This is a genomic window from Candidatus Omnitrophota bacterium (genome assembly GCA_028717245.1).
Classification (GTDB): Bacteria; Omnitrophota; Gorgyraeia; order Gygaellales; family Profunditerraquicolaceae; genus JAGUYA01.
This window is the reverse complement of sequence record JAQUOD010000007.1, coordinates 1-56,225: the sequence shown is the minus strand read 5'-3', so window position 1 is coordinate 56,225 and position 56,225 is coordinate 1. Positions and strand designations below refer to the sequence as shown.

General features: G+C 43.4%; 70 protein-coding genes, 1 tRNA gene and 2 pseudogenes (1 of these 73 running past the window's edge). 72 read left to right on the top strand and 1 reads right to left on the bottom strand.

Annotated features, from left to right (window positions below; all coding sequences use genetic code 11):
• The 25 genes and pseudogenes from PHV44_05390 to PHV44_05270 all read left to right on the top strand — a co-directional run.
• A protein-coding gene (locus PHV44_05390; GenBank protein MDD5592707.1) for an L-threonylcarbamoyladenylate synthase crosses the window boundary here: on the top strand, positions 1-387 show its 3' portion. Its footprint begins 675 nt before the window's first position; 387 of the gene's 1,062 nt are visible here — the last part of the coding sequence; its start codon lies off the left edge, out of view; its stop codon occupies positions 385-387.
• A complete protein-coding gene (rpiB, locus tag PHV44_05385; protein MDD5592706.1) occupies positions 384-845 on the top strand; it encodes a ribose 5-phosphate isomerase B in 462 nt (153 codons plus the stop codon). The genes PHV44_05390 and rpiB overlap by 4 nt, the downstream gene beginning before the upstream one ends.
• The gene (locus PHV44_05380; GenBank protein MDD5592705.1) at positions 842-2,086 is read left to right on the top strand and encodes a serine hydroxymethyltransferase; all 1,245 of its coding nucleotides are present in this window, start codon (positions 842-844) and stop codon (positions 2,084-2,086) included. The genes rpiB and PHV44_05380 overlap by 4 nt, the downstream gene beginning before the upstream one ends.
• A complete protein-coding gene (locus PHV44_05375; protein MDD5592704.1) occupies positions 2,083-2,553 on the top strand; it encodes a cytidine/deoxycytidylate deaminase family protein in 471 nt (156 codons plus the stop codon). Before PHV44_05380 ends, PHV44_05375 begins: the two co-directional genes overlap by 4 nt.
• Positions 2,554-2,648: 95 nt before the next feature.
• Positions 2,649-3,143, top strand: coding sequence for a transcriptional regulator NrdR (gene nrdR / locus PHV44_05370; protein MDD5592703.1), 495 nt, complete (start codon positions 2,649-2,651; stop codon positions 3,141-3,143).
• A gap of 18 nt (positions 3,144-3,161) precedes the next feature.
• Positions 3,162-3,578: a bifunctional nuclease family protein gene (locus PHV44_05365; protein MDD5592702.1), complete on the top strand. Its 417-nt coding sequence runs from the start codon at positions 3,162-3,164 to the stop codon at positions 3,576-3,578.
• A gap of 12 nt (positions 3,579-3,590) precedes the next feature.
• Positions 3,591-5,024 (top strand): HD domain-containing protein, encoded by a 1,434-nt coding sequence (locus PHV44_05360; GenBank protein MDD5592701.1) that lies wholly within the window; start codon positions 3,591-3,593, stop codon positions 5,022-5,024.
• 106 nt (positions 5,025-5,130) lie between these two features.
• On the top strand, positions 5,131-5,523 hold the full coding sequence (locus PHV44_05355; GenBank protein ID MDD5592700.1) for a VanZ family protein: 393 nt from the start codon (positions 5,131-5,133) through the stop codon (positions 5,521-5,523).
• Positions 5,499-5,888, top strand: a pseudogene (locus PHV44_05350) (macro domain-containing protein). The gene PHV44_05355 and the pseudogene PHV44_05350 overlap by 25 nt, the downstream one beginning before the upstream one ends.
• Positions 5,889-6,059: 171 nt before the next feature.
• The gene (locus PHV44_05345) at positions 6,060-6,446 is read left to right on the top strand and encodes an NUDIX hydrolase (GenBank protein ID MDD5592699.1); all 387 of its coding nucleotides are present in this window, start codon (positions 6,060-6,062) and stop codon (positions 6,444-6,446) included.
• Positions 6,447-6,559: 113 nt separating this feature from the next.
• Positions 6,560-6,865: a DUF134 domain-containing protein gene (locus PHV44_05340; GenBank protein MDD5592698.1), complete on the top strand. Its 306-nt coding sequence runs from the start codon at positions 6,560-6,562 to the stop codon at positions 6,863-6,865.
• The gene (locus tag PHV44_05335) at positions 6,862-8,034 is read left to right on the top strand and encodes a permease (GenBank protein MDD5592697.1); all 1,173 of its coding nucleotides are present in this window, start codon (positions 6,862-6,864) and stop codon (positions 8,032-8,034) included. Before PHV44_05340 ends, PHV44_05335 begins: the two co-directional genes overlap by 4 nt.
• 15 nt (positions 8,035-8,049) lie before the next feature.
• The gene (locus tag PHV44_05330) at positions 8,050-8,832 is read left to right on the top strand and encodes an arsenite methyltransferase (GenBank protein MDD5592696.1); all 783 of its coding nucleotides are present in this window, start codon (positions 8,050-8,052) and stop codon (positions 8,830-8,832) included.
• Between the two features lie 13 nt (positions 8,833-8,845).
• Entirely contained in the window at positions 8,846-9,316 is a 471-nt protein-coding gene (locus PHV44_05325; protein MDD5592695.1) for a universal stress protein, read from the top strand.
• 19 nt (positions 9,317-9,335) lie between these two features.
• Positions 9,336-9,572 (top strand): thioredoxin family protein, encoded by a 237-nt coding sequence (locus tag PHV44_05320; protein ID MDD5592694.1) that lies wholly within the window; start codon positions 9,336-9,338, stop codon positions 9,570-9,572.
• 11 nt (positions 9,573-9,583) lie between these two features.
• A complete protein-coding gene (locus PHV44_05315; protein ID MDD5592693.1) occupies positions 9,584-9,799 on the top strand; it encodes a ferredoxin family protein in 216 nt (71 codons plus the stop codon).
• A 1-nt stretch (position 9,800) separates the two neighbouring features.
• Positions 9,801-10,160 (top strand): heterodisulfide reductase subunit A-like protein, encoded by a 360-nt coding sequence (locus tag PHV44_05310; GenBank protein MDD5592692.1) that lies wholly within the window; start codon positions 9,801-9,803, stop codon positions 10,158-10,160.
• 19 nt (positions 10,161-10,179) lie between these two features.
• Positions 10,180-10,620, top strand: a complete 441-nt coding sequence (locus PHV44_05305; GenBank protein ID MDD5592691.1) for a nitrophenyl compound nitroreductase subunit ArsF family protein — start codon at positions 10,180-10,182, stop codon at positions 10,618-10,620.
• Complete coding sequence (locus tag PHV44_05300) at positions 10,620-11,309, top strand: aromatic aminobenezylarsenical efflux permease ArsG family transporter (protein MDD5592690.1); 690 nt, start codon at positions 10,620-10,622, stop codon at positions 11,307-11,309. The genes PHV44_05305 and PHV44_05300 overlap by 1 nt, the downstream gene beginning before the upstream one ends.
• A 9-nt stretch (positions 11,310-11,318) precedes the next feature.
• Entirely contained in the window at positions 11,319-12,125 is an 807-nt protein-coding gene (locus tag PHV44_05295) for a (Fe-S)-binding protein (protein ID MDD5592689.1), read from the top strand.
• A gap of 10 nt (positions 12,126-12,135) precedes the next feature.
• Positions 12,136-13,176: pseudogene (gene arsB / locus PHV44_05290) on the top strand (ACR3 family arsenite efflux transporter).
• Positions 13,177-13,209: 33 nt separating this feature from the next.
• Entirely contained in the window at positions 13,210-14,085 is an 876-nt protein-coding gene (locus PHV44_05285; protein ID MDD5592688.1) for a universal stress protein, read from the top strand.
• A gap of 149 nt (positions 14,086-14,234) precedes the next feature.
• Positions 14,235-14,654, top strand: a complete 420-nt coding sequence (locus PHV44_05280; protein ID MDD5592687.1) for a hypothetical protein — start codon at positions 14,235-14,237, stop codon at positions 14,652-14,654.
• 118 nt (positions 14,655-14,772) lie between these two features.
• Positions 14,773-15,057: a hypothetical protein gene (locus PHV44_05275; GenBank protein MDD5592686.1), complete on the top strand. Its 285-nt coding sequence runs from the start codon at positions 14,773-14,775 to the stop codon at positions 15,055-15,057.
• Entirely contained in the window at positions 15,054-15,470 is a 417-nt protein-coding gene (locus tag PHV44_05270; protein MDD5592685.1) for a secondary thiamine-phosphate synthase enzyme YjbQ, read from the top strand. The genes PHV44_05275 and PHV44_05270 overlap by 4 nt, the downstream gene beginning before the upstream one ends.
• Before the next feature lie 280 nt (positions 15,471-15,750).
• Here the strand turns inward: PHV44_05270 and PHV44_05265 are convergent, their stop codons facing one another.
• Positions 15,751-17,628: a DEAD/DEAH box helicase gene (locus PHV44_05265; protein ID MDD5592684.1), complete on the bottom strand. Its 1,878-nt coding sequence runs from the start codon at positions 17,626-17,628 to the stop codon at positions 15,751-15,753.
• A gap of 80 nt (positions 17,629-17,708) precedes the next feature.
• On the opposite strand from PHV44_05265, the gene PHV44_05260 reads away from it, so the two are divergent.
• The 47 genes from PHV44_05260 to PHV44_05030 all read left to right on the top strand — a co-directional run.
• On the top strand, positions 17,709-18,269 hold the full coding sequence (locus PHV44_05260; GenBank protein ID MDD5592683.1) for an N-acetylmuramoyl-L-alanine amidase: 561 nt from the start codon (positions 17,709-17,711) through the stop codon (positions 18,267-18,269).
• A gap of 302 nt (positions 18,270-18,571) precedes the next feature.
• Entirely contained in the window at positions 18,572-18,931 is a 360-nt protein-coding gene (locus PHV44_05255) for a hypothetical protein (protein ID MDD5592682.1), read from the top strand.
• A 3-nt stretch (positions 18,932-18,934) separates the two neighbouring features.
• Positions 18,935-19,876, top strand: a complete 942-nt coding sequence (locus PHV44_05250; GenBank protein MDD5592681.1) for a hypothetical protein — start codon at positions 18,935-18,937, stop codon at positions 19,874-19,876.
• Entirely contained in the window at positions 19,860-21,164 is a 1,305-nt protein-coding gene (locus tag PHV44_05245) for a ParB/RepB/Spo0J family partition protein (GenBank protein ID MDD5592680.1), read from the top strand. Before PHV44_05250 ends, PHV44_05245 begins: the two co-directional genes overlap by 17 nt.
• 4 nt (positions 21,165-21,168) lie before the next feature.
• A tRNA-Met gene (locus PHV44_05240) sits at positions 21,169-21,252 on the top strand.
• A gap of 16 nt (positions 21,253-21,268) precedes the next feature.
• On the top strand, positions 21,269-21,889 hold the full coding sequence (locus PHV44_05235; protein ID MDD5592679.1) for a hypothetical protein: 621 nt from the start codon (positions 21,269-21,271) through the stop codon (positions 21,887-21,889).
• A complete protein-coding gene (locus PHV44_05230) occupies positions 21,879-22,466 on the top strand; it encodes a glycosyltransferase family A protein (GenBank protein ID MDD5592678.1) in 588 nt (195 codons plus the stop codon). Before PHV44_05235 ends, PHV44_05230 begins: the two co-directional genes overlap by 11 nt.
• Positions 22,447-23,235: a hypothetical protein gene (locus PHV44_05225; protein MDD5592677.1), complete on the top strand. Its 789-nt coding sequence runs from the start codon at positions 22,447-22,449 to the stop codon at positions 23,233-23,235. The genes PHV44_05230 and PHV44_05225 overlap by 20 nt, the downstream gene beginning before the upstream one ends.
• On the top strand, positions 23,217-24,473 hold the full coding sequence (locus PHV44_05220) for a class I SAM-dependent methyltransferase (protein ID MDD5592676.1): 1,257 nt from the start codon (positions 23,217-23,219) through the stop codon (positions 24,471-24,473). Before PHV44_05225 ends, PHV44_05220 begins: the two co-directional genes overlap by 19 nt.
• Complete coding sequence (locus PHV44_05215) at positions 24,466-25,098, top strand: class I SAM-dependent methyltransferase (protein MDD5592675.1); 633 nt, start codon at positions 24,466-24,468, stop codon at positions 25,096-25,098. Before PHV44_05220 ends, PHV44_05215 begins: the two co-directional genes overlap by 8 nt.
• Positions 25,070-26,101 (top strand): radical SAM protein, encoded by a 1,032-nt coding sequence (locus PHV44_05210; GenBank protein MDD5592674.1) that lies wholly within the window; start codon positions 25,070-25,072, stop codon positions 26,099-26,101. Before PHV44_05215 ends, PHV44_05210 begins: the two co-directional genes overlap by 29 nt.
• Positions 26,101-26,670 (top strand): SGNH/GDSL hydrolase family protein, encoded by a 570-nt coding sequence (locus PHV44_05205; protein MDD5592673.1) that lies wholly within the window; start codon positions 26,101-26,103, stop codon positions 26,668-26,670. The genes PHV44_05210 and PHV44_05205 overlap by 1 nt, the downstream gene beginning before the upstream one ends.
• Positions 26,670-27,428 carry a hypothetical protein gene (locus PHV44_05200; GenBank protein ID MDD5592672.1) on the top strand — a complete coding sequence of 253 codons (759 nt, stop codon included), beginning with the start codon at positions 26,670-26,672 and terminating at the stop codon, positions 27,426-27,428. The genes PHV44_05205 and PHV44_05200 overlap by 1 nt, the downstream gene beginning before the upstream one ends.
• Before the next feature lie 100 nt (positions 27,429-27,528).
• A complete protein-coding gene (locus PHV44_05195; protein MDD5592671.1) occupies positions 27,529-27,777 on the top strand; it encodes an acyl carrier protein in 249 nt (82 codons plus the stop codon).
• A 46-nt stretch (positions 27,778-27,823) separates the two neighbouring features.
• Positions 27,824-28,129, top strand: coding sequence for a RusA family crossover junction endodeoxyribonuclease (locus PHV44_05190; GenBank protein ID MDD5592670.1), 306 nt, complete (start codon positions 27,824-27,826; stop codon positions 28,127-28,129).
• A gap of 178 nt (positions 28,130-28,307) precedes the next feature.
• Positions 28,308-28,715, top strand: a complete 408-nt coding sequence (locus tag PHV44_05185; protein MDD5592669.1) for a hypothetical protein — start codon at positions 28,308-28,310, stop codon at positions 28,713-28,715.
• 112 nt (positions 28,716-28,827) lie between these two features.
• Positions 28,828-29,505, top strand: coding sequence for a DUF5131 family protein (locus tag PHV44_05180; protein MDD5592668.1), 678 nt, complete (start codon positions 28,828-28,830; stop codon positions 29,503-29,505).
• A complete protein-coding gene (locus PHV44_05175) occupies positions 29,502-29,690 on the top strand; it encodes a hypothetical protein (protein MDD5592667.1) in 189 nt (62 codons plus the stop codon). Before PHV44_05180 ends, PHV44_05175 begins: the two co-directional genes overlap by 4 nt.
• A gap of 39 nt (positions 29,691-29,729) precedes the next feature.
• Positions 29,730-29,942, top strand: coding sequence for a hypothetical protein (locus PHV44_05170; GenBank protein MDD5592666.1), 213 nt, complete (start codon positions 29,730-29,732; stop codon positions 29,940-29,942).
• A 216-nt stretch (positions 29,943-30,158) separates the two neighbouring features.
• Complete coding sequence (locus PHV44_05165; GenBank protein MDD5592665.1) at positions 30,159-30,389, top strand: hypothetical protein; 231 nt, start codon at positions 30,159-30,161, stop codon at positions 30,387-30,389.
• Between the two features lie 559 nt (positions 30,390-30,948).
• The gene (locus PHV44_05160; protein MDD5592664.1) at positions 30,949-32,241 is read left to right on the top strand and encodes a DNA methyltransferase; all 1,293 of its coding nucleotides are present in this window, start codon (positions 30,949-30,951) and stop codon (positions 32,239-32,241) included.
• Between the two features lie 4 nt (positions 32,242-32,245).
• Positions 32,246-32,467 (top strand): hypothetical protein, encoded by a 222-nt coding sequence (locus PHV44_05155; GenBank protein MDD5592663.1) that lies wholly within the window; start codon positions 32,246-32,248, stop codon positions 32,465-32,467.
• Between the two features lie 188 nt (positions 32,468-32,655).
• The gene (locus tag PHV44_05150) at positions 32,656-33,348 is read left to right on the top strand and encodes a hypothetical protein (protein ID MDD5592662.1); all 693 of its coding nucleotides are present in this window, start codon (positions 32,656-32,658) and stop codon (positions 33,346-33,348) included.
• A complete protein-coding gene (locus PHV44_05145; protein MDD5592661.1) occupies positions 33,299-35,200 on the top strand; it encodes a phage terminase large subunit family protein in 1,902 nt (633 codons plus the stop codon). Before PHV44_05150 ends, PHV44_05145 begins: the two co-directional genes overlap by 50 nt.
• Before the next feature lie 326 nt (positions 35,201-35,526).
• Entirely contained in the window at positions 35,527-35,820 is a 294-nt protein-coding gene (locus PHV44_05140; protein MDD5592660.1) for a hypothetical protein, read from the top strand.
• A complete protein-coding gene (locus PHV44_05135) occupies positions 35,807-36,376 on the top strand; it encodes an HNH endonuclease signature motif containing protein (protein MDD5592659.1) in 570 nt (189 codons plus the stop codon). Before PHV44_05140 ends, PHV44_05135 begins: the two co-directional genes overlap by 14 nt.
• Before the next feature lie 180 nt (positions 36,377-36,556).
• Positions 36,557-36,778 carry a hypothetical protein gene (locus tag PHV44_05130; GenBank protein MDD5592658.1) on the top strand — a complete coding sequence of 74 codons (222 nt, stop codon included), beginning with the start codon at positions 36,557-36,559 and terminating at the stop codon, positions 36,776-36,778.
• Positions 36,771-38,414: a phage portal protein gene (locus PHV44_05125; protein MDD5592657.1), complete on the top strand. Its 1,644-nt coding sequence runs from the start codon at positions 36,771-36,773 to the stop codon at positions 38,412-38,414. The genes PHV44_05130 and PHV44_05125 overlap by 8 nt, the downstream gene beginning before the upstream one ends.
• Positions 38,398-38,547, top strand: coding sequence for a hypothetical protein (locus PHV44_05120; protein ID MDD5592656.1), 150 nt, complete (start codon positions 38,398-38,400; stop codon positions 38,545-38,547). The genes PHV44_05125 and PHV44_05120 overlap by 17 nt, the downstream gene beginning before the upstream one ends.
• A gap of 14 nt (positions 38,548-38,561) precedes the next feature.
• Entirely contained in the window at positions 38,562-39,722 is a 1,161-nt protein-coding gene (locus PHV44_05115; protein ID MDD5592655.1) for a hypothetical protein, read from the top strand.
• Positions 39,723-39,791: 69 nt separating this feature from the next.
• Positions 39,792-40,151 carry a DUF2190 family protein gene (locus PHV44_05110; protein ID MDD5592654.1) on the top strand — a complete coding sequence of 120 codons (360 nt, stop codon included), beginning with the start codon at positions 39,792-39,794 and terminating at the stop codon, positions 40,149-40,151.
• Between the two features lie 75 nt (positions 40,152-40,226).
• Entirely contained in the window at positions 40,227-41,189 is a 963-nt protein-coding gene (locus tag PHV44_05105; GenBank protein MDD5592653.1) for a hypothetical protein, read from the top strand.
• A gap of 55 nt (positions 41,190-41,244) precedes the next feature.
• The gene (locus PHV44_05100) at positions 41,245-41,829 is read left to right on the top strand and encodes a hypothetical protein (protein ID MDD5592652.1); all 585 of its coding nucleotides are present in this window, start codon (positions 41,245-41,247) and stop codon (positions 41,827-41,829) included.
• Positions 41,805-42,497, top strand: coding sequence for a hypothetical protein (locus PHV44_05095; protein MDD5592651.1), 693 nt, complete (start codon positions 41,805-41,807; stop codon positions 42,495-42,497). The genes PHV44_05100 and PHV44_05095 overlap by 25 nt, the downstream gene beginning before the upstream one ends.
• Complete coding sequence (locus tag PHV44_05090) at positions 42,494-42,958, top strand: hypothetical protein (protein MDD5592650.1); 465 nt, start codon at positions 42,494-42,496, stop codon at positions 42,956-42,958. Before PHV44_05095 ends, PHV44_05090 begins: the two co-directional genes overlap by 4 nt.
• Before the next feature lie 36 nt (positions 42,959-42,994).
• Positions 42,995-44,125: a hypothetical protein gene (locus PHV44_05085; GenBank protein ID MDD5592649.1), complete on the top strand. Its 1,131-nt coding sequence runs from the start codon at positions 42,995-42,997 to the stop codon at positions 44,123-44,125.
• Positions 44,126-44,276: 151 nt separating this feature from the next.
• The gene (locus PHV44_05080) at positions 44,277-44,705 is read left to right on the top strand and encodes a hypothetical protein (GenBank protein MDD5592648.1); all 429 of its coding nucleotides are present in this window, start codon (positions 44,277-44,279) and stop codon (positions 44,703-44,705) included.
• A gap of 301 nt (positions 44,706-45,006) precedes the next feature.
• Positions 45,007-45,336: a hypothetical protein gene (locus tag PHV44_05075; protein MDD5592647.1), complete on the top strand. Its 330-nt coding sequence runs from the start codon at positions 45,007-45,009 to the stop codon at positions 45,334-45,336.
• Entirely contained in the window at positions 45,329-46,774 is a 1,446-nt protein-coding gene (locus tag PHV44_05070) for a hypothetical protein (GenBank protein MDD5592646.1), read from the top strand. Before PHV44_05075 ends, PHV44_05070 begins: the two co-directional genes overlap by 8 nt.
• A gap of 512 nt (positions 46,775-47,286) precedes the next feature.
• Positions 47,287-47,622 carry a hypothetical protein gene (locus tag PHV44_05065; GenBank protein ID MDD5592645.1) on the top strand — a complete coding sequence of 112 codons (336 nt, stop codon included), beginning with the start codon at positions 47,287-47,289 and terminating at the stop codon, positions 47,620-47,622.
• The gene (locus PHV44_05060; protein MDD5592644.1) at positions 47,622-48,242 is read left to right on the top strand and encodes a hypothetical protein; all 621 of its coding nucleotides are present in this window, start codon (positions 47,622-47,624) and stop codon (positions 48,240-48,242) included. The genes PHV44_05065 and PHV44_05060 overlap by 1 nt, the downstream gene beginning before the upstream one ends.
• Positions 48,235-48,627, top strand: a complete 393-nt coding sequence (locus PHV44_05055; GenBank protein ID MDD5592643.1) for an NlpC/P60 family protein — start codon at positions 48,235-48,237, stop codon at positions 48,625-48,627. Before PHV44_05060 ends, PHV44_05055 begins: the two co-directional genes overlap by 8 nt.
• Positions 48,624-52,283: a phage tail protein gene (locus PHV44_05050; protein MDD5592642.1), complete on the top strand. Its 3,660-nt coding sequence runs from the start codon at positions 48,624-48,626 to the stop codon at positions 52,281-52,283. The genes PHV44_05055 and PHV44_05050 overlap by 4 nt, the downstream gene beginning before the upstream one ends.
• Before the next feature lie 8 nt (positions 52,284-52,291).
• Positions 52,292-52,510, top strand: a complete 219-nt coding sequence (locus tag PHV44_05045; protein MDD5592641.1) for a hypothetical protein — start codon at positions 52,292-52,294, stop codon at positions 52,508-52,510.
• A complete protein-coding gene (locus PHV44_05040; GenBank protein ID MDD5592640.1) occupies positions 52,507-52,764 on the top strand; it encodes a hypothetical protein in 258 nt (85 codons plus the stop codon). Before PHV44_05045 ends, PHV44_05040 begins: the two co-directional genes overlap by 4 nt.
• Complete coding sequence (locus PHV44_05035) at positions 52,761-53,606, top strand: hypothetical protein (GenBank protein ID MDD5592639.1); 846 nt, start codon at positions 52,761-52,763, stop codon at positions 53,604-53,606. Before PHV44_05040 ends, PHV44_05035 begins: the two co-directional genes overlap by 4 nt.
• A gap of 30 nt (positions 53,607-53,636) precedes the next feature.
• Positions 53,637-56,225 (top strand): hypothetical protein (locus PHV44_05030; GenBank protein MDD5592638.1); only part of this gene is annotated, 2,589 nt, incomplete at its 3' end.

The following is a 56,225-nucleotide window of genomic DNA, read 5'->3' as shown; positions in this document are numbered from 1 at the left end:
GAGAAGAAGCTTAAAGAACAAAGCCGCCAGGATATAGAAGTTTTATCCGCGGGGATAATGGCAGTAGAAGGTTTAGGCGCCACAGAAGAAGTCCGGGAGTTGATGAAACAGGAGGGCATGGATGTATCCGCGCATCATTCGCAAAGAGTAAATAAAGAGATGCTCGCCAGGGCTGACCTTATCCTGGTTATGGAGAGGCTGCATGAACAGAGAATCCTGGAAATGGCCCCGGAGGCAAAAAATAAACTGTTTTTATTAAAAGAATTTGCTAAAATAAAAGATAATAACTTGGATATTGCTGACCCTATCGGCAGGGCCCCGGAATTTTATGCCGATTCTTTAAGGATAATAAAAGAGGCCGTAGAAAGGGTGAGTAAATTAATATGAAGAAAATAATTATTGGTTCTGACCATGGCGGATTTCGCCTCAAAGAAAAGATAAGGTCTTTTCTTGAGAAGAAGAATTTTCAGGTAAAAGACTTAGGTGCCTATTCAATAGAGCGTTGCGATTATCCTCCGATTGCTTACCGCCTGGCAGAAGAGGTCTCGCACGGAAGGTACAAACAAGGCATCCTGATTTGTAAGACCGGCATCGGTAACTCTATTGTGGCAAACAGGCTTTCCGGAGTGCGCGCTGCCTTATGTTATAATGCCAAGGCCGCCCGCCTCTCCCGCGAACACAATGATAGTAATGTTTTAGTTTTAGGCTCTACTTTCGTAAAGACGGATTCAGCCAAAAGAATCCTTAATGTTTGGCTAAATACTAAATTTTCAGGAGGCAGGCACAAGCGGCGCTTGGACCAGATAAAATTAATGGAAAGGAAACTACGGGGTAATAAAAGATGAGACACATAAAAACTGTTGACCCGGAAATTTACGCTGCCATAAAGAACGAGATTAAGAGACAGGACGATAACCTGGAGTTGATTGCTTCTGAGAATTTTACTTCTCTGGCGGTATTGGAAGCCCAGGGTTCGGTCTTGACTAATAAATACGCCGAAGGTTATCCTCGCGCGCGCTGGTATGGTGGTTGCGAATACGTAGATGATGCAGAACGCCTGGCCATTGAGCGGGCCAAGAAATTATTCGGCGCCGAACACGTCAATGTCCAGCCGCATTCAGGCACGCAGGCGAATATGGCCGTATATTTTGCCGCCCTGGAATTAAAAGATACGGTCCTGGCTATGGATTTAGCCTGCGGAGGGCATTTAAGCCACGGCCACCCGCATAATTTTTCCGGGATGTTTTATAACATAGTGACTTACGGGGTAGATAAGAAAACCGAGATGCTGGATTATGATAACATCCTGTCTCTGGCTAAAAAACATAAGCCCAGAATAATTTTAGCCGGTGCTTCTGCCTATCCCAGAAGAATGGATTTTAAGGCCTTGCGTAAAATTGCGGATAAAGTAGGCGCTTATTTATTTGTGGATATGGCGCACATCGCCGGCTTAGTGGCTGCCGGTGTGCACCCTTCGCCGGTCCCTTACGCGGATTTTGTCACCTCTACTACCCATAAGACTTTACGCGGGCCGCGTGGAGGTTTTATCATCTGTAAAAAAGAATTTGCCAAAAAAATTGATATGGAAGTCTTTCCGGGAATCCAGGGCGGGCCTTTGATGCATGTGATTGCCGCCAAGGCCATTGCCTTTCGCCAGGCCATGACTCCTAAATTCAGGAATTACCAGAGGCAGGTAGTGAAAAACGCCCGGGAACTCGCCAGGGGTTTAACCAGGCGTGGTTTTCGGATTGTCTCCGGAGGCACAGATACGCATTTATTGCTCGTAGATTTAAGCGATAAGGGCATTATCGGCGCGGATGCCTCACGGATATTAGAGCAGGTGAATATCACGGTGAATAAAAATCTTATACCTTTTGACAGGAAGAGCCCGGCAACCACCAGCGGCATACGTTTAGGGACTGCTGCCGTAACCAGCCGGGGCATGAAAGAATCCCATATGCGCCTGATAGCGCGGTTTATCCACGAGGCACTTGAAGCTAGCGATGACCCCGGGAAATTAAAAGCCATAAAAAAAGAAGTCCTAAAACTTACCGGGCGCTTTCCTTTATACCCGGGCCTCTTATGATGAAAAAGAAAAAAAAGATACATACACGGCCTAGTTGGGATGAATATTTCTTAGAGGTAGCGCAACTGGTCTCTAAGAGGGCAACCTGCCTGCGGCGTTATGTAGGAGCGGTCCTGGTCAGGGATAAAAAAATACTGGCTACCGGATATAACGGCGCTCCGTCGGGATTAGGGCACTGTTTGGATATCGGCTGCCTGCGCGATAAATTAAAAATTCCGTCGGGAGAACGCCACGAACTCTGCCGCGGGCTGCATGCGGAGCAAAATGTCTTGCTCCAGGCAGCATTATACGGGGTAGGCACAAAAGGCAGCACCCTTTATATCACCAACCAACCCTGTATCATCTGCGCCAAGATGCTCATTAATGCCGGGATCAAAGAGATTGTCATCTCTGGGGATTATCCGGATAAATTAGCCAAGCAGTTCCTAAAAGAGGCGAAGATAAAGGTAAGAAGAATTAAGAAATAAAAAAGATTATTGCGTTATAGGGTTATAGCGTTATAGCGTTTGAGCGCAATAACGCAAGTAACGCAAAAACGCAATAACGGATTATCTAAAACTAAATGAAATGTCCCTATTGCGGCTATAAAGAAGATAAGGTTGTAGATTCGCGCTCTACCGCAGAGGAATCCGCTGTCCGGCGCAGGCGAGAATGTTTAAAATGCGGCAAGCGGTTTACTACTTACGAATACATTGAAGAGGTTTCCTTATTAGTGATAAAAAAAGACGGCCGGCGAGAGCCCTTTGACCGCAAAAAGCTTTTATCAGGAGTGGCCAAGGCCTGCGAGAAGAGGCCGATTAGCACCGAGAAGATGGAAGAGATTGTGACACTGGTGGAGCGGGCGCTGCAGAAGAAATCCGACCGCGAAGCGCCTTCTTCTAAGATAGGTGAACTGGTTATGGAAAAATTAAAGTCTTTAGACGACGTGGCTTATGTGCGGTTTGCCTCGGTATACAGGCAGTTTAAGGATGTCGGGCAGTTTATGGTAGAGTTAAAAGATATCTTAGGCAAAGAGAAGCGCCCGGCGCAGAAATCCGGCGGCCGTTTGGCTAAATAATATAAGAGGTAATAATCGATGGTTGAGATGGAGTTAAACAAAATCGTGATTGATGAGAAGAGGCATGACCAGCTCATCGTTTTAAAGGAGAAGGCAGGAAACAGGATTCTGCCTATCGTTATCGGGCTGCATGAGGCCTCGGCGATAAAATTGAAGATCAGTGGTTTTGTGCCGCCACGCCCCTTAACCCACGACTTGCTGCATACTATGATTGAAAACCTGGAAGCGAATATTGAAAAGGTTATTATCGATAAACTGGAAGAAAATACCTTTCATGCTAAACTCGTAATCAAGACGCGTTCCGGAGAAACTAAGGTCATTGATGCCCGGCCTTCAGACAGCATTGCCTTGGCAGTCAGGGCGCACGCGCCGATATTCGTCGAGGACGATATCATTAAACAGTCAGAGGTCTTTAACAAAAAACCGATAGAATAAATACCTTTCTCTATGGAATTCCCACCTGCCGTAAGCAATCTGCTAAAAATAATTTTAAAGTTATCTCAAACTAAAAAGATAAAACTCTATTTGGTAGGAGGATATCTGCGTGATGCGCTCCTTCAGAGAGAAAAAGACAACCCGGATATTGACTTCTGCCTTAAAAAAGGCGCGATAAATTTTGCCAGGAACCTTGCCAGAGAAATCCGGGCGGGTTTTGTGGTTTTGGATAAGGAGCATGGCTGCGCGCGTCTAGTAAAGAAAATAAAGGATAAAACCTATACCCTGGATTTTACGGATTTTCGCGGAAAGACCCTGGAGGATGACCTTAAACACCGCGATTTTACCATTAATGCCCTGGCTGTGGAATTGGGAGAGTCTTTGCGGGATAATAGATTAGAGGAGCTGCTCATTGATCCTTACCAGGGCAGGGAAGATTTAAAAGCCAGGATAATCCGGTTGGTGAATGAGAAAGCATTTGATGAAGATCCTCTACGCTTATTACGCGCCTTTAGTTTGGCAGCTACTTTAGGTTTCAAAATAGATAAAGACACGCTAAGGGGCGTAAAATTAAAGGCCAGGCGTTTATCAGGCGTTTCTTTTGAACGCATACGCGATGAATTATATAAAATCCTGGAGAGGCCGGATTCTTTCATTTATATTTTGCAGTTGGATAAATTAAAACTCCTGAGAATCATTATCCCTGAAATTGAAGTGATGCGTAAGTTAAGGCAGGGGCCGTATCATCATTTGGATGTCTGGGGGCACACCTTAGAGACGTTGAGGCAGCTTGAGCTTTTAATTACGGAATTAAAAAATAACCGCCAGGTGCAGGATTATCTGGATGAATTTATTTCGGTTAACCGCCGCAGGCGCACGATTATTAAATTAGGCGCGCTCCTGCATGATACAGGAAAACCCGCTGCCTTGCGCCGCGAAGACGGCAAGACCAAGTTTCACGGCCACGAGAGGATAGGCAGGGATATTACCAGGGCAGTTGCCCAGCGCCTGAAACTTTCTAATGATGAATTGAGTTCCTTGGAAAAGATGGTCCTTTGGCATTTAAGGCCGGGTTATCTTGCGGATAACCAGAGTTTAACTAGCCGTGCCATATTCCGCTATTTTCGCGATACGGGTAATGAGGCAGCAAGCATCCTTTTAATCTCTCTGGCTGACCAGCGTTCAACAAGAGGGCCGTTAACTTCCAGGAAATCGCGCCTGCAGCATGAAAAAGTCGCCTTAGATTTACTTAAGGAATATTTTAAAAGAAAAAAAGAGAAGAAACCCGCGCGCCTCGTTAGCGGCGATGACCTGATCAGGAATTTTAAACTGGAGCCTTCGCCTTTAATTGGGAAGATCCTGCGCGAGATCGAGGAATTGCAGGCAATCGGTAAAATAAAGACTAAAAAGGAAGCCCTAAAATTAGCCAGAAAATTTATTAAATAATGATATTTAGCGGGTCCTGTCACACGGGGCGCCTCTCGCCAAATTTGGCTCGAGGCATCCTTAGTGCCACCCGCTAAATATAATATTATCTATAAAATATTAATTTATGAAATTTATTAAGTTATGGTTACCGGTTTTTTTCTGGTGCGCGGCCATCTTCTTTCTTTCCAGTATCCCGCAATTAAGCACGGGCTGGGGGATTTGGGATTTGTTTTTCAGGAAGCTCGCGCATATGAGCGAATATTTTATTCTGGTTTTTCTCTTATACCGCGCGTTTAAAGGGACTTTTCGCCTTTCTTTCTGGAGTTTATTTTTCTGGCCTTTTAGTTTAACGTTTTTATATGCCGTTTCGGATGAAATACATCAACTCTTTGTTTTCGGCAGGTCCGGTAATATTCCGGACGTCATCATTGATACCTTGGGGATAATCGGGTTTTATCTTTTCCTTAAATATAAAAATAAACGGGGTGGAGAATGTTTATTAAAGATACAGAAATAAAAATTATCCAGGGTGATATTACCGCGTTAAAGGTTGATGCCATAGTGAATGCCGCTAATAATAAACTGGTGATGGGCGGGGGTGTTGCCGGCGCCATCAAACAGAAGGGCGGTAAAGCAATTGAAGATGAGGCAGTAAAAAAAGGGCCGATAAAAATAGGCGAGGCAATTTTTACTTCTGCGGGTAACTTATCCGCTAAATATGTAATTCACGCTGCCACCATGGGTATGGATTTCAAAACCGATGAAATAAAAATCCGGGAATCCTGTAAAAACGCGCTGCGGGCAGCCAGGGATTTAAAAATAAGATCTGTTGCCTTTCCGGCCTTAGGCTGCGGAGTGGGGGGTTTTTCTTTATTAGCGGCTGCCAAAATAATGTCCCAGGAGGTGTTCAGGCATTTGAGGGAAGACGGGCCCAGCCTCAAGGAAATTATATTTTGTCTTTACGATAAAGAAGCATTTGATATTTTTCATAAAGGCGTGACAAGCTATCTGGAATATATTACCCAGAAGTTACAGAGCGGACCCTTTACTACCGTGGATGCCATAATTGAAATTGACGAGGACATAGTAATCATAGAGAGGAGTAATCCTCCTTTTGGCTGGGCTATCCCCGGAGGATTTGTGGATTACGGGGAGAGTTTAGAAGAGGCAGTAACCAGAGAAGCAAAGGAAGAGACCGGCTTGGATTTAGAAGGTTTAAAACAATTCCATACTTATTCTAAGGCTGAGCGCGACCCGCGCTTTCACACCATAGGCACGGTATTTATCGCAAAAGGCAAGGGTAAACCTAAGGCTGGAGACGACGCAGCAGCATTAAAAGTAGTAAAAATAGATGAAATTGAAAAGTTGAGTTTCGTTTTTGACCATAAGGAAATCCTGCAGGACTATTTGAAATACAAAAAAGGCCAGGATCCTTTCTAGCCCTCTATTTAAAACCCGCATTACAAATTTAATTCCAATAATTCTTTATTGACAAAATAGCTTATTATGGTAAAATTGTTATGAACATGTGTTCATAACTAAAGGAGTATATTTTGCGGCCTAAAAAGACGAGATGGATAAAGTGTATGCCTGGCGAGCGGTGTTTTAAGCCGCGTTGCAGGCCTTTAAATAAATTAGAGGGCGTATATTTAACCCTTGATGAATTTGAAGCGATAAGGCTTGGGTGCTTAGAGGGCTTAAAACAAATTGATGCTGCGAAGAAGATGAAGATCTCGCGCCCGACATTCTCGCGTATTATAACATCAGCTCACAGGAAAATCGCCGATGGCCTGGTTAATATTAAGGCCATTCGTATCGAAGGCGGTTGTTGCAAAGTTGTAGGTAGGAGAAAAAAATGAAAGAATGGAAGAAATTCTTATATATTACCGCTATATTTCTGGCATGTTTTTACCTGCCCATAGAGAACGTGCGTTTTAGTAATGCGATATTTGAAGCATTGGCATTGGTGAAATGGTATGCCAGAGAACACGTGCTTCTTTGTCTTATTCCGGCATTTTTTATCGCAGGGGCCATTTCAGTATTTGTCAGTCAGGCGTCTGTCTTGAAGTACTTCGGCACAAAAGCAAATAAATTCCTCTCCTATAGCGTTGCTTCTGTTTCAGGAACAATCTTAGCAGTATGTTCTTGCACGGTCCTGCCGCTTTTTGCCGGTATTTATAAAAGAGGAGCCGGGCTTGGTTCTGCTATTGCATTCCTTTATTCCGGACCGGCTATAAACGTTCTCGCGATTATCTTGACTGCGCGTATCCTCGGATGGCAGCTTGGATTAGCTAGGGCAATAGGCGCGGTGGCATTTAGTGTAATTATTGGTTTATTAATGCACCTGATATTCTTAAAAGAAGAAAGAGCGCGCCATGCAAACGGCGATTTTAATACAGGTGAAATAAAAGAGGCTCGTTCTTTAGGTAAAACGGTTCTTTATTTTGCTTCGATGGTTACGTTCCTCGTATTTGCTAACTGGGGGAAGCCTCTTGAGGGTAATAATGGGATATGGTCATTAATTTACCAGTACAAATGGTGGATTGCCGGTTTTTCGCTTGTGAGCTTAGCCGTTATGTTTATTAAATGGTTCAAAAAAGAAGAATTAAAAGAGTGGACTGGAGCGACGTGGGGTTTTGCTTTACAAATCCTTCCTTTATTATTAGGCGGAGTGCTTATTTCCGGTTTTCTGCTTGGGCGGGTAGGTCACGAAGGTGTCATTCCCTCACGTTATGTAATGGCGCTCGTAGGTGGTAATTCTCTTTGGGCAAATTTTTTCTCGTCAATCGTCGCAGCATTCATGTATTTTGCTACGCTTACTGAGGTGCCAATACTGCAGGGTTTGATGAATGCGGGTATGGGCAAGGGGCCGGCCTTAGCGCTACTTTTAGCAGGCCCGACCTTAAGCCTACCGAGTATGCTTGTTCTTCGCAGCATAATGGGTATAAAAAAGACGGCTGTTTATGTAAGTTTAGTGGTGATTATGGCTACAATAACCGGAATGGTTTTTGGTTTTATCGTTAAATAACTATTGAGGCGGTCTATGAAAAACAAATCGAATGAGATAAAAAAAATTGTAAAAGAAGGATACGCTAAAGTTGCGACACAAGGTGTTTCGTGTTGTCCAAACAGCTCTTGCTGTGGAAATACCGGTTCGTCCAAGGTTATAAGTAAAAGCGTAGGTTATAGCGATGAAGAAATAAATATTGTCCCCGAAGGCGCTAATCTCGGATTAGGTTGCGGCAATCCGGTGGCTGTCATCTCGCTTCAAGAAGGCGATGTTGTGCTTGACTTAGGTAGCGGTGCCGGGTTTGATGTTTTTCTTGCCTCGTCTCGCGTCGGAAATACAGGCAAAGTTATTGGCGTTGATATGACCCCTGAAATGATAGAAAAGGCTAACGCAAATGCCAGGAAAGGCAACTATAAAAACGTTGAATTCAGGCTTGGCGAGATTGAAAAATTGCCAGTCGAGGATAATTCTATCGATGTGATTATTTCCAACTGCGTGATTAATTTATCTCTGGATAAACAAAGTGTCTTTAAGGAAGCCTTTAGGGTTTTAAGGCCTGGAGGAAGACTGATGGTTTCAGATTTGGCGCTTGCTAAAGATCTGCCTAAAGAGATTAAGGATTCAGTTGAGGCGTATGTAGGCTGTCTTGCCGGAGCGATCAAGAAGGATAAATATTTAAATCTAATAACAATGGCAGGTTTTCGGGATGTTGAGGTGATTAACGAATCGAGCTATCCGGTGGATGCCATGTTTGATAATCTTAAGGCCGCTCAAGATGTGGTAGTAAGCATAAAAGTTTCGGCTGTAAAAAAATAAAAGGAGGAGCCAAATGCAGTTTAAGAAGATATTAGTGCCGATTGATTTTTCGCATTTTTCAAGAAAGGCATTGGCTGAAGCGGTAAAGTTAGCCGAATGCTGTGGCGGAAAGATTTTTCTCCTTCACGTGGAAGAAGACCTATTCCATATGGAGCAAATCCATAAAGTCCACCCTCCATTGGAAGGCATTTGCAATAAAATCCATAAAGATTTTATAGTTGAAAACAGAAAAAGGCTTGAAGAGTTTAAATCCTATATCCCAAAACACCTTTATGTCGGTGGCCTGATAAAGGAAGGCCATCCTTTTGTGGAGATTGTGAAGTTTGCTAGGAGTAGATGTATGGACCTGATTGTTATGTCAAGCCGGGGTAGAAGCGACATAAAACACGCGCTCTTGGGCTCTACAGCAGAAAAGGTAGCACGAAAAGCTTCGTGCGCTGTTTTGATCATTAAAGATAAAGGATGTAAAGTAGTGGCGCTTTAACGTTAAACGGAGGAGCAAGGTGAAGATTGAAATTCTAGGCATGGGTTGCCCAAAATGCAAGAAACTCTACGAAAACGCTCAAGTTGCAATAAAGGAGCTGAATGCGCAGGCAGAGGTGGTTAAAGTGGAAGATATACAGAAAATCATTGGTTACGGTATTATGACAACGCCTGCGATTGCGATAGACGGCGAGGTGAAGGCTGCGGGCAGAATCCCTACGCCGGATGAAATAAAAAAATGGATCTTGGCAAAGTAAAGGAACGATAAATGGCTAAGAACTGGTATCCTATAATAGATTATACTAAATGCGCCGGATGTATGCAATGTTATAATTTTTGCCCGCACGGAGTATTCGAAATAGGGCCTGATGGAAAGTCTAAAGTTTCGCATCCGGAAAACTGTGTAGAATTCTGTAAAGGGTGCGGCAAAATCTGCGATCAGAAGGCAATAAAATTTTTCGGCGATAGAAAAGGAGGCAAATAGCATGGCTAAAAAAGGTTTAATTCTTTGTATCTGCCAAGGCACCTGCCCATCGTTTAAGAAAATGGATACTATAGAAGTTCTAAATGCTATCCGTAGGGAGAAAATTGTAGATTTTGTTTCTTTGCACCCCCAGCTTTGCGCGGATGACGGCGACCAATATCTTAAAATTTTACTTGATAATAAGGATATAGATAAACTGTATGTCGCGGCATGCGACCCTTTAATGCAGCAGAAGATGTTCAGGGATGCCTTTGAGGCAGTGGGTTTTGATAAAACAAAGCATATCCCACTAGATATCAGAAATAAAACCACGGAAGAGGCGGTTTCAGCCATAAAAGAAATAATCAAAAATAATCCGTAATAAGTTAAAAGGAGTTGACATGCGAAGCAAGCTTCTCTTTATGATACTTTCCTTTTTGTTCTTTTTTGCCGTTATCTTTACGCTTAAATGTTTTTCCGAAGAAGCCGCTACTTTTGTGCCGAAGAATTATGTTATGGCCTATTATTTCCACGGTACATTCCGTTGCCCGACTTGTCACAAATTAGAACAATACTCAAAGGAGGCAATAGAGGCTAACTTCAAGGATGAGCTTACATCCGGAAAGATAGTGTTTAAAACAGTTAATGTTGACGAAAAATCCAACGAGCATTTTGTTAACGATTATCAACTTTACACCAAATCGCTGATGATTTCCCTCGTAAGGGGTGGTAAGGAAGAAAAATTTAAGAATCTTACAAAGATATGGGGATATGCCGGTAATAAGCAGAGATTTTACAATTATGTCCGGGATGAAATAGCTGCATTTTTAAAGGAGCTTTAATGGACAGTATATTTGTCGGGTTAATATCAGCGCTTTGGCTGGGCATATTAACTTCTATCAGCCCTTGCCCTCTTGCTACAAATATCGCTGCTATTTCTTTCCTATCTAAGAAAATCATTCATCCCAAAGCAGTATTAATATCGGGGTTCTCTTATACAATTGGCAGGATGCTCTCGTATGCTACGTTAGGTTTTGTCACTATAAGTTCTATTCTTAGCGTACCGGTGATGGCAAATTTCTTGCAGAAATACATGAATAAGGCATTCGGCCCGATTCTGATTTTTACAGGGTTGTTTTTATTAGACATGATCAAATTCAATATCCCCAGTTTCTCGCTTTCTGAAAAACATCAAAATAGGCTTGCCCAAGCAGGAGCGGGTGGGGCATTTGCTTTAGGCCTGATTTTTGCCCTGGTTTTTTGTCCAATCTCTACGGCCCTCTTTTTCGGCAGCCTCATACCGCTTGCGCTTAAATCTCAATTAGGAACAACGCTTCCGTTTATTTACGGCCTTGGAACGGGTTTACCGGTTTTGTTATTTGCCTTTGTGATTACGCTTGGGGTAACATCACTTAAGCCTTGGTTTAACCGAATGACAAAGCTGGAATATTACATGCGAAAGATCACCGGTATCGTATTTATACTTGTTGGCCTGTATTATGCAAGGGTATATTTGCTAAAGATATTTTAGGGATTAAAATTGGAAATAGATAGAGATAAAAATTACGAAATAATAGTTTTACCTAATCAAGACGTAGGGCTAAAGGCTCAACAGATTTTGGTTACAAGACAAGTAGGCTTTAAACACATATCTACTTTAGCAGTTGTTGTCCCGGAGGGAAGGCGCCAAGAAGTCTGCCGCCTTCTAATAGATGAAGGTGTTATTATTAGCGGTTATTATAAATTTTTGTACCGTGATTATGAAGAAGATTTTTTTAGGAAAGCGCAAGGCTATAAACCCTCTGCCGTAGAAGAAGAGTTCTTAAAATCGATTACCCTTTGTTATGTTGCTCCTTGTATTGCAGATGAAACAAAAATTCGCCTCATTGCTTATTTTTACTATGATATCTCAGAAATCTTACCCTATCTTAATGCAATAATAAAAGGCGCTTCTTACAACAAGAATCTTCCTGTATTGACCTATACTAAAGGCCGCAGGATGATTAATCTTTATAATATTAAGGTAGCGATTGCCAAGGCAGACGACATTATTGATACTTGGAATATCTTAAATGAAATTAAAGAATTGGTAAATAAAACCTTCCGGGATAAGGATAAGATAAAACCTAATTATGAAGAGAAAGTTAAAGTAACCGCTCTGCAGATATACGGCTGGCTTCCCAAAACCAATTGTAAGGCCTGCGGTGAAGCAACCTGCCTTGCATTTGCGGTGAGACTCCTTCAAGGGGAACAGAAACTAGATAATTGTATACCATTGTCGCACGAGCAGGAATTCTCTGAAAACAGAAAAATTATGAACGAGATTGCAGGGGCTTTGGGAATTTAAGGAGGTCCTTATGTCGGCAAATAGCGTTAGTGTAAAGTTGCCTATTTTTGAACGTTATCTTTCTATATGGGTAATTTTGTGTATTATTTGCGGTATTCTTTTCGGTAAAGTATTTCCGCAAGCAGTAGATTTTTTGAATCGGATTGAGGTAGCTAAAGTTAACATACCGGTTGCTATTCTTATCTGGTTAATGATCTATCCTATGATGGTGCAGATTGATTTTTCAAGTATTGTCAAAGTCGGTAAAAAACCAAAAGGATTGGCAATAACTTTGGTGGTTAATTGGATTATAAAACCATTTACCATGGCTGTATTTGCCGTGGTCTTTTTGAAATATTTATTTTCCGCATTTATAAATCCTGTATTGGCTAAGGAATATATAGCCGGGGCAATCCTCTTGGGCGCCGCTCCCTGTACGGCAATGGTTTTTGTCTGGAGTTATTTGACTAAAGGAAACCCTGCCCATACGCTGGTTCAAGTTGCTGTTAATGACCTTGTAATTTTAATAGCTTTTGTCCCTATCGTTAAATTTCTGCTGGGGGTAAACCAAATAACGGTGCCTTATGATACCCTAATATATTCTACCATTCTTTTTGTTGTCGTGCCTTTAGCGAGTGGTTATATTTCCAGGCAGCAGCTTATAAAGCATAAAGGTGTTGCCTGGTTCGAAAATGTATTCTTGAAGATATTAAAACCAGTCACGATTTTAGGGCTCCTTTTGACTTTGATCTTGCTCTTTGCGTTTCAGGGCAAGATTATAATCGAAAACCCGTTACACATTTTTTTAATCGCCATTCCTCTTACTATCCAGACATATTTTATTTTTGCCGTCGGTTATTTCTGGGCAAGGAAGTGGCGAGTGGAGCATTCAATTGCTTCTCCGGCAGCGCTTATTGGCGCAAGCAACTTTTTTGAGCTGGCAGTAGCAGTTGCTATTTCTCTTTTCGGTTTAAAGAGCGGTGCGGCCTTGGCTACTGTAGTAGGGGTTTTAACAGAGGTGCCCATAATGCTTAGCTTGGTCAAATTTTCCAATAGGACCCGTCTTTGGTTCGCCGCAGGAGAAAGAATACACCCGGAGGTGACAATGATAAAAGGAAGAAAACTCCTTTGGAAAAAAACACTTATTGCTACTGATTTATCCGAAGCCTCTAACGAAGTTGTGGAGTGCGTTGCAAAGGAAGGGAAAGATTTTACGAAAACAGCGAAATTAGTGCACGTTATCTCTGTAGAAACTGCCGGGGGCATTGAGGATGTGATTGAAAAAGCGCATAAGCCGGTTATTGAAGAACAGGTTGAAAGGTTAAAAGTCACAGGGATAGATGCATCTTATGAGTTTTTGTATGGTATCCCTTTTATGGAAATAAACCGCCTTATCGCCGAAGAAAATTATCAATTATTAGTCTTGGGTTCGCATAGTAAAAGTTTAGGCAAAGAAATGCTCTTGGGTAGCGTTTCGGACAGCATCATAAGGAACCTTACCGTACCCGCCCTCCTTATTAAATGTAAAGGAGAAAAACATACGGTTTGCCCTCTCGTATTCTCCGGGAATATACTTTTCCCTACGGATTTTTCAGAAAACGCAAAAGCCGCCTTTGCTACTCTAGGAAACGTTGTTAGTAACTACAATCCTATAGTTACCCTATACCATATCCAGGACAAAAACATTTTATTCCCGCATCTTAGCCACAAATTAGAGGAATTTAATCGCATAGATACCGGGAGGCTAAATACGTTAAAAGAATCTTTGTTGAACGCGGGGGCAAAAAATGTAATTACAAAACTTGAAACGGGCCACACTAAGCAATTGATTATCAATGAAATTAACAGTAAGGATTATAATTTGGTTATTATGGGTACGCAGGGACGAGGTTGGATTGAAGAAGTATTCATTGGAGGCGTAGCGCACGCTGTAATCAGAAAGTCCAATACCTCGCTGTTATTGGCCCCTTTCAGAAAATAAGAGCTTCGTTTATCCGGAAATTCCGCCAGAAACCAAATGGCATAGGCAGGGTACACTCTGCTAAAATAGACTAAAAACCTACTAGTTATAAACTTCATTGACAAAACATTATTTAGCGCTAAAATAAAACCTACAATAAAGGAGGAGCAATGATGAAGAGCAAGGGAATTATGTTTATGGTTTTAGGTTTAGCAGTAGCCGTACTTCTTTTTAACGGATGTGAAGCGGGAAAGGTAAAGCAGCTTCAGAGTGAAGTCAGCCAGTTGAATCAGGTAATCCAGCAGAAAGACACCCAGATAAAGACGCTTACTGATCAGTTGGATGTTAAAGAAAAGGAACTGTCCGGCACTAAAGAAGAATTGGCTAATGTTAAGAAAGAACTGGATGCGGTAAAACAGAGTATTAGCGTTTCAGTTGTGACACCAGCTTCTGAACCCGCACCAGCTCAAGCGCCGGCACCAGCACCTGAATCAGCGCCGGTTTCGGAACAAGCCCCGGCATCAACTCCTACGCCAGCGCCGGAATTGCCTCAAACACCCACAACAGAACCTGCACCTGTAAACCCTTAAGCATAAGAAGTAATTGGTTTAAAGCCACAATAAGGCGCCGGAAATCGGCGCCTTATTTGTTTGACAAATGCTCACTTAGCGTTACAATAAACCTGTACAATATGAGGAGCATAATCAGATGAACAATAAGAAAACCGTAGCAAGAGAAGGGTTAATTTTATTGGGAATCGTAATCACAGGACTAGCTGTATATTTTATAGCCAGGCATTTCAATAATGTTTATCTCATCCAGCACCAGGAAGCCAAATTCAAAGTCATGCAAAATATGCAATATTCCCTCCTGGGTTATACTCCATATATCAGGATGATGTCTTTTGGCTTAAACATAGCTATATTTGGTTATCCTGTTATTGCCTTTATTCGTTTTGTCCTTTGGGCGATCAGGGCGTTGAAAGAAAAATGAAGTCTCATACTCAATATTTATGGTTTAATACAAAAAACCGGCAGGAATTTATAAACATAACCCCGCAGGTGGCAGAAGCAGTTAAGGAAGGCGCAGTTAAGGAAGGGCTTTGCCTTGTTAATGCCATGCATATAACCAGTTCTGTTTTTATCAATGATGACGAGTCAGGCCTGCATAGCGATTTCAGCAGCTGGTTGGAAAAGCTCGCGCCATACGGTAAAGATAAATATAAGCACAACTTTTCTGGTGAGGATAACGGGGATGCCCACCTGAAAAGAACAATAATGGGCAGAGAAGTTACCGTGGCAATTACCAATAGCAAGCTTGACTTTGGCCCGTGGGAACAGATATTTTACGGCGAATTCGACGGCCAGCGCAAAAAGCGGGTCTTAATAAAGATAATAGGCGATTAGGACGCGTTTCTTTCCTGATAAAACGTCGTGTTTCCCTATTTTACTAATTTGTAATCCCAAGCTGAATTCTGCTTGGGATTTTTTATTTTTTAGCGGGTGACGAGGCGGGCTTTGAACAGCACGTTGAAAATTTGAGCGGGCAAGGTTCGCTTCGTCCTGCTCGGCAGGACCCGCTACCTCGTTGCGAGAACAAGCCAAGACAGGACCCGCTAAAAAATTAGGGATAGTCCCTGTTGGTTTCTAATTAGGTTTGATATCTGCGGGGACAGTCCCTGTTGGTTTAACCTTCGCGCAGCTGCTTTTCCGCATCTACGATATCGCGGTTAATCACGCGGACGGTTTCTTTGATTTTTTCTTTGAGGACATAAGAGGCAACCGGCGCGTCGGAAACTTCCCTTAAAATCTGGATAGCCATGCGGAAGTAACGCACGACCTCGCCTTCGTCGGTATCCGTGAATTGCAGGGTTTTATCGAAGTTTGTCCCGCGCAGCCACCCTTCAATACCGCCGCTTAAATTAAAGGTAGGCTGTTTACTGAAAGGATAAATCCGGTATTTTAATTCCTTGGCTTTTATCTTTTCGTATATCTCTTCGCAGACCCGCTTTATTTTGCGCGCGGCCTTAGAGAGGTGCGGCATATGTTGGTTCTTTCTGGGCTCAAAGACCGCCGCTACTGCCAGAATCCCCAGGCCGAATTCATCCAGCTGCTCTAAGATATTCTGCGCATAGAGTTCAGAGAGGATTAATTCATAACCATAGACGGTTTTGGCGAATTGGCCTTTCTGGGTCAAGGCGTTGTTTTCTATGTAACCCAGCTCCTTGAGTAGTTTTAATTTTGCCTCAATTAAACGCAGCGCTTCTTTCTGCTCGTATTTCTTGGACTGAAAATAATGCAGGGAGAGAGGATAAATTTTATAAAGGCCTTCTTGATGTTTCTCGTACAGGTTTAAGATTGTGGCATAAGAGGTGTTGAACTGGCTCTTTACTTCCTCTGATTTTCCGTAGATGATGCGTTTTACTTCCTCCATATTTATCCGCGCCGGATTGACCCGGCAGTAAACAAAGCCCTCTTTATCTATTCCGCGCCGGCCGGCACGCCCGGCCATCTGATAGAAGTCGCGCGTTTTTAAGGTGCGCATATAACGGCCGTAGAATTTCCTTAAGTCATCAAAGACGACCGTTCGGCTGGGCATATTAATACCCAAGGCAAAGGTTTCGGTGGTGAAGATAACTTTTAAGAGCCGGCTGGTAAATAATCTTTCCACTACTTCTTTTAAGGTGGGCAGCATTCCGGCATGATGATAAGCAACGCCTTTTTGGATCAGGGAATATAATTCCTGCGCGGATTTTTCGTGTTTTAAGTCAAAGCGTTCGCAGAGGGAATCATACAAAGATAAAATCTCCTGCCTCTGCTTAACATTCAGGAAATCGTAACTATATAGTTCCTGTGCCAGTTCTTCGGCCCTTCTTCTTCCGAAAACAAAATAGATGCAGGCCAGGCCTTCTTTCTGGCGGATGTAGTTAATCAGCGCGGCCATTTTATTCGGCCGGCCGGGCCCCAATTTTTTTAAGGCATTGATATTATCTACGATTTCGTTCTGGCACTGAAAGAAGAAATGTAATGGCACAGGCCTCTTTTCTTCGATGACTTTCTCGACGGGCTTATTGTGTATGGATTCAATCCAAGCAGCCAACTGATTGATATTGGGTATGGTGGCAGAGAGGCAGAGTATCTTCATGTGGGCAGGTAAAAGCATCAGGGATTCTTCCCAGACCGTGCCGCGTTCGGGGTTATCCAGGTAATGCACTTCGTCAAAGATAACCCAGGAATAGCGCTTCAGGCTCTCTGGTTCATCCAGGATTTTATTGCGGAATATTTCCGTAGTCATGATGAGCACCGGCGCGCCCGCGTTTAAGGATACGTCTCCGGTTAAGATGCCGATATCATCCCCGAATTGGCTTTCAAAATCGCGGAATTTCTGGTTGGAGAGGGCTTTGATGGGAGCGGTATAGATGACCCCGACTTTACAGTGGATGCATTCGGAAATTACATGTTCTGCTATGGCGGTCTTGCCGGCGCCTGTGGGGGCTGAGACGATTACGGAGTGGCCCTGGTTGATATAGTCAATCGCTTCTTGCTGGAAACGGTCGTAAAGCATAGCCTTATTATAATCTAAAATATTGATTGGTAAAGAAAAAAAAGGAAAAGGAGGGGGAATTGTAAAATAAAAAGGTACTAATGCAGAAAGCCCTGGGAGTCAAAAATAAGCTATTAAACGCCCCGGTTAAAGACCGCAATTCTTTTAACGGAATTCTGCGGTTTTTTTATGCTTCCGAAAGGTTGCATAAGCTCCCAGGCGCCGGGGTTATTTTATTTATCTTATTTATGATTTCGGCAATAGCATGCGCGGAGGAGATGGATTTAACCAGGGCAGTTATCCATCATTCAGCAAGTCCGGACGTATCCGCGAAAACTATCGATAAATGGCACAAGGAAAGAGGTTGGAGCGGAATCGGATACCATTTTGTAATCAGGGTGGACGGCAAAATCGAAAAGGGAAGGCCACTCTCTAAAAAAGGCGCGCATGCAAAGGGCAGGAATCATTACATAGGTATCTGCTTAACCGGATACGATACCTTTACCCCCACCCAAACAAAGAGCCTGGTTTTTTTGTTAAATAATTTGGGTGTTAAAGAAATATTCCCCCATCATGAAAAGTGCCCGGGCAAAGGGCTTAATTTGCAATATGTAAAAAATTCTATTCATCTTAAAGCTACATTGTTTGCCCGGAAACGATAGGAGGGGAGAAAAATGTCCACTTATTATCAGCGCCGATTAAGAGATAATATTTTCAACGCAATAGTCATATTGATTTGTTTTGCGGTTTCCAGCATTATTATTTTAATTGCTCTTTTAAATAAAAGATAGGAGAGAAGGGCAGCGACGCGCCTATCCAAGAAAAACGAGTTCTTGGAAGAGTTTTACCCTCTTATCGGCGCATCGTTTACGGGGGTGGGCTTGACTCCCACCCTTGCCCTATAACATATTATAATCCTATTTCAATAAAGAAAAAGACAAACTAATAAATTTATGGTGAAGAGTTGCTGACGAAAGACGCAGTATACCAATACCTAAGGTCCCATTGTTATGGCCGCAGTTCCGCAAAAAGGGCAATAGACCTCGCCGTTATATTCGATTTAAATATCCGAGAAGTAAACGAAATGGTGCGCCTGTTGCGCAAGGAAGGCTATTTTATAGGGTCCTCTAAGGAACCCCCTTGCGGGTATTATATACCTTCTACCGAACAAGAAGCCAACGAATGCCTGGATACTTTCAGGGGTGAATTATTTGACATGCTGCATACCTACAATATCCAAAAACGCGCCATAAAAAAGATAAGGGATCAGGTAAACCAACCGGAATTCCTAGTCCAGTCTTCCGGCCAGCTGGTAATATTTTAGGCTATGAAATATACCATAGAAGGCTTTTCGCAGGAGATAGCATTAAGGCTAGGCTTAGATGCCATAGACCTGGTCCTGCTGCGCTGGATGCTGGACTTCTACAATACCAACAGGATGGAGAAGCACTACTGGGAAGAAAAAGAGTATTTTTGGGTCAATTACCAGACCGTCATAGAAGATATCCCTATCCTGGGAATAAACAATAAGATGGCCCTGCGCCGCAGGTTACGTAATATTGAACAGGCTAAAATCGTGGAATTTAAGGTCTTCCAGGGGGCCGGAAACCGCACTTTTTACCGGTTTAATGGGGAAATCCTGGCCTGCCTACTAAGTAACAAAACAAGGGGGGGTCTTGACCCAAATGTCAAGAGGGTCTTGACCCAAATGTCAAGAGGGTCTGGACTCAAGTGTCAAGACCATATAGATCCTTCTACTATAGATACATCTACTATAGATAAGTATATAGAAGGGGTAAACAGGTTCTTTAACAACCCTGACCAGGCCTGGCTAACCAGCCTTAAGAAGTTTTATCCAAAAGTAAACCTTGAAGAAGAGCTTAATAAGGCGCATGCCTGGCTTATATCTAATACCCGGCCGGATAAACAGAAACGAGATTTTAAAAGGTTTATAGTAAATTGGCTCAACCATCCCAAATCAACTCAATTCGCTAATGCTCCAATCATATCCGAAGAGGCGCTTAACGTCCGCTTTGGCAGGATCGCGACTAAAGATATGATAAAGGCCTTTTTACGCGATATCCCCAGGGAATCCTGGGGGCAGGTGGAGCGTTTCTTAAAGCGCCGGTGGCCGCAAGATAGCGGTAGGGGGTTTCTGGAGGCGCAGCGTGAACTTATAGAAGAAGGCAGGAAAAACCAAAACCAGCTTGCAGGACTGGTAGCAACTGTTATAGAAAAAGGAGGGGAAGGGAATGGATCTAAAGCTTGAATATATTAGTTTAACCGGAACAAATCCAAGGAAGCATGTCAATGAGGAAAAATTCAAGGAACTGGTAGAGTCTATAAAACGCCGCGGGGTCCTTGAGCCAGTTCTTGTGCGCCCCAAAAAGGGCATACCTCACCGCTTTGAGCTTGTCTGCGGGGAGCGGCGCTTCAAGGCGGCAAAAGAGGCTAAGCTGACCGTTATCCCGGCAATAGAACAGGAATTTAGCGATTCCGAAGTCATCGAATTGCAGCTTATCGAAAACATCCAACGCGATGACTTAACGCCCATAGAAGAGGCAACTGGATTTAAGCAGCTTATTGATATCTGCAAACTAAAGCAGGAAGCCCTTGCCGCCAAGATAGGCAAGAGCCAAAGTTATATCGCTTTGCGCCTTGCGCTTTTGGACATCCCGCAGGACTTAATGGCCTTTCTTGAGAATGGCACCCTGCTTCCCGGGCACGCGAAATACCTGCTTATCTTTAAGAATGCCGGCAAGAAGATCATTGATAACCTGGTTACCCGGCTTAAGGAGCAGATAAAACAATACGGGGATATCACGGTGCGCCAGTTTGACGACATGTCCAAGGACGTCATCCGCAGGCATACCAAGCCATTATATAAAAGCCAGTATGGCGGAGACGATCCCAAATTCGATTTAACTCCCTGCGAAAAATGCGGCCTTAACCGCCTGGTAGATATAGGCTGGGAAGGCAAGAAAAAGCGCTGCTTTAATCCGGATTGCTGGAAAGAGAAACAGGGCGTTAAGGTTAAAGAAGAGAGCACGCGCATAAAAAAGGCTATTGATTCCGGCAGGGTAGTTAAAGAAGACGCGCTCCCCAAAGACTGTCAGGATTTAAGGCATGCCCGCTTTGATATCAAGGCCTGCGTTAAATGCGCTAATCGCAAAGTCGCCCTGGTTAAGGATCAATATGGCAGCGGAAACAAAAAGGTAAAAAAAGAGCTCTGCCTGGATAAGGAGTGTTTTGAGCAAAAGAATAAGGCGCACGAAGAGGCTGAGCAGAAAAAAGCCGAACAAGAAAAGCTTAAAAATATCGAACGAATAAAGGCCAAGGCCGCCAAGGCTAAAATGGACCGCGCCTTCTTCGCCGGTATCCTCGCTAAAGAATTTGGCAGGGGATATCATGATGAAGAAGTTGATGCGGCTATTTTTGCATATAAGCTCGCGCCCAAAAAGGTAGAAAGCAAAAAATCGGCCCTGGAATATTTCATGGGAAATAAATCGCTCGGTCTCGAGGAGATATTCCGTTTCCTGATTTTTTGGGAGGATTAACTTTCGCGGGGTTGGCCAGTGGCGAGGCCGCAGGGTTCATAACCCTGTATCCGTAAGGACATCACCGGTTCGAATCCGGTCCCCGCAATAAAATAGGGAGATAAATGGAAAGGCCCGGACAAAAAATAATTACACCCTCAGCCTGGGGCATCTGCTGCCCCGGGCCCTCCCTGGGGCTTTATAAAACACAGAAGAAAATACTGCAGGATAACCCTGCCTGCCTGGTTGCGGTAAACGGAGCCATACTCCTGGATGCCTTTAAATTCGATTACTGGGTCATGCAGGATATCGAAGTCTTCGAGACCATAATCAAAAAGGCCGATATCTCCCGGTTCTATGCAACCCGCCTTTGGATCCCGCGCCGCTGGCTTATTGATATCCCTAAAGATTATGACAGGTTAAATTCTCACTTCCAGGTCTTTTATAAAGAGGCCTTTCCTGCAGAGTCAATAGAAGCATTTAACCAAATCATCCCCTTCGGCCATTATATCAACTGGCGCGAATCTACCATCTTCCCCGCAATCGCCCTGGCGATATTAAGCGGGGCCAGGGATATCCGGTTATATGGAGCGGACATGGGCGGCCAGGGGTATTTCATTGAGGGCCTGGAGAATTACCGCACCCAGCATACTGACAGACGCTGGACAAATGAACGGCACTGGTTTGACTGCCTTGCCAAAGAATGCGGAAAACAAGGAATTATTATCACTCGCGATGGAACCTAAAATAGATATCATCATCCCTAGCTGTAAAACAAAAGGGCTTTTGCCTCTTATAGAAGAAGTGTATGCCACATCTACCGGCGCCTTTAATTTGATCATCGCCTCAAACCCGGAATATAGTGCCGCCAAGAACCGCAATGCCGGCCTCATGCTCTCAGCCGCTCCCTATGTCATTATGGTTGATGACGACATAACAGGTTTATTCAAAGGTTGGAATGAGATTTTAATTTCACTCTTAGAAGTATGCCCTAAGGTGAGTATTGTTTCAGCCCGCCTTATCCGTAAAGACGCAACACCTGCTCCCATGATGTCCAGTAAATATGACCTGGGCCATGACTATGAAATAGTAATGAAAATCCCGACAGCCTGTATTGCCTTTCGCCAGACCGCAATAAGATTTGACGAGAACTTTAAGGGCAGCGGATTCGAGGACGACGCCTTCTGCCTTGACATGGGCCCTAAAATCATCATCAATAACCTGGTTAAGGTAGTGCACTTAAATGAAATGAAACGCCAGAGCCAGTACTGGCAGGAAAACAAGGAATATTTCGAAAGGACCTATGCTAATCGCCTTATATAAGACCCTGCGCGGGGGAGAATGGCTCAAAGCCAGCCTGGATTCGATTTATAAGCACGTGGACGCCATAATATTTATCCATTCTCAGGTGGTCTGGGGCGGAGGCGCCTACGGAAATAATTGCCTGCAGCCGATAATGGAATGGAATAAAGAGCACTCTATACCGGTTATCCAATACACCGGCCTTTTTTTAACGCAGGACCAGCAATACGAAACCGGCTTTACTATCATAAAAAGGCTATATGGCAACGTAAAGCTCCTGCTTATCGATACGGACGAAATCTGGGAAGAGCCCGATATCGTAAAATTAAAAGCAGCCCTGGAAAGCAAGGAAGCCGCGGCATATTGCTGCAGGATGCACACCTATATCAAAAGCCCTTTTTACAGGATAGACCCCCCGGAAACCTGCCGGCCGGTAGTAGGAATAGATATGTCCCGCGCCCATGGCATCTTCGGCCCCCGGGGCTTAAGCATCCAGGATAAAGCCTATCTTGACGACATTTATATGCACCATTTCACCTACGTGCGCGAAAGCGAAACTGATATCCGCCTTAAATTCTATACCTCATCCATAGGAGATAACGTGCCATCCCACCCGGATTGGTTTAAGCGCATCTGGTCAGCTATCCCCAACGTAGAGAATTTTCATCCCTCAATCGGCTATGAGAAGAGTTGGCAGAAGATAAAAGAAATCACCATAAACGAATTACCGGAAGCAATCAGAAATCATCCGCTGGTAACGAAGGAGCCGCAATGCCCTTTAATCAATTAAGAGAAGAGCTCAAGCTATTAAGCTATCCCGATAACCACTGTTTCGATCCCGAGACATTGGAGCCGCAGGGAAAGACTATCCATAGGTTAGAGATATTAAAAAACAACGCCCCCGAACTATTCGCCGGCGGCCAATCTCTTTTGGAAATCGGATCCAATAAAGGATATTTCTGTATTAAGCTGGCCGATAAATACGAGAAAGTAACGGGATTCGACAAGGCCAAGGAATATATCGACTTCTCCATAAAATTGGCAGCAGCCCACAACATCAAAAATATAGACTTCTGGCACGGAGAATTCAGGGACGTGCCATTCCAGCATAAATACGATGTTGTCTACATAGGGAATTGCCATCACTATTTCTTCTTTGACTGCGCTAAATCTTACGCGCCGCCACTGCTCTTTTTAAAGAAGCTCGCGGGGATATGCGACAAATACCTCATCATTGACGGCCCTTTTGAAATATCCGATCCCGCAGTCACCAAACTATCCCGCGAAGGGTCATGGTCAAGCTACGTAAAAAGCCTTTATACCTTCGCCCAATACGAAGAATACCTCAAGCCGCAATTCGAACTGGTCAGGCATTGCGATAATGGCCTCGGCAGGGCCACCGCAGTCTTTAAAAGGGCCAAGCCCGACATGGAATACATTGAGGGGGCAAATTTACGGAGGGAATTAATCAGGAAAGGGATTTTAATCGAATGCAACCCTAACCGCGGCCCCGACAGCATGTTTGTATATGAGAACCGCAGGTATAAGTTCGATATGCGCATGAACCCCGATGGCGTCTTCCTGGTCCTTAACGCGCTGGGAGACTTCTTCCCGCGCTTCCACCAGATCATCGAATACCGCGGTTCCCGGGTAGGCGAAGTAGCCGAGTGGGTTTATGGGTCAATACTGGAGGATAACCCCATAATCCTTCACCACATCCTGCACTTAAACATGGTCTTAGGCACCGTAGGATTAATAGAACTCGATTTTGAGAGAGTCGATTTCAAGTCCTGCAATAACCGGATATACAACGTAGACATCGACCTGGTCAGGCATATTTCAGAAATAAGATATCCTGGCCGCGGAGAGAAGTCCTGGCAGGACCTTATCCGCGACAAGGCAGGGAACATGGGCATGAAGAGCGAAGCCATCGAAACTTTGATTACCAACCTAAAGCAAAAAGAAATCTTCAATCAGATAATCAAAAGAGGGGATTATTATGTCGAGCTTAGCCAAGCTAATGAATGAATTCGAAAACCACCAAGGCAAATTTTTAAAAGAGGGGTTCACTAAAGCTATCATCGAAACTATTGGGGAGAAAGCCTTGCTAACTATCTGGGATATGTTCGAAATATTCAAGGCAGTAAAGCAGATCCCCGAAGGCGGCACATACCTGGAGATAGGCTGCCACTTGGGCGGATCTTTAGTCTGCGCCTATGAGTCCGCCAAGGCTTCCGGTAAAAGCATTAATTTCATCTCAATAGACCCTTTCACTTCCGGGCCTAAAGATATGATGGCCGAAATAGCAGACCAATTCAGAAAAAACACAGAGCACATCAAGGCAACGCACTACCAGAAACATTCGCACCTGGTAAAAGATAGTTTCCCGAACAATTCCCTGGACATGATTTTTATAGATGGTGATCATAGCTATATAGCGGCAAAGAATGACTTCATCGATTACTGGCCTAAATTAAAGACCGGAGGAGTTCTTCTCGCACACGACTTCAATTACAGCCGGGACCATATCGGAGTAGTGACCGCCGTCATGGATGTATTTGCTTTACAGGAGATAGTCAAGCCTTTTAGGTCCAGCATAGCCATAATCAGAAAGGAACCTGAAAATGAATCCCTGTGGGTGTTTGGGAATTAATGTAACCTGGGCCTGCAACGTCAGCTGCAAGCACTGCTTTTACAGGCGCAATCCCAACCTGCATAAGAATATCCATAAGCCCCTGCAGGAGATAATCCAGGAAATGCGCAAAGGCCTCTTCCGGGGAATAGATAGAATCGTCTTAATCGGGGAAGGCGAGCCTATGCTGCACCCGCAGATCAACGAAATAATCCTAGCCGCAGCTTGTGAAGGCCTAAAGAGCAATATCATCACCAACGGCACCTTACCCATCAAAAACTACGAAGCCCTTTTTAAGCTCGGCCTTAACCATCTGCAGATATCCGTCCATGCCATTGGAGAGGCCTTGGAAATGATTATGGAATGCCAAGGCGCCGGGATAAGGCAAGGTGAACTCATAACCTGGCTAAAAGAAAATAAGCTGCCATTTCGCACCAATACATCCTTGCAGCAACTCAACTATAAACAGCTCCCCGAAATAACTCAATGTCTTATAGAGAAAGGCGCCTTTCACATCGCCCTCTTGGGATTTCTTCCTCATTATGAATGGAAGCAGCACGCGGCTGAGGTTGCGGTCCACCCGCAAGAGTTGCGCCCCTATATAGAGAAAGCCGCGGATTTATTAATCGCCTCAGGCAAATTCTTTACTATCCGGTATCATCCTTTCTGCCACTTAAGCCCTGAATACTGGAAGTACGTAGTTAATGCGCGCTACGTCCTATATGACCCCTGGGAGTGGGATTATGGATATTATAAGCCTTCTTGGGGTGAAGTCTGGCCGGCAGCCTTAGCATTAGGAGAAAGCACCGCCATCCAAACCGAACCCTGCATTCATTGCGCAATGCGTCTGCACTGCGGAGGATGGAATAAGCATTACGCCGAAATATTCAAAGGAGCGAACCTGGCAGCGATTTCACATTCACCGCATATTTATTGGCCAATGGATCAGGAACCCGGGGGCCTGCACGACATGAACCCTGCCAACAGTTTAAAGGGATATTGCGTTAATGGGAGGCCTGTTTAATGGAAGAGAGGCAGAAGTTTAGGATTTATACTGTGGGTGATAGCCATTCTTGGCATCCTTGGAATAATTTTCCATTTGTAAGTTACAATACTCTTGGAAGCTATACTATGTTCCGACTTGGTAGGGATAAGGATATTATTGTGAAGGACTTCCCTGCGGATTGCCCGGTGTGCTTTTGTTTTGGAGAGATAGACTGTCGTTGTCATGTGGGTAAACACCCTCCCTGGAAATCCACCGTGGAGATGTTGGTGGAGAAGTATTTCGAGGCTATTGAGCTGAATAGAAAGATTAACCCTAATATTTGGGTTTACAGTATTCCTCCTCCACCTCGCAGAACTGATACATGGGAGAATCCTGATGTCCCCTTTGTGAGTTCTGACTATGAGCGCTTAGCTTATCAGCGCTATATGAATGAACTTCTGAGAAAGGGGCCGTTCCTTGTAGTCGACATAGCTGATGATTACGCGGATGCAGAAGGTTTTATGTGTAAGGATTTGGGTGATAAACATGTTCACTATGAGTCTCCCGCACCGTTGGCAGCTTGGCTTAAAAGTAAAGGATACTTTTAATGGAAGAAATAGCAATTATCTATACCACATTCTTACGGGATTGGCTGGCTAAGAAGACCATAATTAGCATCGTTAAAAATTGGATACCAGGATTTGATTTATTTGTCGGAGATCAGGGAAGAGAAGATTCAGAAAATGAAAGAGAGTTCTTTGATTTTTTTATTAAAGAGGCGAAGACTTGGAAACCTCTTCCTTTTGATTGCGGAGTGTCTTATGCACGCAATTATCTTATACAAGCAGCAGCTGGGAAAGGCCTCCACTATTGCCTCCTAACCGCCGACTCAATCGAATTCATTCCCGAAACCATTACCAATCTCGACAAAGCCGTCCACTTCCTGGAAAACAACCCAAACATAGGCATCCTGGGTTTTGACCTTAATGACCGCATCCCCTGGGAATACTTTATGGATATCCAGGACAACCGCTTCCTACTTAAAAGAAACGACACAATCGAAACAGACCCTACAACCGGTCTGCGCATCAAGCACTGCGACATCTGCCGGCAATTCTTCTTAGCCAAAATAAATACTATCCTTTCCGTCAAATGGGATGAAGCCCTTAAGACTGGAGAACATGAAGACTTCTTCTGGCGCTATAAGCAATCCGGCCATAAAGTCTGCTGGACACCTGACATCACCGCCAACTATATCGACTACAAGCCGGCAGAATACCTGAAATACCGTAATCGTCAATATAATGAATTCAGGGAAATGCTTTTTAAGAAGCATAACTTAAATGATTGGGTGCAATATTGTTGAGGCCTGTGCGTACTGACAAGGTACCGAAGATTACTAATATCTTTATCTCTAAGAACGTGGTCAAATCCCGGCGCAGGCCTTATAACTAAATGGAGGGGGTATGGACACAACAATAGAAACAAAGGTCAAAGAAGCACTCGCCTCTGCCTTAGGCGCAGGGGGAGAACCCGGGGATATCGAACTCACCGATAGCCTCAACGATGACCTCGCCATGGATGACCTTGACCGCATCGAAGCCATCATGGCCCTTGAGGAGGCCTTCGGAATCGAAATACCGGATGAGGACGCGGCAAAATTCTTAACCGTTCAGGACATCATAACCTATGTCACAGACAAAAAGAAAGCTTAACCAAATTTCCTTCACAATTCCCCGGGTACCGCCCTCTCTTAACGACATGCTCAGAACCCATTGGGTAGGCCGCACAAAGGAACAGAAACTCTGGGACCAATGGGCATGGGCGCAGTGGATGGCGCGCAATAAGTTCATCTTCCTCAAGCCGATAAAGGTCCTATACATCATCACTTTCAATTCCAACCGGACCCGGGATTTAGATAACTACATCGGAGGCACCAAATTCATCACAGATGCCTTAAAGAAGACCTTTTTCTTCCGCGATGACGCCGCTCATCTTAAAGCCATAGAGGTGCAATTTGTAAACGGAGAGAAGGAAGGGACCACAGTCATTATATCGGAGGCATAGATGAATACTACCTGCATGCCAGGAATGATCTGCTTTAGTAGAGGCGACCAGATTACCTTATTGATAACATTCGGCCTTCTTGTGGCTTCTTGTATATTCCTGGCAAGTATACTTATTAGTTTATTAATTAAGAAAATAAGAAGAATTTTTTAAATAACCCAGCGCATGCCGGCATGGTATGAGGTTAATCCATGGCGATACCGAGCAATCAGCCAGCCGGCAGCCTGGCCAAAAAGGAGGGAATGTGAGTAAGCTATCAGAAGCGAATATCATACAGATCAAGAACATGAAGGCAGATGGTAAAAAAGGCAGGGAGATAATAGATTTTTTCTGGAATACCTATAAAATAAAATTAGATGAAAGCGAGATATCCCGGGCAGTCCACCTAAAGAAATACGGGATAGCATCCGCAGAGAACCCAAGACGCCGGTCCGCTCAGCGCAAATATGCTAAAAAGATAAAGATATGTGACCATGAGGATCAAGATGAACTAACCCAGCTTATTATCCAGGCCTACCAGTTATATAAGAGGGGTTTCCTGAAAAAAGTTGAAGCTGTGCTCGAAACAGCGGGGGGGGGGTATTAAATAAAATGCTTTGTATGGTTACATATATCACTGGGGTTATCCTAAACCAAATCAGATTCTGGCCATACGCACCAAAATATAACTTAACCCGGCAAATATGGGGGTTAGGAAGATGAACGGACCCAATAACTCCATTGGCTGGTGCGATTACACATGGACACCTGTAACTGGCTGCCAGCGCAACTGCTGGTATTGCTACGTCAAACGCCTCAGGGGCTACAATATGCAGCCGCATTTTCACCCGGAGCGCCTAAGCGAACCTATTAAGCTAAAGAAACCCGCCAGGATCTTTGTCTGCTCAACCGCTGATTTATTCGGAGAGTGGGTTATAGAAGACTGGATAAAACAGGTCCTGTGGACTATCCACCAGTGCCCTCAACATACCTTCCAACTCCTCACTAAATGTCCGGAGAGAATAGTCCACTTTACCGATGCCCTGCGCAAGCCTAATATATGGGTAGGGGTGACAGTCGAACAAGCACAGTACTTAAGCCGCCTAAAAGCCTTTCTCTTTATAGCCAAGCAATATTCCTTAAAACGCTTATTCGTTTCTTTTGAGCCACTACTTTCGCGGATGAATATTGAACCGGAAGAATTGAAAGGATTAAGGTGGATTATTATAGGCGCCTATACAGGCAAAGACGCCGACCTCTTAAGGCCTAAGTTAGAGTGGATCAGGGATATCATAGCCAAGGCCGCTAAGCTTAAAGTCCCGGTATTCTTAAAGGATAACCTTAGACCGGTATGGAAAGAAGAATTAAGGCAGGAATTCTCGGAGAAGCTGAAATGAAAACTTTATTTATGGAAACAACTAAGATTGAACCTGAACAGACAGTAGCAGAGATTCAAAGGATTTTAGGCAAATATGGCGCTGGGGGAATCTTAACAGAATACGCTAAGGGAGAAGTTATCGGAGTTGCCTTCAAGATCGATGTTAATGGTAAAGATATTCCCTTTCGGTTGCCCTGCCGGTGAGAAGCAATAGATAGAATGTTATCCTCGCGGAGGAAGCGTTTGAGAAATAACAATAAGATTGCTCAGCAAGCCAAACGCGTAGCTTGGAGACAGATCTTGCGGTGGGTAGAGGCGCAGATGGCCTTAGTTGAAACTAATATGGTTAAGATTCAAGAAGTCTTTATGCCTTATATTCAAATGACGATATCCGGACAGACACTTTATGAGAAGATTGAACAGAAAGGATTTATAGCCTTGGAGGATAAGAGATAAGAATGAGTAAATATATAAAATTCACTATTGTTTTCCAAAAACCTAAGACAGCAGTTTATGAAGTAAGGAATATAAAGTCGCAAGCTATTATTGGATATATCGAATGGTATGGGCCTTGGAGGCAATATTGCTTTTTTCCCGAATCTGATTGCGTATTTAGTTCAGGATGTTTAAAGGACATAATAAATTTTATAGAGTCGCTGCGGAGGAAATAATATGTCTGATAAAGAAGAATTGCGAGATATCTTAAACGAGATAGGAAAGCACGCTGTTAGATTGCATGACTTAATGAAGGAAGGAACAGCTATTGATATTACTTTTGTCAAAGAAGAAAAGCTTCTAATCCCAAATCAACCATCCAAAGTAAGCCACCTATTGCTTGTTAAACCTGTAGTATATGCAGAAGTAAAACTTAAACCTAAGTTAGCTGATGGCAACACTAATTGAAATAAGGAATAGTAGCGGCTTAGTAGGTAGATGCGATGCTAAGTGTTATGAAGCATTAGATTCAAAATGTATATGCGTATGTGGAGGACATAATCACGGCGCTGGTTTAAAGCAAGCACAAGACAATACTACGCAGATGAGCAAAGCATTACTTAAAAAGTTTAGTAAAGATAGGATAGTCTTTCCCGATGAAGGTAAACAGTTACAGTTATTTTAAAATGAATATCTTTAAACGATTTAGACAATGGAGAGAGCATCGTAAAGTTTTAAAGATGATTGAGCATACTATTATTATGCTAAATGCTTTTAATTATGTTCTTAGTAAACAAGGAGTGGGGAGAGCAGTGCGTCATCGATATATGCGCGCTGTATCACAAGACCCGAAGTCGTTATTGAATTTATATTATGAAATTATGGGTCCTTCCGACGGGCGTCGGTACTCGAGGGTCAGCTGAAGTGCTCGGACTTTCTGATGGTAAACTCATTTTTTCGGGATGTCAGGGTCATAAATATTATTCCACGTGAAATAATCTGACCCGACGGTAAAACGAGAAAAAATATGGCTAAAATTAATATCAAACCTGACATTCAGGAAATAAATATATCAGATATAAAATCCTACATAGGTAACCCACGTGATATTACCGATGAAGCACTGTCTGGCTTACGGTCCAGTCTAGAAAGATTTGGCTATGTTGACCTCTTGATAGTCAATAAGCGCAACATGGAATTGGTTGCCGGCCACCAACGGCTCAAGATTTTACAGACTGAGGGTATTGAGACCGTAACCTGTATTATGGTGGATGTTGATGATTTAATGCAGCAGACCATGAATATCACGCTTAATAACCAGGCAATCGCTGGATACTGGACGCAGGCACTTATACCGATTTTAGAGCGTTTACGCCAGGAGATGCCTGATGATTACCTCAACTTGCGGCTTAAACAGCTGCGCGAAGAATGCGCAGAGCTTGAAACCGAAAATCTTGGGAATACGCTTCCTGATGATATCCCTCCAGCTCCTAAGGAAGCCATAACTAAGCTTGGGGATCTATGGATCCTTGGTGACCATCGGCTTTTATGCGGCAGCAGCACTAACGAAGCGGATGTGGCGCGGCTTATGGATGGCCAAAAAGCGCAGTTATTTGCTACGGATCCGCCCTATATGGTGGATTATACCGGAGCTAATCGTCCAGAAGGGGGTGGAAAAGACTGGTCCGGTGTTTATCATGAGGTGGATATCCCCAATGCCGAACAATTCCTAAGGGATTTTTATTCTATCGGTTTAAAGCATGTAGATAAAAATGCAGCAATTTATCTTTGGCATGCCTCTAAGCGGATTGAACTTATCCTTAAGATCCTTCACGAGTTAAATATATTGGTCCATCAACATATTATCTGGAAGAAGCCGGCCACGGTCCTAACTTATTCAATTTACCCCTGGGGGCATGAACCTTGTCTTTTTGGTTGGCAGCAAGGTAATAAGCCCTATTTTAAGGTTTCTCAAAGCAAAATAGGTTCGGTATGGGTTGTGGGTTTGTTACGCATAGGGGATCCGGAAAGCCCTGAATATTATAGTGATATCTGGGAAGTGGACTGGGAAGGAAAGAAACGTAATACCGGGCTAGAGCATCCTACAGTTAAACCTACTGAAATTTTTGCGATTCCTATGCGAGTGCATACAAAGCCAGGGGATATTTGCTATGAGCCGTTTAGCGGGTCCGGTTCACAGATTATAGCAGCTGAGAGGCTCAATCGAAGATGTTTTGCTATGGAACTAGAGCCTGTATTTTGCGATGTAGCAGTACGCAGGTGGGAAGAATTTACAGGAAAGAAAGCTGAAAGGAGGTGAGAATATGGTTAAAATCGGCGATGCAGTGCTTTATGTTGATACCGTCAGACAGGAACGGAATGCTTTGGTTCAGCACGTTCACAATCAAGAATTAATTAATATCGTGATTGTGAGTAATGACCCCGGGCGTGAAGATTCCTACGGTAGGCAAATAGAACACGTGACTTCTTTGTCGAGAAAAAATGAAAATAATGAAGCTCACGGTTTCTATTTTGTCGAGAAGTAAGAAAATCCTCCACGCAAACCGAGCAGGGATGCACAAAGTGGAGGCAAAAAGTCTTTATAAAAATATGGGCGGCCGGGCCCGATAAGTAATACCGAGCCACCACATGATAATGGCATGTGGTTTTTCCAGCCGCTTATGCGCTAAGAGGCATTTTAAGCGGTAGTTTTTTATTTGTCAATGCCTATCATGTGGAGATGGAAGAACAAGTTAAGCTTAAACCCAATCTTATTGAAATGGCCAAAAAGCGCAGACACCTACATTTGGTTGAGAAGCTCGCCAGAGGAAAATCTGCCACACCCACCCTTTCCAAGGCCGAAATCCACGAATTAGAGAGATACGAAGGAGATCCCGCAACTCCAGGTGTTGTCGATAGCCGTGAAAAAGTCGCTAAAATCTTTGGAGTAGCTTGGCGAACAGTAGAACGCTGGGTTAAGGATGGCATGCCAATCACTCCTGATAAGAAATATGACCTTCTCGATATCCGCGCATGGAGAGAATTTAAGAAACGTAGAAACAACAAATCAGGAAAAAAGAATAATTTACAAGATAGAAAAGACACAGCTGACGCAACATATCGCGAATATAAGGCCAAATTAGCAGAAATAGCGTTAAAGAAAGTAATAGGCGAGCTTATCCCTAGGGATATTGTGGAAAAAGAGCTTATTCAAATCAGCATAGGCATTAAACGTGCGCTCCTTGCGCTTCCCCAGCAGGTGGCACCCCAGCTCGTAGGCCTTGAGGCACGGAAGATAGACGCCTTACTTACCGCACGCATTAAAGAGGTAATCGAAGCAATTGCTGATGGTAAGGCCTTAGTTAATAGGATAAAGAATGGAAACCCAACTGGCAACATTAAAGCTTTGGACGCCAGCAGTTCGTAGCGCCTGGCAGATCCCCAACGAACTGACAGTATCTCAATGGGCGGATAAATACCGCAAGCTTGACCCGATGATTTCTGCCGAACCGGGGCAATGGCGAACGGACCGCACTCCCTATTTGCGCGGGATAATGGATTCTTTTAATAATCCCTTGGTAGAGAAAATTACGATTATGTCTTGTACCCAGGTAGGTAAAACAGAATCATGGTTAAACATGCTGGCTTATATAATAGACCAGGATCCGGCCCCCGCATTAGTAGTTATGCCGCGCGAACCCGATGCCAAATATATATCAAAGAGCAGAATTCGTCCGATGATTGAGGTTTCTCCAGAACTGAGTAAGCATCTTACAAATGATTCAGATGATATCACAAAGCTCGAAATGAGATTGAATCGGATGTTTATCTACTTTGCCGGAGCCAATAGCCCTGCAGCTCTTTCTGGAAAGCCGGTAAGATATGTTTTCCGCGATGAAGTGGATAAATATCCTAAGTTTTCAGGAGAAGAGGCCGATCCGATAAAGTTATCCAATGAAAGAACGCATACCTTCTGGAATAGAAAGAGCATTGATTGCTCAACCCCTACAACAAAAAACGGATATATTTACAGAGAATATGAGCATTCAGACAAAAGAAGTTATTATGTGCCCTGTCCATATTGTGGAGGATACCAGGTATTAGAGTTTGAACACCATGTAAAATTCCCTAAAGAGGAAAGAGATCCTGAGCGTATCCGGCAGGAGCGCCTTGCCTGGTATGAATGTGAGTATTGTCAGGGGAAAATAACTGATTTAATGAAACAGGATATGCTTTTGAAGGGCAAATGGATCCCCGCAGCAGTAAAGTTAGATGTAAAGGACCAGTTGCCGGATAAATTGGATTTTCCGCAGGTCTCCCACGTAGGTTTTCATCTTAATGCGCTATATTCCCCATGGTTAACATTTTCTGATGTTACGGCTGAATTTATTGATTCGCATGACCGACCGGAATTGTTAATGAATTTTATCAACAGCTGGCTTGCCCAGGTATGGGAAGAGAAAGCTATAGAAACAAAACCGGAAAAATTAAAAATTCTATGTGGAGACTATGCTCGCGGTACGGTCCCTGATGGCGCTATTGTCTTGTTTGGTGGAGTTGATATGCAGAAAGATTATTTTATTGTAATAATTCGCGCCTGGGGGGCATATCCTCAATCTTGGCTAATTCTTGAAGAAAAAGTTAATGATTGGAATGAGGTTGAGAATATATTATTTAAAACCCAATATCCCTCAGTGATCCCCGGGATTGAGCCTTTTAGCGTGCGGTTAACCTGTTTTGATACCGGTTATCGCACTGGTGAAGTATATAATTTTTGTCGTCAATATCCGACCTTAACAAGGGCTATTAAAGGGAAGGATCAAATTACTGGCGTTCCCTATAAGATGGCGACTATTGATAAATATCCTGATGGGAAGCATATTAAAGGAGGCCTTAAGCTTTGGTTCCTTGATACCAACTATTTTAAAGACAAAATCAGTTTCTTTGTACACACTGAGCATGCTTCGCCAACATGGCATTTGCATAAAGAACCATCCGAAGAGTATTTTAGATGGTTTTGTGGTGAGCATAAGATTATTAAGCGTGATCGGAAGACCGGCAGGACCTATGAAGTTTGGGAGCCGGTTTCATCTCACGCCCAAGCTCATTACTGGGATGCGGAAGTATACGCCATGGCCGCGGCCGAAATGATGCGGGTATTTACTTTAAAAGAAGAAGATAGGCCAAAACCCCAGACAGAAATAATAAACCATGATCCCGGGAAAAAACCAGAAAGTTGGATAGGGAAAAAACCAAACTGGATAAAACGTAATGGCTGAGCCCAGGGTAATACCACCTATTTTTCTTAAAAAGGAGGAGGCATGCAAAAGATAGAAATAATGAGGACAATATTAACAAGCCTATTATTAATCTACATACTGTTACAAAGGAAAATAAATAAATTACTACTGGATGAACGAACTTTTTTAAAATTACGAAAAGAATTCCAATCAGGGTCGCTACGGACAAGACTATGGATAAAAAAATATTATAGGGTTCAAGGAGATATCGTTTTCTTTGTAAATAGTCTGTCAATCGCATTCTTTATAAGCGCAATAATTTTATTCTGGTTGCTATAATTATAGTACAAAAAGGCCGGGTAAGGATGGGTAGTTGGATAGAAAGACGAGAACAATGGATACCGCATTCTAAAAGGCGTGAACGGCGTATTATCACCAAGCAACCCGAAACACAAATCGTTTCTATTGCTGATAGCAAAAAAATTAATTATAATAATAGCTATGCCAAAGGAGTAATTTTTATTCTACCCAAATGCCCTGTTTGCGGAAATAAAAAAATAAGATGCTATGGTACGGAGGGAGATACGCGATATTATAAATGTAAATGTGGAGCTAAATTTAAGGCCTTCGAAAGAAATAATATAAATGAGGCGCAATAAAGTAAAGAAAATATATAATACCGTATTATATAAACCTGTTACTTGTCCAAGATGTGGAACGAGGAAAGTACATTGCTATGGTTCTTATCTGCCAATACGTTATTATAAATGCCAAATTTGCAAATATAATTTTAAGACAAGAGAGGCTGAACAAAGTGATAAAGAGTTTATAAGGGATTGTAAAATAGCATCTAAAATATTAGAGAAAATTACACAAGAACGAAGGCGTAAATATATTGAAAGCGTAAGTGGAAAGAATAGTCCTTTTTGGAAAGGTGGGAGAATAAAAGATCATAAAGGTTATATTTGGGTTAAAGTTCCTAGAGACCACCCATCAGCTAATTTATGGGGATATATTGCGGAACATCGTTTAATTGTAGAGAAACATTTAGGTCGGTCCTTACATAAAAAAGAAGTTATACACCATCTTAATGGTAATCGTTCTGATAATAGATTTGAAAACTTGAAATTATGTAAAAATACCGCCGAACATCTGAAATTACATAAAAAAAGTCGTTCTGCAACGCAGAATAACCCTATTGTGTTTTTAAAATAAAAGTTCTAAAATAATAATTAGACAATCTGGAATACTTCCGGCCGATCCCCGGATTTATAAAAAAAGGCAAATCGGTGCCGATTCATCGTTTTGCCTTTTTTGTTTTTGCGGCATGACGGTGCCGCGCGGTGGCAGTGAGGTGCCTCACCATCTCCTGCCACCATTTTTTAGGAGGTAAAATTGGCCATACCTACCGATCAAGAAATGCTCGATGCAGTAAAAACAGCAATCAATGCCCGCATTACCGGAGGAGCAGTTCAATCTTATGGCATTAACGGCCGAAACCTCCAATACTTCACATTAACCGAATTGTGGGATCTTAGAAGAAAATTAGAAAAGAAAATTAGCGATACAGCCGGTACTGGCCAGACTCAAGCCAAATTTGTAGGCGCCGATGATTAATAAAAGAGAACCAAAACAATCTTTTGGAGAAAAATTTTCCGAAGGAATAGATAACATAGTCGGAGCCTTTTCTCCTTTTATCGCAGCAAAACGCAGATGGTTCAGGTTTATTTCTAAGAGCATGTTCAATTCTTACCGCGGCGCGGAAGGCGGAAGGCTGCGTGGGTCCTGGATTCCCGGGGGCGGATCAGCGGACGAGGACTTATTAGCCGACCTTTCTAAATTAAGAGAAAAGAGCCGGGACCTCGTAAGGAATGATGGTATAGCCTCAGGCGCCATAAACACCATTATTACAAATATAATCGGGACCGGAATTAAACCCCAGAGCCGCCTGGATATGGAAACGCTTAAGATCAATGAAGAATACGCTGACCAACTTCAGCGCCAGATAGAGAAAATCTGGGGACGTTGGGTGCCCATAGCCGATGCCGGCAAGCGGTCAAATTATTATGAGCTGGAAGAATTATCAGAACGCCAACGCTTTGTCAATGGCGAATCGATAATCATTCCCTTAAGAATCACCAATAAGAACAGGCTGTATAGTCTTGCCCTACAAACTGTTGAGTCCGACCGTTTAGATACGCCTTCGGACTTGGTTTCTAATAAAGATATCCGCAAGGGTATAGAAATAGGGGAATACGGCGAACCAGTTGCATATTGGATAAGAAAAATCCATCCCGGGGATTATACATACGGCAGATATACGGGAAATAATATGAGAAGTAATTATAACCGTTATCCAGCTGAACGCTCTGACGGAACAAAGAATTTTTTCCATTTATATCATCTTCTAAGGTCCGGGCAGACAAGAGGCGAGCCTTTTATGGCCCCGGTAATCAATTTATTTAAAGACAGGTTCGATTATATGGAGGCAGAGCTTGTCGCGGCCCGGGTAGCTGCCTGCTTTGCGGTATTTATCAAGAAAGAAAATGCCTCTGAATTTGCAGTAGGGAGATCAACGGAAGATTCTATTACAGAAAAACGACAGGAAGAATTAAGCCCGGGGTTACTTGAATATCTTGAGCCCGGTGAAGATATTTCTGCATTCAATCCGCAGCGTCCAGGAGGATCATTCGCGCCGTTTATGGTAAGGATCCTGAGGGATATCGCATCCGGCCTGAATATTCCCTATGAAGTATTATCAAAAGATTTCTCGCAATCAAATTATTCGAACTTAAGGGGCGCGCTCCTTGAAGCCAGAAGATTCTTTATGATGCAGCAGAAATTTGTCGCAGATAAATTCGGGCAGCCCTGTTTAGAGCTGCTTATCGAAGAGGCTTATTTAAAGGGAGAACTACCCATCCTTGATTTTTATACAAACCGGGAATCTTATATAAAAACGCGCTGGATCTGCCCCGGATGGCAATGGGTTGACCCCAAGAACGAAATAGAATCATCCATTAAGGCCGTGGATAACGGCTTATCTACCCTGGCCGAAGAAGTGGCCAGCCAGGGATATGACTGGGAAGAAGTTCTTGTGCAAAGGGCCAGGGAAAAGAAAAAAATTAAAGAACTCGAAGAAAAGTACGGAATCGATATGACTCCCTCGCAATCATCGCAGCCGGGGAATAAAGAAACCGATCCTGAACCGGAAAAAGTTCCACCGGAAGTCCCGACAAATGGCCAAGAAGAGTAGTAATAAAAAACAGCATTCAGTTTCTTTGATACCGATAATTATTGTGCCTTTAAACGCAATGGTTAAGCCAAAAACTTTTCTTATCAGCCTGCAAGAAGTAAAAAACATCAAGGTTAAGAAAGTTAACCTTTAAAAGGGGGTACTCGCATGGGAAAGACGCGTTTTTTAAGAGCTGACATAGCCAGGGGAATAAATTCCGGTAATGTTAAGGGCGTTGATAGGGATTTTAAGCACGATAAAGGCAAAGGCGCCATTTTTGGCTATGCGGTTATCGCAAAGGGCACCCTCAATGACCAGGATATAAGAGACTGGGAAATGGATGATATCTCCCTGGATCAGGTTGTTGAGCTGGGTAACCAGAAGAATATAGGCCTGAAATCGCGTTTTGGCCATCCCAATATAAGCGGTGAAGCCCTAGGGACATTTTTGGGCCGTGCAAAGAATTTCAGGAAGGATGGAGATCTCGTCCGCGCAGACCTTTATATCGATGAAACGGCGCATAACACGCCTAACGGGGACCTGGCAACATATATTATGGATCTGGCTGAGACCGATCCTGACGCATTTGGTTCTTCTTTAGTTTTTGACGCTGACTTCGCATATCGGCTAAATGAAGATGGGACAAAGAAAAAAGACGAAGAGGGGAATGAGTTACCCGCCTTAGTCAGGTTCACCAAAGTTTACGCTTCCGATATTGTTGATGACCCAGCGGCAACCCCAGGAATGTTTGGTAAATTTTTTAATTCCAGCGTGGAATTATCCGCTAAAGCTACGGAATTCCTGGATAAATTTCTTAACAGTCCCGATGCAATAGAACATACGATGGCTTTTCTCGAAAGATACAGGAAAAATCGGGTTGATATAGATAAGGAAAATAATAACCTAACCAAAAAGGAGGAGGTAGAGATGGAGTTGAAAGAGATTACTGTGGACCAGTTGAAGGCAGAAAGGCCTGATTTGGTTGCAACCCTCAAGGCCGAAGGTGTAACCGAAGGCGTAAAAACCGAAAGAGCGAGAGCTCTTGCGATCGTAAAGGCCGAACATACCGAATTCGCCGGTATGAAGATGGAAGCATTATCTGAAAAGGCGATAGAAGAAGGCCTCACCCAGGACGCAACATTGGCTTCTATGCGCGAAAAGAGGCTAAAAGATATCGAACTCGAGAGAAATCCGGCCCCCGGAGCTGATGGGGATACTTCTAAAGTATCAGCTACGCATCTGGATAAAGCCAAGGCTTATGCTAAAGAGCATAATTGCAACATAACCGAAGCCCTGCGTGCAACAGCGGTAAAGAGAGTAAAGAAATAATCTAACCAAAAAGCGTAATGGTAGAAAAGAGGGAAAATAATAACCTAACCAAAAAGGAGGAGGTAAAAGATGTATACCGATAACGGAGTAAAGACCTTTACAGCGGGAGAGGCTTTAGCAAGGGCCCGCCGTGTCAAATTAAGCTCAGGTTACGGCACCCAGGTAGAATACGCCGATGCAGCGGATGATTATATCGGTGTCACCTTAGAGGCCGCAGCCAGCGGAGAACCAGTGGCAGTAAAGCTTAAAAGGAATTCCGAGGGTACGGTAGAAGTTGAAGCATCCGGAATAATCACAGCCGGCGCCACGATTTACGGAGCAGCTGACGGTAAAGTTTCCACTTCTTCAACGGGCACGGATAAATTTGGGAAGGCCTTAGAAGCAGCTTCCGGAGACGGTGCAGTAATCGAAGGTCTGATGGATGACTAAATAGATTTAACCAGAATCGAAGGCTTGAGGGGTAACTAAATAAATTTAACCAGTAACTAAAGGAGGAGGTAAAAGATGGGAGTTGAACAGAGCGGCACCAGGACAAATCCGCGCCTCGATTTAGGCGTAGCGCTGATGGAATTTATCGCGCAAGAAAGTGATTTCATCGGCACCCAGGCTTTAAGGCTTTTCCGCGCCCAGGTGCAGAAAGGCGTATTCCCGGCCATCACCAGGGAATGTTTAACGCGCTCAGTCAATACCAAACGCGCCAAGAGAAGCGGATACAATCGTGAAGGCGTCATCACCGTGGATATATCATTCGCCTGCGAAGAGCATGGCCTTGAAAACGCCCTTGACGACAGCGAGAGAAGCCTCTATGAATCTGATTTTGACGCTGAACTCGCCTGCACCAAACAGATCTTGAACCTGCTTTTAATCGCCCAGGAAGTAAGAATCGCCACAGCTTTGTTTAATACATCCACCTGGGCAGGCGCAACCCTCTATACCGATAATTCTGGCGCTCCATGGGATGCAGCTGCAAGTGATGTCATCGGGCAGGTTTTAGCAGCAAAAGAAAAGGTCCGCGCCCTAACCGGCATGAAACCTAATGCCCTTATCATGAGCGAAACAAACAGGATCCGGCTTTTAAGCAATACCGCAATCAAGGCCGCTATCCAGTATACCACCATTCCTACTGAGGAAGCCGTAACCAACGCATTAAAAGGACTTTTCGGCGTAGAGAATATCCTCATCGGGAAGGCAGTAAAGAACACCTCCAATAAAGGCAAGGATTTCAGCGGTTCCGATATCTGGAGTGATGACTATGCAATGGTAGCCCGCATAGCGCAAGATTCTAATTCGCTGGAAGAGCCTTGTGTAGGAAGATCCATGCTGTGGGTTGCTGACAGCCCGGAGAATACCACAGTAGAGCAGTATTACGAAGACAGCATCCGTAGCGATGTCTTCCGCGTGCGCCAGAACGTAGATGAGTTGGTTATTGATGCATCTTTTGCTCATCTAATGAAAGTAGACGCCTAAGCTTTAAAAACTTGACCTCGGGGCCCTACACGGGTCCCGGGGTCTATTTATTTATATGACCCCAGATACCTTTTTAACCGACGGTATAAACAAAACCTATGCCACAACTAAGAAATTCAGGGCGAATTCTACCCTGATCTTTCTTAATGGTATTTACCAGGGCTTAGGCAGGGATTATACCGAAGATTCCGGCCGGCAATCGATAACCTTTAAGGTATTACCGGATGCGGACCTGGAAGGGGAAATAAGGTACCTGGAAGACGAAGATATAGAGACCAGCGAATCAGGCGTTTCGTCTTTCAAGGAGCAACTGGTATCTGACGCGGTAAATATATTTTTAAACGCTGATGAATTTGCGGAAACTATAACCTATCTTCCCAAGGGTGGAGAAGAAATATTAATCAGGGCGATCGTAGACCGCAACCAAATCTCCCCTGCAGGAGAAGATTCCGGCAGGCTGCTCCAGAACCAAATCAGGATATCCATTGCCAATAGCGAGACATACGGAGTTATCTCAGTGAATAAGGGCGAGGACATAGTTTCTCTTCCTGAAAGAATCGGCGGGGCGGATGTAGATTTTGTGGTAGCGGATGTCATTAGTCAGGATGAAGGTATGTGGACTTTACTTTTACAAAAATAAATATGCCCACACCAAGGCAACAAATAGATCCCGGGAGGTATTTAGACAAGGAAGGCCTGCGTATCGATACCCGCAGGCTCGACCGTGCCATGGAACAGGCCCCGGGGATCCTTAAAGTCGAGATTATGGACGCCCTGGATCATATCCGCAAGGGCTTTTTTAAGGCCCTTTACATTAGCACAGGCCTTAAAGACAGGCGTTTTATCGCCACTAAGAAGGTGGGCATAGGCCGGCAGATCCGCGTCTACCGCAATCCAGGTAAAGGAGATGTCCTCGACATGGAACTTGGCATATTTACCCGCTCTAAAATCGCCGCCCTGCAGGAAACAGGCGGCACAGTCAGCGCCAAATCCGGCATGATGGCCATACCGATAGGCAAGGCATTAACCCCAACCGGCCGCCTTAAGCCGGAATATTCAGTATTCGAGAACTACCGCCGGTCATATATCCCCAGTAAAGTTAAAATCCCCGGGTTATTTATGATGGCTAAAAACGGCCGGATGTTTTTAATGCAAAAAGAAGGGGATAAGATAGAACCGCTTTTTATTTTAAAGAACCAGATCAAGATCCAGCCGCGCCTGCGCATGCTAGACACCTGGGATAGGATGGAAGGGTACCGCATGGAGACATTCAATAAGCATATAGACAAGGCGCTAAATAAAATATGAGCACATCAAGACGCGAAAGCATAAGAGACAACATAATATCCACCCTCCAGGGGATAACAACCGGTAATGGGTACAATAATACTATCACCAACGTACGGGGTTGGAAGCAGCTCGGCAATTCTCTTAAAGTCATTCCCTGCGCAATTGTAAGCCTTGGCCGGGAAACAAAGGACCCGGATCCTCATCCACAGGCAACCTGCAACCTACCCGTCTTCATAGATCTCTGGACCCGGCAAGGCGAAACAGATACAACCGATACCGATGAGCTATTAAATAGTTTATTACTAGATATCGAGAAGGCCATTATGGCAGACGAAACTCGCGGGGGATATGCGGAAAACACAATCATCCGCAGCATTATGCCCTTTGAATCAGTTGAGGGCCAGCCACACTGCGGCCTAATAATCGAGCTGGAAATTATCTATCAGCATAAGCTGACAGATCCAGCTTTGTACACATAGATATTTCACGTGAAATAACTAAAAAGGAGGATCTAAATGTTAGAAAAACGTATGCAAATGTCAGGGAAATTGGAAGACGAAGAAGGTGTCCTCGAGACCTTAGCAGCTGCGGATGCTAAAACAATAGTCTATAACCCAAAGTTTAAGGCCGACCCGGAGAAGCACGAAAGCGACCCTGAACGCCTCTCAGGAGCAGCGCAGCCGCAACTCATCGGTAAAATCCCCGCGAGCCTGTCCTTCCAGGTCCGTATGCGCGGGTCCGGTACTGCAACCACAGACCCGGACTGGATTAAATACCTCAAGGCCTGCGGTTTCTCCTCAGTGCTTCTTAAATCCATTAATATAGGTGCTATCACCAGCGGTCCATTCCTGAACAATGAGCTCATCAGCGGCGGCACATCCAATGCCCAGGGAAGAGTCGTTTTCCAGACCGTAAACGGAGCATCCAAGGTCTATTATGTCGCAGTTGGTACCGTAGATTTTCAAAGCGGAGAAGTCATTACAGGCGGTACATCTGGCGCAACAGCCACCACGTCAAGCGTCCCATCTAATGCCGCTCGCGCCTATCGTCCAATCTTAACAGCTGTCCCCAGTATGAGCCAGGCAGTAAACCAGGACGGCTCCATGGAGCGCCTGAAGGGTGGACGCGGGAACGCGAAGTTTTCTGTTGCATCCGGAGGCCCCGGGTTAGTTGATTTTGATTTCCAGGGGGTGGATGCCGGCCAGGCAGATGAGTCATTCTTTGATGATGTGGAATATGAAGAGACTGCCCCGGATATCTTCAAAGACGGCACAGTCCTACTGGACAGCTACCATCCCAAATTGGCCAGCCTTGACTTTGATTTAGGCGCAAAATTGTCGCAGCGCGATGACCCGGAAGACGAGAAAGGCCTGCTCTCTTATGCGCTTACAGGCCGGCTAATAACCGGGACCCTGGTCCTTGAAATGGTCCTGGCCGCCACTTTTGCCTTCCGCGCAAAATTTCATGCCGGTACGGAGATAATAATAGATATCACCTGGGGATGTTGGCGTATATATTTTCCAGCAGCGCAGATTACCAGTATCGAAAAAGGCGCCAAAGACGGGTTAGCCAATATATCAGTAGGATTTCAAGCCAACGGTAGCTTAACCGAGAATGATGACGTGGTTATTGTGCATGGGTTATAAAAAAAGGGGGGGCGCACTGCGGCGAACCTTTTTTGGTGCTTTCGGGTTCACCGTTTTTAGGCATAGTTTGACCTATGCCTTGCACGCCCCCGTTACTTCTAAGTATTAATTATAGCATTAATTAAAAAGAAACTATTAAAAGGGAGGGGCAATGTATACCGGTCTCAACATTAACGAAACCAAAAAATTTATCTCAAAGAATGACCCGGATAAGGAGAATCCGACAATTTTTCACCTTGGGGCATTGGATCAAATTGTAAAGCAATACATCGAAGATAATACTATAAAATACGAAGCCAGTTCTTCTGATCCTGAGGCAGAGGCAATACCGAAAATACTTTTTGCAACACGCGCTCTCTTAATAGTCAAGTTCGGGATTAGAAAGATTGAGAATTTTATTAATCCTGAGACAAAACAAGTGGTAACTTTAGAATGCGAAAAAATAATTATCAATGACAGGGCTTATCTGGCCATGCCTGATAAAATAATAGCCATATTTCCTTACGGCGCCCTCATTGTAGAACTTGCCGAGGAAATATTAAAGCTTAATAGTTTAAGCGAGGGCGAAGCAAAAAACTAAAACTGGCAATCCAGTTGCCTAAGTTTAAGCTGGATTGCCGGACCTGCACTAAGGCGCAAAAGAGAGAGCGCGGATGTATGCAGGATAGCATAATCCCAAATGCGTGGGAGTTAGATGATTGGAAGTTTAGTCGGTGCCCGAAAAAATTAATTACTCAGCAAACCCATAGGTATATCCAGGCCTATAATTTTTATAAGGAGGGACATTTGCTACCGAATCCGGGGACATGGCCACAGCAACCTATAAAATTTATCGAGATTGTTGAGTTTATTGAAGGGATAACGATGGAAAGCGGTAAGGAATGAAGAAAAGAAGGAATAATCAAGAAAGCTTTTTAGGAGATTTTCGTAGGGCGATAGTAATAAGAGAAGCTAGAGCAATGGGGATACCCCAAAATAAAAAAATAGGTAGTATTATCCGAAGAAATATGACATTAAAAATGTTTAAATTACTCTTTTCACAATATATTTTTGTTGCATCTATAAAAATTTTAATATCCCCACCGATAAAGATTATAAAACAGATAATTAATATTAATATTGTTAGGCTTGTCCAGATAATTAAGAATTTCTTCATCGCTTTATCTTTTGTAAAGAGGATAACATATTCGAGGGGGATTGTCAATGCCTAAAAATAAAGAAATAGAGATAACCCTGACTCTTAAAGATGAAGCCACTAAGAAAATCCAAAGCTTCCGTAGTGGTGTTAAGGAATTTAGTAAGGAAACAAAAGATTCCTTAGCGCCTGTTCTTCAATTACGCCGTACTTGGATGTATACGAGCATAGCTATTGGAGCCACAGTAGGGACCTTTATAAAAGGCGCTCAGGAAATAGCAAAATTAAGGGAAGAATATATCAAACTCGATACTACCGCAATAAAACTAGGCATATCATCGGAGCAATTATCTAAAAAATTATATGGTTTTAATATCGGGACATTTTACGCAAGGATAGGGGTTGACCAGATATCAATCCTCTTTGACGATTTTAAAAATACAATAACCTTTTTAAAAACCAAAGCCGCAGAAGAAATAGGAAAATTTAATATCGATGCGAGAGCACAACAGATATTTCAAAAAAAGGGGGCTTTTAATCTTTCAGATAGGATGACCGAGAAGGGTTTCTTGGGAGGCATCCTCGATTGGTGGAAATCCGGGGAAGAAAGAAAAAAAATATTGGAAGAATCTAGGGAAGAGGCCAAAAAAGAAGCGTTAGAAAAAAGCACATTATATAATGAAATTCAGGCTATTAAGACTGGAAAGGCTACAGAAGCAGAAAACAAAATCCAGCAATTATCCTTATCTACTTATGAGTATCAAAAATACCTTTTAAATCAGGATTTAGAAAATTATAAAATAGCCGGAGTTAATAAGCTTAAACTCGCTGAATATCAAGCACTTCAAGAACGCCAAATCCTCTATGTCCGTTTCGGTTTTACCAAATGGAGTGACTATATGGACGGCAACTTCCGTTCAACTATCGGTTCCATGCGGGAAACACTCTCCACTTTCTTTAATGATACCTTTACTGGTGAGCTGCAGAAGGGGGAGGCATATTTTGCCCAGTTCGGCAATAACATCCTAAAAATATTCTCTCAGACGATTGCGGAGATGATCACCCGTTGGGCAATATTGGGAGAGGGATTCGGCAAGTCAGGTTTTGGCCAATGGGGAGGCATAGCAAGCTCTTTAGCAGGACTTTTCTCTCCCGCGGGCACTATAATCGGAGGTGTCGGAGGAATAACTACAATGACATCCCAATTCGGCAAAGTCTGGTCCCCATATAAAATGGCTGAGGGTGGCCAGGGCATCGTTAAAAAGCCCACCCTCTTTCTTGCCGGAGAGGAAGGCCCCGAACTCTATAGATTCGCGCCTGTTAACAAGATGAATAGCCAGGAACGCGAAGGAGGAAATTGGGAAATTCACATCCATAACGAGCCAACCTTTAGGTTTTGGGATATGGCAGATGTTTATGCCCATAAAAAAGAAATTATAGCAATATTCAGCGAATCTGCCAGATTGCAAGCCGGAGTAATAAAGGCCCTTAAGAAAAACTATAAAAAGGGATAAAAATGGAAAACTTCCCCTATAGTGGGATTATTTTTGTATGGATTCTCGTGCTTGTTCTAAAGTAATATTTTTACCATTGTCATCAGTAATAGCAATTATAATTTTGCATTTATGACATTGAAAAGCATAGCCATGATTCCGGTAATGCCCATAACTAGACAGAAGAGTAAAACAAGAGGGGCAATAAGCAGTAAGTTTCTTATCCCAATGAATACCAAACTTAGAAAAGAATTTAATCTTAACCTGTTTATGGAGATAAAGGATATATGCTAATTCCAAAACCGATATTACAAATAATAGGCCCGCTATTGATGACAGCAATCGTATGGATATCGCTGATGGTAGGCAAAGTAATAATAAAGGAAGCACATTCCACAGAATTGATCCTGCTAGGAATGTTAATAACGATATTATTATTGTTAGGGCTTTCGTTAGGAGTAGCTCTTTTATGCGTTCCTTTATTAACATGAAAGTGATTATAACATAAACCCTTGAAAAGGATATAGAAAAAAATGGAAAATTTTCCCTATAGCCCAGATTTCGGAGCCCGCTGCAAACCCCGCTATAATACCGAAAGCACCAAATTCGAGAACGAAACCGAAGAAACCCGCCTTATCACCTCAAAGAAGCTTCGCACCTGGCAAGACCTCCCCTTCTCAAGCCGTGACGCGGCCGAAATGGCTGCCGTCAATACTTTTTTCGATACCGTAAAAGAAGACCTCGAGGAATTCACCATAACCATATATGGAGAATCTGTAACCGGCAAGATTGAAAAAGACTCTTTCTGGTGCGTCCGTATTGGGTCAGTTGTATATAACTATGGCTTTACTTTCAGAGAGGTCCCCTAATGCCATTAGATGCCAATGACGCCTTTAAACAAGAAACCCGCAAACGCGCAACGCAGCCTATATTTCTATATACAATTTATGACTATGACGGTGCCGGAAGCAATAAATATTTCGCCGCTTATGATATAAACGTAACTTTCGGTGACCCTCCCATAGAATACACAAAATTTCCTGTTACCCACGATGAAATAACGGAGAATATCAGTGGGGAAATTGACAATACAAAAGTACAACTCTCCAATATATCCCGTCTAATCGAATATTATCTCCAGAATTATGACCTGCGCGGCAAGAAGATATCCATTAAGATGGTATTCGCCAATCTCCTGGATGATCCTGATACCTATATAGAATTCTCAAATTATATAGACAGCTATACCTCAAATGTCAAAGACGTAATTTTTAACATAATGAGCAAATTTGATATCTTTAATGTTCAAATTCCCGGTCGGATTTTTATAAAATCACATTGCCAGTGGTTATTTGGGTCTGTTGAATGTGGCCATACTATAGTAGGGGAAGAAACCTGTAATAAAACACGGAGCAGGTGCAGGGAATTAGCTAACCAGATGCGCTTCGGAGCATTCCCTTCAGCTCCAGGAGGGACCTCCTATGCTTAATCTTAGGCCATTCCTGGCAATCCCCTATAAACATAAGGGGAGGGATTTCAATGGTTGTGATTGTCTGGGGTTCGATATACTTTTCTATTGGGTGGTTCTTAAGAAAGTACTTCCAGATGTAGATGAAGATTATTCACCTAATTGGCAATTTAAGAATAAAAACTATTTTTTAGAGGGGTATTATAAAAATTTTGACAAGATTGAAAAACCGGAGACTTATGATCTCATAGTTTTTCAAAATAGGCAGGGTGTTGTTAACCATGGGGGGGTAGTTCTGGGTTATGGTAAATTTGTTCACTGTTGTAAAGACGGAGTCTTAGTTGATACTTATAACCGTCCGGAATGGAAAAAAAGAATAAATGGGTTTTATAGATTAAAGACATGAAAAGCAGAATAAAAAGAGATATCACGATAAGATTTATTCCTAATCTCCTTGCAGATGAAGGAAGGACATTACAGTCATTCCCCTATGACCGCCGGTGGACAATCCGTAGATATCTTAGGAAAGCAAAGGTCAATTTTGAGGGAATGCGGATTATGGTAAACGGGAATGCGGCAAAAAGCCTAAGACAACATCTCCAAAGCGGAGATGAAATTGTAGTTATCCCAGAGATAGGAATTGCTTTAGGATTTGCTGTTCCTTGGTTCATTGATGCTTTCGTTTTTTATGCTACAGCAGCAATAGCTATTGCCATAACAGTCTACTCCATTTATTCCGCTCTTACTACTAAAGTTAAAACACCTTCTTATGATATATCCGGAGAGGGCATTGATGAAGATTCCCCCAGCGCATCCTGGACAGGAGTTAAGACTGTCCGTGATCCCAACGGCTCAATCCCAATCATCTACGGCCGGAGGCTTACCGGAGGGACGGTAATAAACGAATTTATCTCAACTGACGGAGAAAAGAATTACCTTAATTCCTTAGTAGCCATAGGGGAAGGCCCCCTCAAAAGTATCACATTATCCCGTATAAATAAGAATGCCGCCGAAAATTTCTCTAATTATACTCTCGAAACTAAGCTCGGCACTAATGACCAGGTGCCAATCTCTAACTTCGAGGACCTGCATGATATCCACTCTTTAAGTGTCGAATTGGAAAAAGATGCCGCCTATACATATACAAGCGAGATATCTGACCTGGAAGCCTTTGAAATAATCCTAGGCCTCCCAAATGGGTTATATCAGCAAGATAGTTCCGGTAATCTAACTTCCTGGGACGTTACTTTTAAAGTTGAATATAAATTACATAGCGCAGGCGAATGGACTGACCTGGGGGGGACAACAATCAGCGGCAAAACAAGATCAACCTTACAGAAAATATTCCGTAAAGATGGCCTTACCGCGGGGCAATATGATATTCGTATAACAAGGACATCAGATAATTCTTCCTTGGATCCCGTAAAAAATGGTGACCTATATTTACAGGGCGTGGATGAAATTAACACAGATAACTTGTCATATCCTAACACTGGAGTGGTAGGAATAAAAACCCTGGCAATAAATGAGTTATCCGGGGATAGGCCAGAATATGAATTCCTTACGGAAGCACGTTTGGTATTGGTTCCCAAGATTATGAATGGGGCAGCAGAGGTAGATTGGGAGGATTATTATTGGGATCCTGATGCCGGAATATACAAACTTCTTGCAGACGATACCGCACTTACTTGGGATGGTGAAACTTATGTCGAACGTTTCAGCGCAAATCCTATTTGGTGCCTATACGATCTTATGACTAATACCCGTTTTGGTTTGGGCGATTATATTACAACTTCCGACCATGATTTAGATTATCTTTTAGAAATGTCTCAATATTGTGAAGAGCGCGTTCCCGATGGCGAAGGAGGCTATGAGAAGCGCTTTAGAATGGATGTCTGTATCGATAGTCCCCAACAAGCCTTAAACTTAATTATGCAGCTTTGCGGAATTTTCAGGGGAATGCCTTTTTATTCAGATCTGGGAAAAGTCAGAATCGCCATAGATAAACCCGATAACCCCGTTCAACTCTTTAACATGGGCAACATTGTCAAAGATAGCTTTTCCCAAAGCTGGGGTTCAAAAAGAGATATCCCCAATATTGTTCATGTCCAATTCGATAATGAAGATAATTATTATGAACAGGAGATGATTTCTGTTATAGATGAAGAGTCCCTCGTGGCAGGCGATCCAAAACGCATAAAACAGGTACGTTATTATGGTACCAAACTATCCTATGCAATACGTTTTGGCCGTAATATCCTCAAGACCGCTAAATATGTCAATAGGACAATAACCATAAAAGCTGGTACAGCCGCCCTTATTCGCCAATGCGGCGAAGTCATTGATATAGCCCATGACGTCCCCCAGTGGGGGTTTTCCGGATGTGTATTATCCGGCAGCACAACAACCAAGGTCAAACTCGACCGCACAATAGAAATTGAAGCAGCAAAATCTTACGCCATAAGGGTCGACTTTGCCCAACTTAATGAGGATGGCTCCCCAAGATATGAAGAAAGAGTTGTTACCGACCCCCCGGGAAGCTATACAGAAGTAAATGTAAGCGAAGCCTTTTCTTCAGCGCCTTTAAAGAATGATTCTTATTCTTTCGGTGAATTAAATAAATTGGTTCTTCCCGCGCGCATTGTATCTCTAAAAAGGCAAAGAGGGGGAGAAGTAGAAATCGAAGTCCAGGAATATAATGAGGATATTTACGATGATACGGCCGTAACTATTCCAGTAAGAGAATCATCCTCTTTATCCCCGGATACCCCTGACGTCACGGACCTGCAACTTACCGAGCGCATAGCCAAACTTACCGATGGATCCATAGAAGACGTCATCGATGTATGGTTCCAAAGGCCCGTTTTAACTACCTATAAAATCGGCGTCTACCAGAAGGCAAGGATCTACCTTTCCGATAATAACGGCGCCAGCTGGGAATATAAAGGGGAAACAAACGATATACATTTCGCAATTATCGGCGGCCTGAAAGACGGTGTAACCTATACAGTAGCTGTTGTATCCATCGCCGCTAATGGCAAAGAAAACCCGGTATCTACCAGCCCTTCCACAACCATAAATTTAATCGGCAAATCCGCTGCCCCCAGTGACGTAACAACATTCCTGGTCAACCAGAGCCGCGATAGGCTTTATTTCGGCTGGACAAATGTAACCGATGTTGATCTTAAAGGATATGAAATAAGATATGGTAATGACTGGGCCTCTGGGTATGTAATTGTCTCTGATAAGAAAGGGAATAGTCATATAGAACTTAATTTCAGGGAAGGCAGCGCGCAGAAGTTCTTTATCAAGGCAATAGATACTTCCGGCAATTATTCCGAGAATGCCACTGAAGCAACAGTCACGATAGATAACATCCCCTTTACCAATATCATAGAAAGCTATCAGGAACAGACAGGTTGGGCCGGAACGAAAAGCAATACAACCAAAGTAGGGGATAACCTTGAAATTTCCGACGGGCAATTAAGCGGCACATATATAACTCCCGAACAGGATGTAGGGTATGTCGCCACTTTTAAAATAGGTATCGAAACCGTAGTTACTGCCGCTGGAGATAGGGAGTTTGACGATGACGAAGAGGCGAGGTTCAGCGACAGCGAAACATCCCGGATGAGCGGCGAAGAAATCTCGGGCGCGGTAAGTTTTGAAATCAGGACATCCGAAGACAACATCACCTGGACAGACTGGGCTGCTTGGCAGGCAGGAGACTACAAATGCCGGTATTTTCAGCTCAGGATGACTATGACAAGAGCCTCACTTTCGCAGGACCTGGAATGCTCTGAATTTAATTATTACGCAGATTTGCCGGATGTGGATGAATTCAGTGAAGATGAAGTCACAGATGCGGGCGCAGGAAAAGAAGTATTATTTACAAAAGACTTCCATGAAGCCCCCTCAGTTAACATAGATATCTTAACCGGCGATGGATTTGTGCACAAGTTCAGCGCTATCCCGGATTTAACGGGATTTACCGTGAAACTATATAAATTAGATGGGACCGCAGTGACAGGGCAGTTCAAATACCACGCGCATGCGGTTTAGGAGGGAAAATGGCCAAAGAGATAATTCCTTATAGATTAGTGGTTACTTACAATGATGAAGGTAGTGTAAAAAGCAGTATTTTACAATACCGCATCCGGGAAGACGGTAAGATGGATGAAAGGAAATTTTATACCATGTCGGTAAATAATGGAATTGAACCGGCAAAATTACAAAGCATTTCAGCAGCAAGCATAAGCCACGTAGAAAAAGGAGAGAAAATAATATGAGCGAAGAACTAAACAAGACAAAAATCGCCGTCGGGGTAACCGCAATTATAGCCACTCTTATAACAATCTTTTTATGGATAGCAAAACTTAAATGGAAAAAGAAGATAGCGTTCTGGGTTGCTATTGTTCTGACCATAATCTCCATAGGCTTATGGATATGGTATGTGAATTTACCCAGCTTCCAGGATACAAATAAGTCTTTTGAGCAAATAGAAGAGAGCTTCGATTCTATAACGAAAGGAGATTTAGAATGAAAAGATTAACAAGAATATCAGGATTAGTATTAACGGGGTTGTTTTTTACTACGCTCTGTTTTGGGGCCTGGGATAAAACTAAGCCCGCGAATAATGAGAAATTAAAAGATACCCCAGCGGAAGTTAGGGATAACTGGGAGGCGCTGGAATTAGGCACGGATGCAGCCTTGCAGATCACTAATGCCAAGGTTTCGGCGACAGCAGGGATAGTAGATACTAAACTCGCTACAATTTCAACGGCCGGAAAGGTAAACGGGGCTGCTTTAACGGGCCTGGCAAGCATCCCTTCGGGGGCAGGCAGTATACCTAATACTAATTTAGCAACTATCAATACTGCAGGTAAAGTTGATGGTGCGGCATTAACAGGTTTGGCAAATATTCCCGCAGGTGCAGGTGTTATTCCTGCGGCAAATGTCCCCTCAACTGGATTTACTTTACCCTCAGGCGCAGTATTTTTTATGATGACAGGCTCTTGTCCTGCTGGGTCAACAGATGTAACAGCAACTTATTCTAACAAGTTTATCAGAGTCAATGCTACGCAAGGATCAACAGGGGGTTCTGATACTCTTTCAATATTAGAAGCAAATCTCCCAAGCCATACTCATCCTTCGGGGACATTAACGGCAGCAAGTGCTGGTGCGCATACACATACTATGTCTTTTGGAAATGTTGCGAATTCCGGTCAGGATATATTTGGTTCAGGTAATTCAGGCAATAAAGCAACATCAAGTGCAGGCGACCATACTCATACTATATCTGGTAATACAGGTTCAGCAGGTTCCGGATCGGCAGCAACAATAACAAACCCCTATGTAACCTGTAAAATGTGCCAAGTGAATTAAAGAAAAATAATTACTAAAAGGAGCAGTTCTATGAAAAAACCTACGAATAAAATAATTAATTTACTTTTAATCTTAGGACTAATATTCCCTACAAACTTATTGGCCTATGAGCCTTCGGCAAAGCAGATAAAAACCGATACTACCAATTTTAACGGTAAGTTATCTACTGCGGATACCGATACCCAGAAGGCATTGGATACTGTGGATAACTTCAGTTTTGAAGCACCCCTTACTTTCACTACGCCCTTATCCCGTTCTACCAACACAATCTCTATCTTACAGGCCGGCACGAACACAAGCGGCTATTTATCCTTTACCGATTGGAATACTTTTAATAATAAACAAAATGCCGGGGCCTATCTTACAACAGAAACAGATCCCGTCTGGGGAAGTGCTAAAACAGGATACTTTAAGAAAGATACTGATGATTTAGACGACATATCCACAGGAACAACCAATATCCATTTTACGCCTTCACTAAAATCAAATTATGACACTGCCTATGGCTGGGGGGATCACGCTTCTGCCGGCTATCTTATCAAAGCAAGTGACGATTCTGACGATATAACCGAAGGCGCCTCTCATCTATTTACCACCTCTACCGAGAAATCAACCTGGAGTGGAAAACAAGACGCATTAGGATTTACCCCAGAAAATATATCCAACAAATCCACCGATACAACCTTAGGCGGGGAAAACCCTTCCGATACCTTATATTCCACACAAAAAGCAATCAAAACATACGCCGACCAGCTGATTGCCGCAGCCAACGCTACAGTCTATAAAGGCGCCATTGATTGCTCACTCGACCCCAATTATCCCGCTGCCGATGCGGGAGATTTATATAGGATTTCCTTTTCCGGTAAAATCGGCGGGTTATTAGGTATAGCAGTCGAATCCGGGGATATGATTATCTGCCTTGAAGACGAGACACCATCAGGAAATCAGGCAACTGTCGGTATTTACTGGAATGTAGTTCAGGCTAATATTGATGGGGCCGTAATCGGTCCGGCTTTGGCCACAGATGGATATTTTCCTTTATGGGATGAAGCATCGGGAAAATTATTAAAGAATTCAACCTATCAGCCAAGTTCGTTTTTTATCAAGGCAACAGATGACCTTGATGACATTTCTGCCGGCACTACAAATGTCCATTTAACCACTACCCTAAAGTCAAATTACGATTCCGCATATAGTCATATCTCATTAACAAATAATCCCCATTCAGTTACGGCCACCCAGGTAGGCCTGGGAAGTGTAGAGAATACCGCTTTATCTACCTGGGCGGGAACAGCAAACATTACTACCCTTGGGAATATTTCTTCCGGTTCAATTCCATTTTCATTACTTTCTTCCGGCACCAACACCCAAGCGCAACTGGTTATAAACACGGGAGCAAATATAACCTATGCCGGAAGCGGCAATATCAATGCCACCCAATTATTAGGCAATACCTGGGCTATCCCGGGGACCATCGGATCTACCACGCCAACTACGGGGGCATTTACTACGCTGACTGCTACCGGAAATGTTGGGATTGGTATTACTAATCCTACCGCACCGTTGCAGATAATAGGTAATCTTATATCTACGACTGGGACATTCACTACCCTTAAAGTCAATAATAATTTAGTGACCGTTTCTGGGGCTTCTACCATATCACAGGATTATTCAACGACAGGTTCTCCACAATTCGGTAAATTAGGCGTGGGGATTGCGGCAAGTTCAGCTTATGGATTAAATTTAGCAGGGACACCTACTTCAAGTATGCTGAATATAGCAGGAAGTGTTAGTGGGACGAGCGTCACTGGGATTACCCTTACATCTACTTTAACTCAAACTTCTACTGGTGCTTATGGGTTTAACTGTATCCCTACTATAAATATAGGAAATGATTATGCCGCTCCTCCTGCAATCATCAGGGCAGCAGGAATTCTACAAGCCACAACGAATGTAAGTTGGGGTTTAGGTATAAATAACAATACCCAAGTAGGGGGAAGTCCTGGATATACTTTTGCACAGGTAACTGGTAATCTGGCAAAAGTTACTAATTCTGGGGATTTCGCAGGAACGGTTACATTAGCGCAATGCTTCAATGCGGGGAATGGGACAGCAAACATAGCAGGGACTTATGTCGGTATGGATATAGACGCCCTTACCGCAGGGACTACAAATATAGGTTTGAGATCGCAAACAGCAAAGGCGGCTAACAGGTGGAATTTATATGTCTCAGGGACTGCGGATAATTATTTTGCGGGCAACGTCGGCATCGGGACGACAAGCCCCTCGGGACGTTTGCACGTAGCAGGGACAGGAAATGTCATTTTCAATCAATCAGGCAATGTCGGTATCGGGACGACGGGGCCTTCTCAGAAATTAGAAGTAGATGGGACAGTGAAAGCCACTGCCTTTGAGGGAGACGGCAGCAGTTTAACCAGCGCAGCCGGCTGGAGCACCGGGACAGGAAAAGTGTACGCAACCAATGCATCGGACAACGTCGGCATCGGCACGACAGGACCGGCACAAAAATTAGAAGTCGCCGGCAATATCCAGGCCACCACAGGTATATTCTCCACCTTAACCGTAGGCGGCTCGCCTGTCTTAACCAGCTACACTGAA

Bases quoted from the DNA above. Each gene is read 5' to 3' on its own strand.
- rpiB (MDD5592706.1), top strand. From the start codon at position 384: ATGAAGAAAATAATTATTGGTTCTGACCATGGCGGATTTCGCCTCAAA.
- PHV44_05380 (MDD5592705.1), top strand. From the start codon at position 842: ATGAGACACATAAAAACTGTTGACCCGGAAATTTACGCTGCCATAAAG.
- PHV44_05375 (MDD5592704.1), top strand. From the start codon at position 2,083: ATGATGAAAAAGAAAAAAAAGATACATACACGGCCTAGTTGGGATGAA.
- nrdR (MDD5592703.1), top strand. From the start codon at position 2,649: ATGAAATGTCCCTATTGCGGCTATAAAGAAGATAAGGTTGTAGATTCG.
- PHV44_05365 (MDD5592702.1), top strand. From the start codon at position 3,162: ATGGTTGAGATGGAGTTAAACAAAATCGTGATTGATGAGAAGAGGCAT.
- PHV44_05360 (MDD5592701.1), top strand. From the start codon at position 3,591: ATGGAATTCCCACCTGCCGTAAGCAATCTGCTAAAAATAATTTTAAAG.
- PHV44_05355 (MDD5592700.1), top strand. From the start codon at position 5,131: ATGAAATTTATTAAGTTATGGTTACCGGTTTTTTTCTGGTGCGCGGCC.
- PHV44_05335 (MDD5592697.1), top strand. From the start codon at position 6,862: ATGAAAGAATGGAAGAAATTCTTATATATTACCGCTATATTTCTGGCA.
- PHV44_05330 (MDD5592696.1), top strand. From the start codon at position 8,050: ATGAAAAACAAATCGAATGAGATAAAAAAAATTGTAAAAGAAGGATAC.
- PHV44_05325 (MDD5592695.1), top strand. From the start codon at position 8,846: ATGCAGTTTAAGAAGATATTAGTGCCGATTGATTTTTCGCATTTTTCA.
- PHV44_05315 (MDD5592693.1), top strand. From the start codon at position 9,584: ATGGCTAAGAACTGGTATCCTATAATAGATTATACTAAATGCGCCGGA.
- PHV44_05310 (MDD5592692.1), top strand. From the start codon at position 9,801: ATGGCTAAAAAAGGTTTAATTCTTTGTATCTGCCAAGGCACCTGCCCA.
- PHV44_05305 (MDD5592691.1), top strand. From the start codon at position 10,180: ATGCGAAGCAAGCTTCTCTTTATGATACTTTCCTTTTTGTTCTTTTTT.
- PHV44_05300 (MDD5592690.1), top strand. From the start codon at position 10,620: ATGGACAGTATATTTGTCGGGTTAATATCAGCGCTTTGGCTGGGCATA.
- PHV44_05285 (MDD5592688.1), top strand. From the start codon at position 13,210: ATGATAAAAGGAAGAAAACTCCTTTGGAAAAAAACACTTATTGCTACT.
- PHV44_05280 (MDD5592687.1), top strand. From the start codon at position 14,235: ATGATGAAGAGCAAGGGAATTATGTTTATGGTTTTAGGTTTAGCAGTA.
- PHV44_05275 (MDD5592686.1), top strand. From the start codon at position 14,773: ATGAACAATAAGAAAACCGTAGCAAGAGAAGGGTTAATTTTATTGGGA.
- PHV44_05270 (MDD5592685.1), top strand. From the start codon at position 15,054: ATGAAGTCTCATACTCAATATTTATGGTTTAATACAAAAAACCGGCAG.
- PHV44_05265 (MDD5592684.1), bottom strand. From the start codon at position 17,628: ATGCTTTACGACCGTTTCCAGCAAGAAGCGATTGACTATATCAACCAG.
- PHV44_05260 (MDD5592683.1), top strand. From the start codon at position 17,709: ATGCAGAAAGCCCTGGGAGTCAAAAATAAGCTATTAAACGCCCCGGTT.
- PHV44_05250 (MDD5592681.1), top strand. From the start codon at position 18,935: ATGAAATATACCATAGAAGGCTTTTCGCAGGAGATAGCATTAAGGCTA.
- PHV44_05245 (MDD5592680.1), top strand. From the start codon at position 19,860: ATGGATCTAAAGCTTGAATATATTAGTTTAACCGGAACAAATCCAAGG.
- PHV44_05235 (MDD5592679.1), top strand. From the start codon at position 21,269: ATGGAAAGGCCCGGACAAAAAATAATTACACCCTCAGCCTGGGGCATC.
- PHV44_05230 (MDD5592678.1), top strand. From the start codon at position 21,879: ATGGAACCTAAAATAGATATCATCATCCCTAGCTGTAAAACAAAAGGG.
- PHV44_05225 (MDD5592677.1), top strand. From the start codon at position 22,447: ATGCTAATCGCCTTATATAAGACCCTGCGCGGGGGAGAATGGCTCAAA.
- PHV44_05220 (MDD5592676.1), top strand. From the start codon at position 23,217: ATGCCCTTTAATCAATTAAGAGAAGAGCTCAAGCTATTAAGCTATCCC.
- PHV44_05215 (MDD5592675.1), top strand. From the start codon at position 24,466: ATGAATGAATTCGAAAACCACCAAGGCAAATTTTTAAAAGAGGGGTTC.
- PHV44_05210 (MDD5592674.1), top strand. From the start codon at position 25,070: ATGAATCCCTGTGGGTGTTTGGGAATTAATGTAACCTGGGCCTGCAAC.
- PHV44_05205 (MDD5592673.1), top strand. From the start codon at position 26,101: ATGGAAGAGAGGCAGAAGTTTAGGATTTATACTGTGGGTGATAGCCAT.
- PHV44_05200 (MDD5592672.1), top strand. From the start codon at position 26,670: ATGGAAGAAATAGCAATTATCTATACCACATTCTTACGGGATTGGCTG.
- PHV44_05195 (MDD5592671.1), top strand. From the start codon at position 27,529: ATGGACACAACAATAGAAACAAAGGTCAAAGAAGCACTCGCCTCTGCC.
- PHV44_05190 (MDD5592670.1), top strand. From the start codon at position 27,824: ATGCTCAGAACCCATTGGGTAGGCCGCACAAAGGAACAGAAACTCTGG.
- PHV44_05185 (MDD5592669.1), top strand. From the start codon at position 28,308: ATGAGGTTAATCCATGGCGATACCGAGCAATCAGCCAGCCGGCAGCCT.
- PHV44_05180 (MDD5592668.1), top strand. From the start codon at position 28,828: ATGAACGGACCCAATAACTCCATTGGCTGGTGCGATTACACATGGACA.
- PHV44_05175 (MDD5592667.1), top strand. From the start codon at position 29,502: ATGAAAACTTTATTTATGGAAACAACTAAGATTGAACCTGAACAGACA.
- PHV44_05165 (MDD5592665.1), top strand. From the start codon at position 30,159: ATGTCTGATAAAGAAGAATTGCGAGATATCTTAAACGAGATAGGAAAG.
- PHV44_05160 (MDD5592664.1), top strand. From the start codon at position 30,949: ATGGCTAAAATTAATATCAAACCTGACATTCAGGAAATAAATATATCA.
- PHV44_05155 (MDD5592663.1), top strand. From the start codon at position 32,246: ATGGTTAAAATCGGCGATGCAGTGCTTTATGTTGATACCGTCAGACAG.
- PHV44_05145 (MDD5592661.1), top strand. From the start codon at position 33,299: ATGGAAACCCAACTGGCAACATTAAAGCTTTGGACGCCAGCAGTTCGT.
- PHV44_05140 (MDD5592660.1), top strand. From the start codon at position 35,527: ATGGGTAGTTGGATAGAAAGACGAGAACAATGGATACCGCATTCTAAA.
- PHV44_05135 (MDD5592659.1), top strand. From the start codon at position 35,807: ATGAGGCGCAATAAAGTAAAGAAAATATATAATACCGTATTATATAAA.
- PHV44_05125 (MDD5592657.1), top strand. From the start codon at position 36,771: ATGATTAATAAAAGAGAACCAAAACAATCTTTTGGAGAAAAATTTTCC.
- PHV44_05120 (MDD5592656.1), top strand. From the start codon at position 38,398: ATGGCCAAGAAGAGTAGTAATAAAAAACAGCATTCAGTTTCTTTGATA.
- PHV44_05115 (MDD5592655.1), top strand. From the start codon at position 38,562: ATGGGAAAGACGCGTTTTTTAAGAGCTGACATAGCCAGGGGAATAAAT.
- PHV44_05110 (MDD5592654.1), top strand. From the start codon at position 39,792: ATGTATACCGATAACGGAGTAAAGACCTTTACAGCGGGAGAGGCTTTA.
- PHV44_05105 (MDD5592653.1), top strand. From the start codon at position 40,227: ATGGGAGTTGAACAGAGCGGCACCAGGACAAATCCGCGCCTCGATTTA.
- PHV44_05100 (MDD5592652.1), top strand. From the start codon at position 41,245: ATGACCCCAGATACCTTTTTAACCGACGGTATAAACAAAACCTATGCC.
- PHV44_05090 (MDD5592650.1), top strand. From the start codon at position 42,494: ATGAGCACATCAAGACGCGAAAGCATAAGAGACAACATAATATCCACC.
- PHV44_05085 (MDD5592649.1), top strand. From the start codon at position 42,995: ATGTTAGAAAAACGTATGCAAATGTCAGGGAAATTGGAAGACGAAGAA.
- PHV44_05080 (MDD5592648.1), top strand. From the start codon at position 44,277: ATGTATACCGGTCTCAACATTAACGAAACCAAAAAATTTATCTCAAAG.
- PHV44_05075 (MDD5592647.1), top strand. From the start codon at position 45,007: ATGAAGAAAAGAAGGAATAATCAAGAAAGCTTTTTAGGAGATTTTCGT.
- PHV44_05070 (MDD5592646.1), top strand. From the start codon at position 45,329: ATGCCTAAAAATAAAGAAATAGAGATAACCCTGACTCTTAAAGATGAA.
- PHV44_05065 (MDD5592645.1), top strand. From the start codon at position 47,287: ATGGAAAATTTTCCCTATAGCCCAGATTTCGGAGCCCGCTGCAAACCC.
- PHV44_05060 (MDD5592644.1), top strand. From the start codon at position 47,622: ATGCCATTAGATGCCAATGACGCCTTTAAACAAGAAACCCGCAAACGC.
- PHV44_05055 (MDD5592643.1), top strand. From the start codon at position 48,235: ATGCTTAATCTTAGGCCATTCCTGGCAATCCCCTATAAACATAAGGGG.
- PHV44_05050 (MDD5592642.1), top strand. From the start codon at position 48,624: ATGAAAAGCAGAATAAAAAGAGATATCACGATAAGATTTATTCCTAAT.
- PHV44_05045 (MDD5592641.1), top strand. From the start codon at position 52,292: ATGGCCAAAGAGATAATTCCTTATAGATTAGTGGTTACTTACAATGAT.
- PHV44_05040 (MDD5592640.1), top strand. From the start codon at position 52,507: ATGAGCGAAGAACTAAACAAGACAAAAATCGCCGTCGGGGTAACCGCA.
- PHV44_05035 (MDD5592639.1), top strand. From the start codon at position 52,761: ATGAAAAGATTAACAAGAATATCAGGATTAGTATTAACGGGGTTGTTT.